Source organism: Ruminococcus flavefaciens, assembly GCF_900108555.1.
Classification (GTDB): Bacteria; Bacillota; Clostridia; order Oscillospirales; family Ruminococcaceae; genus Ruminococcus; species Ruminococcus flavefaciens_P.
The window spans coordinates 1-57671 of sequence record NZ_FNWV01000013.1 but is presented as its reverse complement, the minus strand read 5'-3'; the positions used below and the strand labels follow the sequence as shown (position 1 = coordinate 57671).

Here is a 57671-nt window from a genome sequence, read left to right as displayed (position 1 = left end):
CAGCATAGCGGACATTTCCTGCGCGGTCGAAATTCTGACCGATACATTCGTATATCCTCATAAGGATACCGCTGAGTGACGGAAGCCCTCTGAGCAGGGAATTGCCCCCTGTGAGTGAAGCATAGAGTATGCGTTCGGGGTGAGCTATTTTACGGGAGCTGCCGTCGGGAGCGATGACAGTATAGCTCCTGCTGAACGGTGCAGCCCCTGCGGACAGCCTTATGCGTGAAACATCGCCGTTCCAAAGCCCTGCAATGCGCTGTTCCTCATTGTCGGGAACTATCTCTCCTGCGGCACTTCCGTAAGTGAGGAGACTGTCGAGGAAATTATCCGCAAAGCAGCCTATTGAGCGTCCTGTAAGACCTACGGGAACATTTGCAAGGAAGTCGTCAAGCTCCTGCTGATATCTCTCGTCCGAGGATATAACGCGGAAGCCGCCTGTGAGCCTGATTATCTTCATAATAGCCGCATCAATGATAGGTACGGCATAGCGAAGCCTGTCGTAAAGCTCCTTTTCATAGGGCTGAACAGCCGCAGGGAGAGCGAATTTCTCACAGCATGAACGCTGTGCGCTTATAAGCTCGGGAGCAGTTTTCGGAGTGTTTTTCTTCTGAAAAAGCTTCATAATTCCTCCTTTTTGATTTATTGAACGGTAGTTTTATCGGGTAACGGACAGTGCGAAAAAGTCGCCGCTGTCCTGAGAATTGAGCATATCCGCCACAAAGTAGCGCATATCGTCCATAGCATGGTCGTTTTCCTTTATGGGAGCATCTGTGCCTGCCTTTTCGTTCCAGCTGTACAGCGTGAACTCCCTCAGTATATCCCTGCATGAGGAATGGAATTTCAGCCTGCCCTGTTTAAGAGCTGTGCTTACCTGTCTTATGCCCGAAATAACATCGTTATCGGCTTTGACTACGGGATATTTTTCGTGTCTGCGGATACATTCGATGAAGCTTGCTGCGGATGGGTCAACAATGACCTTTTCGATATGCCGCGAGCCTGCAAGCTCTTCAAGTGCTGCATAGTGTTCCTCATCGGTACGGGATAAGCCCTCGCGGCGTGAGTCGTAGTAGTATTCGCTGAGCCTGTACCATATTCCGCCGCTGAGTCCCCAGAGTCCGAAGGACGAGGGATTAACAGTGCCGTAATCGCAGGATATGACGTATTTTTCGCACTCGATATCGCCGCTGAAAACGTGTTCGCTTTCGCTGAACATAGGGTATACGACTCCCTGTGAAGCCGTCCATTTTCCAAGTATGAAACGGTCGTAGAAAGTACCTGAATACATACGCTCATAGCGTTTTCTGACGCTTTTTGAAAGTGACGGATTATCCGCCATAGTGAAGTGCAGGTACAGAGCGTTTTTCTCTTTCCGCTTCTTTATCCATTCGTTGTAGAACCAGTGTGACGGATTATCGGGATTGCAGTTGAACCACATTTTCGAGCCGTTCACAGAGCATCTTGCTAAAGCCTGTTCAACGAATGAACGGGGCATGAGTGCCACTTCATCGAAGAATACTCCCGACAGAGTCATACCCTGTATGAGAGCAGCGGAGCTTTCGTCCTTGCCGCCGAAAAGGTATACTCTGTTGGTGCAGCCGTTAAATGTCATATCGAAGTAATTGCCGCTGACCTTTTCATTGATAATGAAGCCCTGCTCTTTCAGCACAGGGAGCATGGGTGTCACAACGTTTCTGCGGAGCGAGGTTATAGTTTTTCCGCACATGGCGAAAGCTCCGCCGTTAAATCGCTGACTTGCCCAGAATACGAATCCCAGCGACATTGAAAGAGTCTTGCCGCTTCGCACAGCTCCGTCGCATATGATAGCGTCATAGCCGCTGAACTTCGGGGATAGCCACCATCTCATGGCTATCTTTTGTTTGAGTGAGAGTTTAGTTATCTTCAAAGCCCTCACACTCCTCATCAGCGGTCATGGCTCTTATGAGACTTGCCGCCTTGTCGCGGTCGCTGTAGGCATTTTCAAGCTCGAACAGCTTTTCGAGAGCTTTCATTCTGTCGAAGAATTTTACTTCTACACCGCCTCCTTTTACACGTTTTATTTCGGAAACGTTGAAAAGATCAAGCTTTCCGATAGTTTCCGCAGGCGGCAGCTCATCGGCGAAAACAAGATATACTGCGTCGGTGCAGCTGCCGAAAGCAAGCCTTTTCAGACCTGATATAATGCTGCCGCTGTCGGAGAGGATATCTCTTATCCGTGCGATAGTATCCTGACATTCTTTTGTTTTGAGGAGCTCGATGCCTGCGGTGAGAGCATTTTCACGGGGAAAGCCTGCTTTCAAAGCGGCTTCCTCCGCGTTGCCCAGTGTAACATAGTTACAACAGAAGATATTGAGTTTTGCTTTAGTGTTTCTGTTCAAAAAAGTATGACCTCCTTTCAGTCCCGAACAAAACCACCGTTCATAAGGGGGCTGAAAAAAGGTCAAATTCAATGCATACCCGTTGAATATTGAAAAAATAATTTTTCACTTTGTATACCTGCACAATTCATACGGGTTATTATTGTGCAGACCAAATAAAAAAGACTGCCGAAGCAGCCCGAAGGTTACAGAATGGTTACAATAAGAATATGAATGGGATTCCAAAGGGGTCACCACCCCTTTGGCGGAGTCCAGAGGCAGCGTCTCTGGTCGCTGTTCCAAGTTTTTAAAGAACAGCGAAATAATACGAAGGCGCACCGCAAGAGAGGGCGTCCCTACATTAAGTCATATTATTTGTATTGACAGTGGAGCGATGCCGTGCTATAATTGTTGCTGACATAAATCGGAATTAATGGAGGTGAGTGTATGGCAAAATATGTCTTTAAGTATTGGTTTGAATGGGGCTGCGGTGAAGACTTTTGCCCATGTCTTTGGGGTGATAATGGCTTAGTCTCACTTGATAATCTTCCTATATCTTCAGAATTGAAAAAATATTTGTGTAAGTTAGGAATCGAACATGATAATGCATTAGATTGGAATTGTCCTTCAAATCCGTTGTTATGGTCAGACAAAGAGAAGGAGACATTCTATAAAAAAGCTAAAGAGGGGTATAAACGTTTACAAGAAGAATTAGGCGAAGATTATGAAATCATATATTGCGAAGATGAATGATCTATCGTAACTCTGATTTATATAATAAAAGAACAGAACAAATAAGCCCCGAGGCATTGTCTCGGGGCATATCTTTTACATGGGTATCCGTATTACGGCGTTACCTTATTTTGTGAGGACGATAGTTTTTCAAGGTAAAAAAATGAGGACGCCCATTGGGCGTCCCTACAGTTGATAAGGTTTTGTTTATTTTTGTTTCAGAAGAACTTCCGCAATAGCGATATCCTCGGGAGTCGTTATCTTTATATTTGTATAATCTCCCACAGTCATTGCGACCTTGCCGCCGATAGCTTCAACAAGCTGGCAGTCGTCTGTGAAATCAAGTCCGTGTTCGAGAGCAAAGTCTATACCCTCAAAGTAAAGATTGCGCTTGAATATCTGCGGAGTCTGAGTGATGTACAGCGAACTTCTCGGGGGAGTATCAATGATAAGTCCGCCGTCAACGGTCTTGATAGTGTCCTTTACGGGAACTCCAAGGGTAGCACCGCCGAATACAGAAGCGTCCTTGATGACCTTTTCGATATGCTCGGGTTTTACCAGCGGACGCGCACCGTCATGTATGGCAACAAGCTCGGTCTCCTTTGATATCTTCTTTATGCCGTTGATAACGCTTTCCTGACGTGTAGAGCCGCCTGTGGTGCAGGCTGCAAGCTTGGTTATGCCTGCGGCTTTGGCTTCCTCCTGTATTGCAGGTATATCGCTCTCACGGGCAACGATAACTATTTCTGTGATGCTTTCGCACTGCTGAAAAGCCTGCATGGTCACGCCTATGACCTTTCTTTCGCCCAGTGGCAGCAGTATCTTATTGACACCGCCCATTCTTGTTGAACTGCCTGCACAGACAATAACTGCCGATGTTTTCATATTACCTCTATTCCGCCGCACTGCGGCTGTGTTTTATTTAATTAATCCCTTGAAAAATGCGCACTCGTCATCGTTTGCAGCTGCCGCATCAGCAGACTTTACATTGCAGTGGAAAACGTGAGAGAGCGGATTATTTTCATCACCGTATACCTTGTATACGTATTTTACTCCCAGCCGGTCAAGCTTTTCCGCAAGCAGGGGAGACTGATAGTTCAGAAAGTCCTCATTTGATGTCATAATGAAGCAGGGCGGAAAATCCGCGGTCACATTATCGACTACGTTCAGCTGTTTAAGCAGAGAAAGGGGATACTTTTTAGGCAGATAATCCTTTAAAGTTCCTACACTATCTTCCTTGAAGATGTCATAAATGCCGCAGTTGAGACCAAGTCCCTTTATTTTCAGCCCCTCGGGTATCCTGAATTTGTAGTTCTTTGCGTATTCGCTGTCAGTCACCATGCAGGCATACAGAGCTATTCCCATTGCACCTGCGGAGTCTCCCACAGCGAAGATATTATCCGTATCGAAGCCCAGCTTGTCGGCATTTTTCAGTACCCAGCGAAAGACTGCATTCGTATCATGGTAGGGAGCAGGGTGGCGGTATTTCGGAGCAAGTCTGTACGTGAAATTTACCACTGCAAATCCGCGCTTTGCAAGCTCCATGCAGTAAAACTGATAAGTCTCTTTAGTGCCGTAGGTCCAGCCGCCGCCGTGAAAGCTTACGATAACGGGGAGCCTGCCTTTAGCTGCTTTAGGGCGGTAAACGTCCATTATCTGCCATTTTCTGTTCTTACCGTACTGAATATCATCAAAGCGTCTTATCTCGGGCGGAGTCGTAAGACCTGCGTCACGTTTCCTGTCGCTTTTAGTACACATTTTTTTGAAAATGAAACTGTTCAGTGACATAGCAAAGCTCCTTTCGTACTATTGTATATAAACGCTTATTTATCCTTATCCATGAAAACTCTTGAGCCTGTTGCACCTTTCTGTCCCTGATACTTACCGTTATAGGGATTGAGGGCGTGGTCGTCCATTTGGGCGAATACAAGCTGTCCTACTCTGCGTCCTGCCTTTAATTCGATAGCGCATCTGTTAGCGTTGAAGAGCTCGAGAGTTATCTCGCCCTTGAAGCCGGGGTCTACCCAGCCTGCATTCTGAATGAACAGTCCCATACGACCGAGGGAGCTTCTTCCTTCCACGAATGCGGTAAGGTCATCGGGCAGCTCGAAGTACTCCATAGTCGTAGCAAGTACGAACTGTCCGGGCAGCAAAAGGTATGTATCTGTGGTGATAGTCTTGTAGTTTATGCTGCCGTCAAGTGTGATAATTCCCGAGGGTGAATCGTCAACGATGCTGAATGTATTTCCCAGCCTTATATCCACGCTTGCAGGCTGTATCTGTTCCTTTGTTACGGGCTCGATAACAAGAGTTTTTTCATCAAGCATTTTCAGTATAGTTTTATCCGACAGTATCATATCTGAACCTCCGTGTTCTGCATTTATACTAATTATATATTAAAAGCGCAATGTTGTCAATGAAAGCGGTCACAGTATAACGAGGCTTTCGAGGAGCTTTTTGTCCTCGCGCCATGTGGGGCACATCTTATCGAGGAGGGTATAGAACTTCGCTGAATGGTCGGGGTGGATAAAGTGGCAGAATTCGTGTGTCACCACATGGGAGATGCAGTTCAGCGGAGCTTCTATCATGCGTCTGTTGAGGACTATCATTTTCTTGTAGGTGTGGCAGCTGCCCCAGCGAGCGGTCATGGAGCGTATTTTCAGCTCGGGAAAATCAATGCCAAGCGGTATGAACTTACTGTGCACATCATGCATGACGTAGAGAAATACCTCTTCCGTAAAGGCTTTCAGCCATGTGTTATATATACTTATTTTTCTTGCGGAGTCGTTTGTATCTTTCATATGTATGATGATGAAGCCGTCAGTTTTTTCGGCGTATTCGCGGCGGTCAGCCATTGTTTTTATGGTGTATTCCTCCCCGAGTATAAAGGTCTTGCCGTCGGACAGATTTTTCTGCCTTTCTTTTATGAGCTCACGGGCTGCAAAGCTTGTTATAGCCTGCTGTATCATGCTGCTCCTGCTTATGACGAACTCATCGGCAGCTTTCGCAGGGACTCTTTTAGGCGCGGAAACAAAGACGTTCCCGTCATGCTTTACGCGCAGATTTATGTTCTTGACCTTTTTGTGCTGAAATGTGTAGGTTATGTCTCCGCAGGGAGTCGTGACCGTGCGGATATCGGTCGAAATGGTGTTCATAAGCACCTCCGTAAAGACGTAAATATCATTGAAATTATAAGTCTTTTTCGGTGCAATGTCAAGTCGGTTTTTAAAGCAGTTTTGAGCAGTGTGTCACTGTATATTTGCTATTTCAAAATTTCCATGCTATAATAAAAAAAACATATCGAAAGGGGAAATACATGGGTAATTTCATCGGAACACTGCGTCATAACCTTGACGGTGGAGAAAAAATACATATCATATGGTGCGTAGCGATAATGCTTACAATGCTGATACTTGCAATACTTCATCATAAATGGCGGTTCAATGAGCATAAGCTGAAAAAATGGCAGGATCTTTGCTTTATACCGCTTCTCATAACTATTGTGCATTTTTGTATCTATGTGAGGGATGTTTCGCTTGTAAACAGCTGTACTCCAATGTATCTTATAGCAGTGCTTGCTCTGCTGATGATGCCTCTTGCAAATATGAGGAAAGGCTACAGAGTTATAGGTTCTGTGGTGGGAGTATTGACTTTGGTGTTCGGTGTGTTTTTCTGTGTGCTCCCTAAAAACGCCCATAATTTTATGGGTAAGAGCTACAGCGAGTCATTCCATGAACTGGCGCAGGAAATGGACAGGAGCTATGTACTTAAAGAGTGGAAAGATGTCGATTTTTCCGCGCTTGAAAATAAGTATATGCCTATGGTGAAAGAGGCGGAGCAGGAAAAGGATCCCGGAAAATTTGCGGACGCTGTAAAAATGTTCTGCAACGAGCTCCACGACGGACATATCATGGTAAAGCGCAATTATGATACCGAAAAATATACCTCTGTGTTTGAGCTTAAAGAATACGGTCTTGCCATGATAGGTCTTGACAGCGGCGAAGTCATAGCTGTATGCACTACTGACGAGGTGAACAGGCTTGGTATAGAGGACGGAACTGTTATTACCAAGTGGAACGGAAAGCCTGTGCAGCAGGCTGCTGCGGAAGATGTCCTCGATCGGGGCGAACCTGTAAAAGCCAATGCGGATAAGGTCAGTGCTATGTACCTTTCGGGCACAGGCGGAGATACTGTGGAAGTCTCGTTCCTTGACAAGTCGGGAAAAGAACAGACCGCTGTGCTCAATGATCTGGGCGAAAACAATACATTTTATGAGGCTTATGATGCCTTTACACAGATACAGAAGGCAGAGCAGCCCAATTTCAGCACAAAGATGCTGAATGACAAATGCGGCTATATTACGATGAATGCTCAGAGCTCGGGCAGTGGTCTGCGTGATATAATAAACGATCTCAGCGGCAGAAGCGATTATCTGAAGAAGATATTCCGAAAAAAGCTGAACAGTCTGAAAGAACAGGGCATGGAGTATCTTGTCATTGATCTTCGTGACAATATGGGCGGCTGTGATGCTCCGACAGTTTCATTTTGCGAACTTCTTACCAACGAGAAATATTTTACTCACGGGCTCGGCTTGTACCGCAATGGAGAATACATCTGCGCCGCAGAGAGATATATCCGCGGTACGGGAGAATTTGCAGATCTTAAAGTAGTTGCACTTACCAATCTTGAATGTATAAGTGCAGGCGATGCGGCTTCGCTGTATCTTTCAAAGCTGCCTAATGTTACCCTTGCAGGCATTACCGATCCCAGTGGAAGCGGTCAGGAAACAGGGGGCTGCTGTGTGCTTTCAGACTCTGTTGTGGAAGTTTTGTATCCCACAGGTCTGCTGCTTGGTGAGGACGGCGTACCCTATATAGATACAAAGGCTGACCGTGTGAGCCGCGACCCTGTTGAGGTGCGCATACCTTTCGACTATGATGCGGCAATGAAGATATTCCGTGACGGAGAGGACTATGAGCTTGAATGGGCAGTAAATTATCTCAATGAGCAGTAAAACATATGGACCTTGTAAGAATAGACGTATTAAATTTAGTGATATAGCGAATTGACTTCTAAGGCAAAAAGTGATATAATATGCAATATAGACAAAATAATCTTGCACAAGGAGGATTAAATATGAATTTCGATGAGATGATTAATGGGTATAGCGCAAAGACCTGTGTAATGTCCGTAGAAAGATTTCCTGACGGCTCTTACGGCAATATACGCATAGCCGCAGGCAACAGGGCTCATTGTGAGGACATGATGAATACTATGCACCGTTCTTTCATACCCAATTCCCCATATGAGGAGTACTTCCCCGAGAATAAAAACTTCGAGGACTTCTGTTTCCGCAGTGCTTTTATGGGACAGCTCCTTCATTCATATGTAAGGCTTCCGCAAATGGGACTGTGGCTGAATATGTTCCTGCTTCCACTTGAATCTGACGAGGAAAATATCGGATATTGCATATATTCATACGATGTAACGCCAAATGTTGATCTGGAGCAGAGAGCAAGTCTTTCTGCCGATACATCTTCGGCTGTTATAAAGACCTGTATAAAGCTGCGCGGCACAGGTGATATACATAAGACCTTCAATGAAGTAATTGAGGATATTCGTCAGATATGCGACTCCGATCACTGCTGCATACTTCTGCTGAATAAGGAGGAGCGCAGCTGTGAGAGTTTCTGTGAAGCTATAAAGTACGGCTGCGGAATGAAGCCTTTGGATCATTATCTTGATGAAAAATTTGTTGAGATCGCAAGTACATGGGACGATACTTTAGGCGACAGTACCTGTATCATAGTCAAGGATCAGCATGATATGGAGTGGCTCAGGTCGATAAATCCTGTTTGGCATGACTTCCTTGTGCTGGCAGGTGCAAAGAGTATCGTACTCTTTCCGCTTAAACATAACGGCTGTACTATCGGGTATATCTGGGCTATAAACTTCAATATCGAAAACACGGTAAAAATAAAGGAAACGCTGGAGCTGACAACTTTCTTCCTTGCTTCTGAGATAGCCAACTATCAGCTTATGCAGAAACTGGAGATACTCAGCTCTGTGGATATGCTGACAGGAGTTAAGAACCGTAATACCATGAATAATACGGTAGATGAGATAGTTGAGGGAAAGAGGAAAATGAAATATCCTTATGCTGTTGCATTTGCCGATCTTAACGGACTAAAGCGCGTGAACGATGAGGAAGGTCACATTGCAGGCGATCAGCTGCTGAAAAATGCTGCGGCTATACTTCGCGGAGTTTTCTATGACAGCGAGGTGTACCGTGCAGGCGGTGACGAGTTCATGCTCATAGCTGACGGACTTGATGAAGCGGCAATGGAAGCAAGAGTAAAACAGCTCACCGATCAGGCTGCGAATACGAGAAATGTGCACTTTGCCGTGGGTACTTGTATCGTCAATGAGGGCGATGATATCCGCAGTGTGATGCATATTGCCGATGAGCGTATGTACGCCGATAAGAATGAATACTACAAAAATCACCCCGAGCGTAAGTACAGATAAGTTGGGTACGCATATATAAATTCAGCCCCGAGGCAATTAAAGTGCTTCGGGGCATTTTATTGACTATCAGTTGAGAGTTGAGAATTGAGAGTTGAGAGTTAATGAGTTCGCTTTGCTCACATTATTTAAATAATGTTGACGCAGGCGACTCCACAACTCTCAACTCTCAACTCTAAACTTTGAGTTTTTTCGGTATTACAGTTAACTGTGAGTGGAGAGATATTCCCTAAGCTTGTCAAAAATTCCGAGTCCTCGCGGATCGTTCTTCGCAGGAAGTTCATCAAGAGGGAAGAACCTCTGTGTCATGACTTCGTCATCATTCTCTTTCAGCTTGCCCGAAAACTCGCGGCATACATATATTATTGCTGCGGCGTAGGTCTGGTCGCCGTTGGGGTACTCGTAGAAGGAGTCCTTTCCCGACAGATCCATAAAGAATTCAAGCTTGCCGCAGGTCAGACCTGTTTCTTCCAGCACCTCTCTCCGTGCGCACTCCTCAAAGCTCTCGCCAAGCTCCATTGAGCCCGCAGGGTAGTCCCAGAAGCCGTTGTCGCTGCGCTTTTGAAGCAGTATCTCATTTTTATCGTTTACGAGTATGACTCCTGCGCCTGCCATGATAAGAGGTCGGCTGCCCAGTGTTTTGCGAAGTTCCATGATATATCCCATAGTTGCTGCCTCCGTCAGACGATTTTTATCAATTATACCACAGCAGGAAAAACAAGTCAATATAAGCAAGTCCCCACAGCCGAAGCTATGGGGACTTACTTTATTTATTAAGGAGATTGTAACTGTCTTTAGTCAAGAGCCGAAAGGTCATCAAATGTATATTGATTACCTACAGCTGTCCAGTTCTTTGAGCTGAATTCATCGAGCGCGATGTTGTATTCTTCTTCACCTACAGTATCATCGTTAACTGTGTAAGTAACATTCTCTTTTCCTACTGTGCCTGAGTCCTCAAGCGTTCTTTGAACAAAAGTGATCCTGTGGTTTTCGTATTTATGCATAACGGAATAATTCAATCCCTGCTTTACATCAGTTATTCCAATAAGACTTTCCTCGGGGCAGATCAGTACTCCGCCGTAAACACCGTAGCGCAGAGGATTTCTGTTATCATCAAGTACGGGGACAGCATTGCCGTTCTCATAATAGTAGAACATAACGCCTTTAATATGCTGCTGAGCTTCTGATATAAGCAATTCGGGAGTTCCGTCGTTATCAATGTCCTGTATATCCCATGTGGACATCTCGCCGTAGTTATCTGAGTCCATAAATTCAGTAAGAGTTTTCTTGTATGCTGTTTTCCAGTCAGCGGTATTATCTGTGTCAGTGCTGATAGAATTCTTCATAGGCACAGCGGCTTCATCGGAAGCTTCGGAAACAGCCGCAGTTTCAGTTTTTACAGGGGCTGAGTCAGATTCGGCAGAAGTTGTTACAGTTGCTGTGATGCTGCTCATTGCGGAGCGGTTGGCAGTATTTACGGCTTCACAGCCGATAAGTCCTAAAGATACGGTAGTTAATACTGTGATAAATAATGCCTTTTTCATTTTTATTGTCTCCTTTTTTTATATTTACAAGAGTATTTTTTGAAGCTTCCTGTATTTTTGCTTTCACTAATAATATTCGCAGAAAGAGACCTGATTGTAACAAAAAAAGCAAAATTTCTATATTAATTTTTACACAAAAAAATAGATACGTTTTTGTGCGTTTTTTTCTGAGATAAAAAAGTCCTCACAGCCGAAACTGTGAGGACTTTGTTATTGTATTGTTCTATCTTTCCGAAAGAATTACTTCTTGTCAGCGATTGCAGCCTGAGCAGCAGCGAGACGAGCGATCGGAACACGGAAAGGTGAGCAAGATACATAGTCGAGGCCGATCTTGTGGCAGAACTCAACAGATGTAGGATCACCGCCGTGCTCACCGCAGATACCGCAGTGGAGCTTAGGATTAACAGGCTTACCGAGCTTGATAGCCATTTCCATGAGCTTACCAACGCCAGCCTGATCGAGCTTAGCGAAAGGATCGTTCTCGAAGATCTTCTTGTCGTAGTAAGCACCGAGGAACTTACCAGCATCGTCACGTGAGAAGCCGTAAGTCATCTGTGTAAGGTCATTTGTACCGAAGCAGAAGAAGTCAGCGTTAGCAGCGATCTCGTCAGCTGTAAGAGCAGCTCTTGGGATCTCGATCATTGTACCAACTTCGTACTCGAGGTTAGCGCCGGCTTCCTTGATAACAGCGTCAGCAGTCTCAACAACAACCTTCTTAACGTACTTGAGCTCCTTAACATCGCCAACGAGTGGGATCATGATCTCAGGCTTAACGTTCCAGTCAGGGTGCTTCTTCTTAACGTTGATAGCAGCCTTGATAACAGCCTTTGTCTGCATAGCAGCGATCTCAGGATATGTTACAGCAAGACGGCAGCCTCTGTGGCCCATCATTGGGTTGAACTCGTGGAGTGAAGCGATGATGTTCTTGATGTCAGCAACTGACTTGCCCTGAGCCTTAGCGAGAGCAGCGATATCATCTTCCTCAGTAGGAACGAATTCGTGGAGAGGTGGATCCAGGAAACGGATAGTAACCGGGTTACCCTCGAGAGCCTCATAGAGAGCCTCGAAGTCACTCTGCTGCATTGGCTCGATCTTAGCGAGAGCAGCTTCTCTTCCTTCAACTGTATCTGAGCAGATCATCTCACGGAAAGCAGCGATTCTGTCAGCCTCGAAGAACATATGCTCTGTACGGCAGAGACCGATACCTTCTGCGCCGAGCTCTCTTGCCTTCTTAGCGTCAGCAGGAGTATCAGCATTTGTTCTAACCTTGAGAGTTCTGTACTTATCAGCCCAAGCCATGATTCTGCCGAATTCGCCAGCGATCTGAGCGTCAACAGTAGGAATGATACCATCGTAGATGTTACCTGTTGTACCGTCGATAGAGATGTAATCGCCTTCAACGAATGTCTTGCCTGCGAGCTCGAACTTCTTGTTAGCTTCGTCCATCTTGATGTCGCCGCATCCTGAAACGCAGCACTCACCCATACCACGAGCAACAACAGCAGCGTGTGATGTCATACCACCACGAACTGTGAGGATACCCTGAGCAGCCTTCATACCTGTGATATCTTCTGGTGATGTTTCGAGACGTACGAGAACTACCTTCTCGCCCTTAGCAGCCCACTCTACAGCGTCATCAGCTGTGAATACGATCTTACCGCAAGCAGCTCCTGGTGAAGCACCGAGGCCCTTGCCGATAGGAGTAGCAGCCTTGAGAGCCTTTGTATCGAACTGTGGGTGGAGAAGTGTATCGAGGTTTCTTGGATCGATCATTGCAACAGCTTCCTGCTCTGTCTTCATGCCCTCATCAACGAGGTCACAAGCGATCTTGAGAGCAGCCTGTGCAGTTCTCTTACCGTTTCTTGTCTGGAGCATATAGAGCTTCTTGTTTTCAACAGTGAACTCCATATCCTGCATATCGTGATAGTGATTTTCGAGAGTCTGGCAAACTTCCTTGAACTGAGCGAAAGCCTCAGGGAATGTTTCAGCCATCTGCTGGATAGGCATAGGAGTACGAACGCCGGCAACAACGTCCTCGCCCTGTGCGTTTGTAAGGAACTCGCCCATGAGCTTCTTCTCACCTGTAGCAGGGTCACGAGTAAATGCAACACCTGTACCGCAGTCGTCGCCCATGTTACCGAATGCCATTGACTGTACGTTTACAGCAGTACCCCATGAGAATGGGATATCGTTATCTCTTCTGTATACGTTAGCTCTTGGGTTATCCCATGAACGGAATACAGCCTTGATAGCACCCATGAGCTGCTCCTTAGGATCGTCAGGGAAGTCAACGCCGATCTTAGCCTTGTATTCAGCCTTGAACTGACCAGCAAGTGTCTTGAGGTCGTCAGCTGTGAGCTCAACGTCCTGAGTTACACCCTTTTCAGCCTTCATCTTGTCGATGAGTTCTTCAAAGTACTTCTTACCAACTTCCATAACTACGTCAGAATACATCTGAATGAATCTTCTGTAGCAGTCCCAAGCCCATCTTGGATTGTTTGACTTTTCAGCAATTGTGTTAACAACAGTCTCATTAAGACCGAGGTTAAGGATTGTATCCATCATACCAGGCATTGAAGCTCTTGCACCTGAACGTACAGATACGAGGAGAGGATTCTCCTTATCGCCGAACTTCTTTCCTGTGATTCCTTCCATTTTAACGATATACTCGTTGATCTCAGCCTGGATCTCATCAGAGATACCGCCGTCCTCATAATACTGAGTACAAGCCTCTGTTGTGATCGTGAAGCCCTGAGGAACAGGGAGACCGATGTTTGTCATCTCAGCCAGGTTAGCACCCTTACCGCCGAGAAGCTCTCTCATGTTGGCATTACCTTCAGAGAAAAGGTAACAATACTTATTTGCCATTGGTGTATACCTCCATTTTAAACATTACCGAACGATCCCAAGAAAGACATCATTCGAGTTATACCTATTATAACACATCTTAGAAAAAAATACCATATATGCGATGACAAAAAATAGGCGTTAAAATAGCTGCACTTTGTATAAAAATCAACAAAGAAAAATGTTTTCTCCAAAAAAGGCTTGCAATTATTGTTAAAGTATGTAAGAATAATTAGGTACGGTCACTATTTATGCCCATAGTATTTTTAACATATAGGGCAGAATGATTATACATGAAGTTTACACTAAGGAGTAAAGTATTATGAAAAAACTTACAGCTATACTTTTTGCCTGCACTATGTTCATTTGCAGCGCGGTTTCATGCGGTGACAAAAGTGACGGCGAAGCTTCTTCCGACAGCAAGACCAAGGTAACAACAGCTGCCGAGGAAACTACAGCCGAAAAGACAACGGAAAAAACCGACAGTGATAACAAAGACGATGATAAAGATGATGATGACAAAAATGACGGCGAAAAGGAAGATGAGAACGCCGGCATTGTCGATAAGGAAGCATCGGACGATGTTATCAAAGAGATGAATACAGCAGTAACTGAGTTCGCAGAGATGACTCTCAGAGGAGATGCAGATGAACTCATCAACTCTATGTACCCTAAAAACATAGCAGATGCTATTATAAATTCCGAGTTTGCTTCTTCATTTGAAGATGCTTCCGACCTTATGGGCAGCAGCAACGGCAAGCTTGTGGAAAGCAAGGCTGAAAAAATAAAGGAGCTTAACGCTGATGCACTTCGCGGAGCTGAAAAGTATTTTGAGTCCGTTGCTGATATGATGAGTGTTGACAAGTCAAAATATGAAGTGGAAAAAGGCTATTACCTCACAATGAACATTGATATCCGCAGAGACGGCGTCAGAGACGGAGGCGAAGAAGAAGCCTGCTTCGTTTACATTAAAGATGACGGCTGGAAGTATGTGCCTGTAACACCTTCCGAATTGGTAGAATTGCTCGAAAGGGACGGCGAATCCCAGGACAGCGAAAGCCCTGCTGCAAGATCTGATGACTGAAGCTTTTAGGTGATCCTCATGAAAAAACGTATTACAACATTTATTACCTGTGCTTTGCTTTTTTGTACAGCTGTTTCGTGCAGTGATACAAAAGAGAATAGCTCATCTTCCGATAATACGGCTGAGACTACTACAGCCGCTGAGACTGTCGCAGAGCAGACCACAGAAACCCAAACAGAACCTGCTACGGAAAAGCCGACTGCTCCTCCGATCGAGTACTATGACGGACTTACATATCCCGATACCATGACCGATAAGGAAAGGGAAAATACCAGTTACCGCGAGTTTACTCTGCTTTATCCGGAAAAAGCCTTTCAGATAGGTGTCAACCGTCTTTCATATGGTATACCGCAGGAAACGGGCGATGCTGTACATAAAAAGGTGAAGAGCATAGAGGAAAATATCCGCGAGCTGAAAATCTACGATGAACAGCTTGATGCAGGTTTTCTCTCACATATAATACTGCCGCCGGATTACGATGAAAATAAGGAGTATCCTGTATTTCTGGTCTGTGATGCGGAGTACTGGCTCACAAAATTGCCTGATGCGTGGCAGCTTATAAACGAAGGAGAAGCAGCTCCTGTGATATTTGTTACTCTCGGCTACGATTATGATACGGACGGTGTTGATGACAATGTGAGATATGACAAGTTTGCCGTAAAGCAGGATAAGATGCTGGATTTCATAACCAATGACCTTATGCAGCTTATCTCTGCCAATTATAAGGTGGACAGCAGCCGAAGCGTTTTGTTCGGACATTCGCTGGGCGGTCTGTTTTCTCACTACGCTCTCTGCAATTCCGACAGGTATGAATATCAGCCTTTCGCAAACTATATAATTGCAAGCCCCGCACTCTGGAGTTATTATTATGACAGCGGCGATAAAATGGACTTGAAAAGTATTTCCGATCCGTATGCATACAGGAATGAGTTCGGTTATTTCGACCGCAATGAGACAATGGACAAAAAAGTCTTTATATGTGCAGGCGAAAACGAGACATACAGGTTCAGAAATCAAAAACCTGAAGAATATGCAGATTTGCCGACTATCCCCGAAGATGCAAAGTCTGTTTACGAAAGATTGACAGCTCACGGTGTATCTGCCAATCTGATGATATATGAGAATAGTTACCATAGAAGCTATGTAGGAAATATGCTTTGTGAATATCTGAAACAGAATTTCCCGACAGAATAATTATATAAAATACAGGAGGAATAGACATGAATAAGGCAATAATCTTAGCCGGCGGACAGGGCAAGCGCATGAAAGCTGAAATGCCAAAGCCGCTTTTCAAGGTTCTCGGCGAACCTATGCTCAACTGGGTAATATCAGCCTGTGAAAGTGCAGATATAAATGATATCTGCGTTGTAAAGGGCTTCAAGGGCGAGATGATAGACGAATATCTCGGCGGAAAGCACAAGACTGTTTTGCAGGCAGAAAGACTCGGTACGGGTCATGCTGTTATGCAGGCAATACCTTTCCTTGAAGAGGATACAGACGGAAATACTCTCGTGCTTTGCGGAGATGCTCCGTTTATTGATGCTGAGACCATAAAGGAGTCTCTTATCATTCACAAACAGCAGAACAACGCTGTTACAGTTATCACAGCTGAACTTGAGAACCCTTTCGGATACGGAAGAATAATCCGCTCGGCAGGCGGCATAAGCGGCATCGTTGAGCAGAAGGACGCTACAGAGGAGCAGCGTCAGATAAAGGAAGTTAATTCGGGCACATACTGGTTCAGAACTGCTGATCTTATCGAGCTTCTCGGAAAGATCACAAACGATAATGTACAGAAAGAGTATTACCTTACAGATACTATTTCCATAGCTCTTTCAGAGGGCAAGAATGCAGGTGCATACAAGTCAGAGAATGCTGATATCATCAAGGGCGCAAATGACAGAAAAGACCTGCTTGCACTGAATACATACGCAAGAATGGCTGTTATCGAAAAGCACCTTGCTAACGGTGTTGAGTTCACCTGCACAGACGGAGTCGTTATCGAGCGCGGCGTTGAGATAGGCGTGGGCACAGAGATACTTCCGAATACTATCATACGCAAGAATACCACTATCGGTAAGAACTGCAAGATAGGTCCTAACACAGTTATCGAGAACTGCAAGATAGGCGACGACGTAAATCTTCACACTGTACAGGCATATGAAGCCGAGATAGAAGCAGGCGTAAAGATAGGACCTTATGTACATATCCGTCCTGACAGCGTTATCAAGTCGGGAGCTAAGATAGGAGACTTTGTTGAGATAAAGAATTCAACTATCGGCGAAAAGACAGCTATCGCACATCTTGCTTACGTTGGCGACAGTGATGTCGGAAAGCGCGTAAACATAGGCTGCGGAACTGTTACCGTAAACTATGACGGTATCGCAAAGAGCCGCTGTGTTATCGGTGATAACTGCTTCGTGGGCTGTAACACCAACCTTATCGCACCTGTAAAGCTTGGCAAGGCAGTATATACTGCCGCAGGAACTACCGTTACAAGAGATGTTCCTGATTATGCACTTGCTATCGACAGAGGCGTTATGAAGATCAATGAGGGCTACACACTCAGAAAGCTCAAGAGCAAGCTTAGTAAATAAGAAAACGGGCGGATATTCCGCCCGTTTTTCTGTTAGCTTGTAGGGAACGCCCCCAACGGGAGCCGCGTCCCTCTGCCAGCTCTGCTGACATCTCCCTACACTGTAGGGAGTAACCCTCGGCGTTCCGATAAAAACAATGCAGGTGCAGCGTCACGCTGCAAGTAAAAAAGCTGCCCGTTGGACAGCTTCTTTATAATAGGTATAGAACCGGAACTGGCAAAATAATAACGACCTTTATTGACACCCTCTCAAAAGCCAATCAAGGTCGCTATCGAGTTGGCTCCTGCGCACCCTCTATACGCAGTTGCCTTACGGCGGGCACAAATTCCGAAGTGCCTTATATCCGCTTGCTGTGGTATCACGATTGTGCTGATGTTTCAAATAACTGAAAGACTGTTTTAGGCGATTAAACATATTATAGGCATTAATGTTTAATAACAGTCGAGGGAGTAGGATGTTTAGTGAAACCAATTAGTGCTGATAAATGCGGCGGAGTTTAAAACCGCATAAAGCAATACAGGATATAATTGCCGATTTTTGTTACAGGACACATAATATATCTTTAATTATGCGATCGGAGAGATTAGCCGATGTTTCGGCGTTTTTCTCTTCCAACAATTGTATTATAAAACATAGGGACGGGAAGTTCAATTGATTATATTGCTTAAAATTAGGACTATATTGCTAAAATATGTATAAACATTTATGTTAATAAAATGTTAACGAAATAACAAATCTAATAAATACATATTTTAGAAATTAATTTCCTCAGAAGATAATTATACAACTTTTAAACGGAAAGTTAATTTTTAATTCCCCGAAAATGCGTTGTTTTATCGTCACTGTGATTTTATAGCACGAAAACAACATCTTTTAACGATAAAGAAACTCACCGAAAAATTTTGTTATTTATTTCAAAGGTTAAAAATAATAAATAATTATTTGTGAATTTTTTTAGAGCAGATTTTGAATATTTCATATATATTTTTTTATTTTAACTATATTGCAGGCGGCGTTCCCTCATAAAAAGCTCCGAAGGGACAACTTCGGAGCTTTGGTCACAGTATTCCGTTGGCTGCGTTTTCGATGCGTTCGCGGTAGTAGTGGCTCTGCCATGAGAAATCGAAATCCTTGAAAAGTGCGAGACAGCAATCGGCATTATGAAGAGCACCTTCAAGTCCTTCGCTGTCGCCTGCTTTTGCAAAAATGTAAACTGCCGTAATGAATATTTCAAGCAGGGTGATATCCTTTGGTCCCTGAGGCTTGTAGCCGAATTTCAGCAGTTTCAGTCCCGGCTGATAGTTTTTTGCAGCACAGTCGGTTATCGCAAGTGCTATATAAAGCTGCGCCTGCATAGTCGCAGTAGCTTTTTCGCAATGCTTTTGCAGGAAACTGATATTATTCGTGCGGAAATTTTCAGCCTCGCGCCAGTTGCCGATCTTGCCGAGGATAGTCAGCACCTCTATGCAGAAGTAAAACCTTTCATCTCCGCCGAGTTTCTTTTCTGTAAGCTTTTCAAGATAAAAAAAGGCTGTTTTATGGTCGTGTATCCTGTCATAAAGTTCAGCTACCTGAATTATATCAAAAGGAGAGGGCTTTTTCACGTTGTCCAGAAAAGCATCGGCGTATGCCTCACAAAGATCCTTTGAATAGCCGTTTTCTGCAAAAAGACTGTATACATCGGTATATTTTTTCATTTCCGAATTGGTAGATGCCAGAAGAGGAAAACCTATCTTTCTTCGCTCATTCGGTGAAATCATTTGCCGTCCCTCCCATTCTATCTTTTAGTATACCCTATTACATATCATATAATAGTATATATTATATTTATTACGAGTAAAAACAGTGAATTATTATTCTCTGTTTGCATATTCAATTTTATCACAAATTCATTTCGCAGTCAACAATTGTTAGCGAACAAAACTAAAAACTGTTGATATGCACAAAAAACTTAAATAATTTTTTCCTAATCAACATATTGAACTATTCATAATTTTTAAGACTATTTCAATAATGTGTGGTATAATAGAATTAGAGTGGAATGGTGTACGCTTTTTACACCTTGAATATGAAAAAAATTGCTGCTTTGTGCAGCCGCGAAAACGCCAAGGGGGTATTTTATATGAGACTTCTCGTTGTGGAGGACGAGATGCAGCTGGCTGATGCACTTTCAGAGATACTTAAAAGGAATATGTATAATGTTGATACCGTATACGACGGAGTGAGCGGGCTTGACAACGCGCTCACAGGGGTATATGATTGTATCATACTCGATATCATGCTTCCGGGCATGAGCGGTATGGAAGTACTTAGAAATATGCGAAGAGAGCATATAAGTACGCCTGTACTCCTGCTGACAGCACGAAGCGAGATAGAGGACAAGATAAACGGACTGGACTGCGGTGCGGACGATTATCTTACAAAGCCTTTCGTCACAGGCGAGCTCCTTGCGAGAGTAAGAGCTCTTACAAGAAGAAAAGGCGAGATAGTTGACGAAAACAGACTCGATTACAACGGGCTTGAGCTTAACAAGAATACCTGTTCTGTAATGTGGAAGGGCAATGATGTCAAGCTTTCGCTGAAAGAATACCAGATAATGGAGCTTCTTATCTCCAATCCCCACCAGATACTTCCAAAGGAGCGTATCATTGAAAAGATATGGGGATATGAGAGCGATGTGGAGTATAATAATATAGAGGTATACATATCTTTCCTCAGAAAGAAGCTTTCAGTCATATCTGCTCCTGTACAGATAAAAACTGCCAGAGGCATCGGTTATTCACTTGAATAAAAAGGAGGAATGCTGTTATGTTCAAAAAGGCACATGACAAAATGTTCAAAAAAGCGCAGATGAAGCTTTTTACAATGATCGTTAGTATTCTTCTTGCGGTCTTTGTGGCACTTATAAGCTCGATCAATGTTATTACAAAAGCTGTAATGCGCGGACAGTCAAAGGAAGTCCTGATGCAGATAGCTTCGGGAATAGAGTATGATGAAAAAGAGGCAAGGTTCAAGTACGCCGTGCCTATGAGTAACGAAATCAAGGACGACAGGAGACTCGAGAAGGAAAAAAAGCCTTCCGAGACCAAGCCGACCGATCCGACTACTACGGAAAAGCCTTCTTCAACTCAGGCACAGACAACTGCCGAAAAGACAAAGGAAAAGGTGACAGATGCTCCTACAGACCCTGCTCAGGAAGAAACACAGGTCATAGAGGAAAATCAGGAGTCTTATGATGAGCCGCATGATGAGCAGCCTGCCGAGACTGTACCGCCCGAAACTCAGGCACCTGCGACACAGGCACCCGAAACTCAGGCTCCGTCTGCTGATGCTTCATCGGGAGCAACTCCCTCATGGGACCAGGGCGGCTGGGACTGGAGCAACTGGAACAACGGAGATCAGAATAACGGACAGTGGAACGGTCAGTGGGGCGATCCCAATAACGGACAATGGAACGGACAATGGGGCGACCAGAATAACGGACAGTGGAACGGACAATGGGGCGACCAGAACAATAACGGACAGTGGAATGGTCAGTGGGGAGATCCCAATGCACAGGGCACTTATCCGTGGTACACATGGATGTGGGGCTATTATCCGTGGGTATGGGAGCAGACTAAGGCTTACTCGAGCGAGTATCCTGTGACACGTAACGACCACGGCGAAAATGATCCTCGTTATGATACGATAAACGATCACGGTGAAATGGATCCACGTTATGATAACGTTTCGGAAGAAAAAGCAACTGATGCCGATGAGAAAAAAATTGCCGACAAAACTGCATACAGCTACAGTGATGATATGTCGGCATACATAAAGCCTCTTGCAAACAGAACGGAGCTTTCCGCAGCATCATCTGATGCTACAAGTGTTCAGCAGAATTATCAGTCTCGTCAGAATACTGCCGTAAATGCTCCTAAAGAAGAGCCTATCCCGAAGTCACTGGGTTCTATCGAGTTCTTTGTTATCATGGCAGATAAGAACGGCAAATATCTTGATGCGAAAAATAACGATGACATGAATGCTGAAACAGCTCAGAATTATATCACAAGGATACTTGAAGAGAATATTGATACAGGTATGGTGAATTCGTATCAGTTCTATCAGACATCAAAGCCTAACGGAACTCTTATGGTATTCACAGACAAGAGCTATGAAATGGATATGCTCAGACAGCTCAAGAGAACAACTGTTATCATTGGTTCTATAGCACTCGTTATACTTTCTGTTCTTGCTTACTTCCTCAGCAAGAGAAGTATCCAGCCTATCAAGACAGCTTTCGATAAGCAGAAGCAGTTCGTATCAGATGCAAGCCACGAGCTTAAAACACCTCTTACAGTTATTTCTGCAAATGCAGATGTACTTGAAGGCGAGATAGGTGATAATAAGTGGCTGAAGTACATCAAGGCGCAGACCGACCGTATGAGCATACTTGTAAATGACCTGCTCAACCTTACAAGGCTCGAAAACAACAATACAGACCTTGAACGCAAATACTTCAATCTCAGCAAGGCTATCGTCAATACTGCACTTCCTTTTGAGTGTCAGGCATTTGAGAACAACAAGAAGTTTGAGGTAAATGTTGATGAGGACGTAATGCTCTGCGGAAGTGAGAAGCATATCAAGCAAATGGCTGCTATCTTCATTGATAATGCGCTGAAATACTCGAACGACGGCGGTACTGTAAGAGTAACGCTGAAGAAAACAGGCGACAGAAAGCTGTTCTCGGTATACAACACAGGTGATGGCATCAAGGAAGAAGAAACAGACAAGATATTCGAGAGATTTTACAGAAGCGACCAGTCCAGAAACCGTGCAACAGGCGGTTATGGTCTCGGACTTGCCATTGCGAAGTCTATCATAGACAAGCATAAGTTCAAGGTACATATTATGAACCAGCCCGGCAAGAGCGTCTGCTTCGTAATAACAATGTAATTGTAAAGCCCGTAAGCTTTAAGCTTACGGGCTTTTTCGCGGTGTATAACACAGAAAATAATAGGGAACGCCGAGGGCGGCGTTCCCTACATATATATTGCTGTTAGGGTAACATAAAAGGGCTGCCTTGGCAGCCCCTTAACTATGCACTTATCACTGTTATCATTCTTCTTCCTTTGTTTCAACAGCAGGAAGCTTCTTGACGCGACAGACTTCTATACGGTGATGCTTGACTTCAAGGACTTCGATATCGAGTCCGTCTCTTTGGAATTTGAGCTGAGAACCGTCCTTTGGTATCTCTCCAAGCTCGGCTATGACATATCCGCCGAAAGTTTCGTATTTATCCGCAGGGAGAGTAACTTCAAGCTCCTCGCACACGTCGCTGAGTGAGGTCATACCCGGAACTGTCCATACATTTTTCTCTGTCTCTTCAAGTCTTGCAGCAGGCTCGTCCTCGGGATCGTCTGCGAAGTCGCCGACAAGCTCCTCAACGAGGTCGGTAATAGTGATTATACCGCTCATGCCGCCGTATTCGTCTACAACTATTGCAAAGTGGTCTGCACCGCGCTGCTTCATCTGATCGAAAAGGCGGTCAGCCTTCATGCTTTCGTGAACGAAGCATGGTTCGCGGACGGCTTCCTTCATTATATTTTCGCGTGTCTTGTTGTCAAGTCTGAAATAGTCCTTTGCGTTGAGGACTCCGATAACATTGTCCACACTTTCACCGCATATAGGGAAAGATGAGTGACGGGTGCGGTGTATCGTTTCTTCCCATACCGATATATCGTCATTGCTCCAGAGCACATCAACGTCTGTTCTGTGAGTGCATACCTGTTCGGCTGTGGTATCATCGAAAGCGAAAATGTTCTTGATGATACGGTTCTCGTCCTCGTCGATAGTGCCTTTTTCAGCACCTGCATCGGACATCATAAGTATCTCTTCCTCGGTAACGGTGTCGTCCTCGCTTTCGGGGTCAATGCCGATAAGTTTGAGTATGCCGTTGGCTGATGTGTTGAGAAGCCATACAAGCGGAGCAAATATTTTTGCGACCAGAGATATGGTCTTGCTCATGGCAAGGGCGATCTTTTCGGGATCTTTCATAGCTACGCGTTTTGGTACGAGCTCACCGAAAACAAGGGTGAAGTAAGAGAGTATCAGCGTTATAAGTACGACTGATATCTTTTTGAGTACAGTCGCAGGGATACCGATGCCTGTTTTTAATATGGCAGAGGTGAGGTACTCAGAGAAGCTGTCGGCAGCAAAAGCTGCACCGATGAAGCCTGCAAGAGTTATAGCGACCTGTATCGTAGCAAGGAAGCGTGTGGGTGAGTCTGTGAGTTTTTTCAGCCTTATGGCTTTTTTATTGCCGCTGGCGGCAAGCTTTTCAAGTTTTACATCGCTTGTTGAGATGACCGCCACCTCAGTGCAAGCGAAAAGCGCGTTCAGCGCGATGAGTATTATTTGCAGAATTATCTGCCCTATCATTTTATATCCTCCGTTAGATAAAGTATTTATTTTTGTATATTTGTGTAACCTCTAAAAGGCACAGTCTAACACAAACGATAGTGAAGACCATGCCTTATAAATACGTATTTAACGAAGTATTTCCCGTAATAATTTGGATTACTGCCGTCAGGGGCACCGTCCATTGTGAGTTTCATCTCCTGTTCTGTTAATTTATAACATTATACATTATAATTGTTATTTTGTCAAGAGCGGCTGCATTAATTGAGCCGTTAGCCTTTATCAAGTGAGTAGAGAGTAGAATAGTAGGGGAGGCGCTTCACCGCACGTTGATAGATCGTAGTTTTTGATCGTTATGCACTTACTACTAACAACTGACCACTCTTTTACTTGAATTTTTTCCGCAAACGTGGTATAATCATAGTTTGAAAGGAGCACGGCTCATGTTTGCAAATTATCACACACATACTTCCCGATGTCATCACGCTATCGGCGAGGACAGGGAATATGTAGAACACGCCATAGCTCACGGAATGAAGGAACTGGGATTTTCCGACCATTGTCCGTGGGTATTTGATGACGGTTATATTTCGCGTATACGAATGACTCCCAAAGAGGTAGAGGGCTATTTCAGGTCGCTTACCGATCTCAGGCAGGAGTACGCATCTGATATAAAGATATACATAGGCTTTGAAGCGGAGTATATCCCGCAGCTCATCGAAAAGCAGGACAGACTGCTTGAAGATTATCCCCTTGACTATATGATAATGGGACAGCATTTCAACGATCCCGAGACTATGGGGGCTTATATGGGAGTTCCGACTTCCGATGAAAGACTCCTTGTGCAGTACGTTGACCATATAATCGAGGGAATGGAGTCAGGGAGATATCTTTATCTCGCTCACCCCGATCTGCTGTGCTTCACGGGCAGCGATGAGCTTTATGAAAAGGAGTTCACGCGGCTGTGTACTTATTTAAAAGGGAAGGATATACCGCTGGAGATAAATCTCCTCGGACTCAGGGACGGCAGACACTATCCCTGTGATAAGTTTTTCCGTATCGCGCAGAAGGTGGGCAACAAGGCAATAATCGGCTGTGATGCGCATTTTCCGCAGGCACTCTCGGACGAAGCCCCTATAGAAAAGTGCAGACGCTTTGCCGAGAATTACGGACTTGAACTGGTTGAGACTTTGAGCCTTTAGCCGTTAGTAATTAGTTTAGAGTTGAGAGTTTAGAGTTAAGAGTTAAGGTGTCGGCTTGCGCCAAATTATTGAAATATATCGCCGAAAGGCGATACCACAACTATCAACTCTTAATTCTCAACTCTCAACTCAGATCAAACATAGATGAACGTAAATAGGAGAAATAAAATGAGTATTTTTGATGTATTCGACAGGATTTCCGCAAATTCTTCCTCGTCGCGAGGTAAAATAGAATATGTTATAGCAGGTCTGGGCAATCCCGGACTTGAATACGAAAACACAAGACACAATGCAGGTTTTATGGTGCTTGATATGCTTGCTGAGCAGCTGGGCGAGAAGATAGACCGCCTTAAATTCAAGGGCAAGACTGCCGAGGTCACTATCGGCGACAAACGCTGTCTGCTGCTGAAGCCTACCACATACATGAACAACAGCGGCGAGTCCATAGTGCAGGCTTTGGAGTTCTACAAGATAGACGTGCAGAACCTCATAGTCGTATGTGACGATATATCGCTGGACTGCGGTAAGCTGAGGATACGCCGAAAGGGCAGTCACGGCGGACATAACGGGCTCCGCAGCATATGTGAGCTCACAGGCAGGGACGATTATCCGCGCATAAAAATGGGCGTGGGCAAGAAGCCTCACCCCGATTACGACCTTGCAAAGTGGGTGCTCGGAAAGTTCGGCAAGGAGGACAGTGAGCTTATGAAGCAGTCCACAGAAAATGCCTGCGAGTGCATAAAACTCATGGTGCAGGGCAAGACCGATGAAGCCATGAACAAGTACAATTCCTGATCCCTACGGAGAATGCGATGAAACTGTTTAAAGACCTATTTACCGAGCTCGCAGGCTATAAAAGTCTGCGTGAAGCCATTGACAAGAAGATATCACCTGTCTCTGTGACAGGTCTTTCCCATATACACAGGGCGCAGCTTATCTACTCCCTGTGCGGTGAAAAGATAGACCTTGTAATAACAGGCTCGGAGGCAGAGGCAAAGAAGCTCTGCGATGATATAAACATGATGGCAGGCAGCGAAGCGGCAGTTCTTTTCCCGTCAAAGGAACTGGTATTCACTCCTGTTGACAGTACCAACCACGAATATGAACATATGCGTATAGCCGCCCTTATAAAGGCGGCTAAAGGTCGTTGCAGCGTTATCTGCGCAAGTATCGAAGCTGTAATGCAGCCTGTTATCCCTGTGGGAGTCCTTATCGCAGCAGGTATCGAGCTGAAACAGGGAACGGAAGTTAACCTGTCGGAGCTTGCGCTGACCCTTGCAAAATGCGGCTATCAGCGGTGCGAAAAGGTGGAGGGAGCATCGCAGTTCTCAATAAGAGGCTCTATTGTGGATATATTCCCTGTGCAGGCGGATAAGCCTGTGCGTATCGAGCTTTGGGGCGATGAGATAGACTCTATATCCGAGTTTGAGACAGACTCACAGCGTCGTACCGATGCACTTGAAAGTGTTGAGATATATCCGTCGGGGGAAGTCCTTTATAATAATGAAGAGCTTGCCGATAAAATAGAGGAGCTGTGCAAAAAAGTCCGCGGAAAGCACATGGAGGCAGTCCGCGAGCATTTAGGTGCGGACGTACACAGACTGAGGGCAGGGGAGATACTTGCTCACGGAGTAAAGTACTATCCGCTGGTATACGGCGAGCCTTCAACGGTATTCGATTACATAGGCGGAACTGTGATATTCAGCGATTTTTCCGATGTTATGGACAACGCAGCAGGAGTCCTCACACGTCACAATGAGGATATAAAGATACTCATGGAGGACGGACAGCTCTGCAAGGGACTTGACGGCTATGTGCTGGAGCTGGCGGAAGTGCAGCATATCGCTGAAAAGCGCGTATGTCTCTATATGAGCAGCTTCATGCAGGGCGGTGAGAGGATAGACTTCCGCAGGCTTGTCAGCTTTGAGGCTATGCAGACTGCACCATGGAGCGGCGAGATGAAGCAGCTTGTGGAGGATTTGGAGGACTACAAGCACCGCGGCTACAGAATGGTGCTTGCGGCAGGAAGTGAAAAGACAATGCCTATAATACAGCAGGACCTCAACGATAACGGCATACCATGCGATATCGCATCAGACAGCATCGAACCGATAAGCGGCAGAGTTGTCCTCATGTCGGGAAGCTTCGGCGGCGGCTTCGAGTACCCCGAAAACAAGACCGTACTCATTACGCAGGGACGCTCAATGGACTCGGTACGCAAGAAGCGCCGCAAAAAGAAGAACAAAGCCGAGGAGATACGCTCCCTTGCCGACATCACCGAGGGCGACCTTGTAGTACATTCAGGACATGGTATCGGACGTTTTATCGGTATCCGCAAGCTGGAAATGGACGGCGTTACAAAGGACTACATAACCATACAGTATGCAGGTACGGATAAGCTCTATATCCCTGTTACTCAGCTGGATATGGTGTCGAAATACATCGGACCTCGTGACGACAGCGGCGTAAAGCTCAACAAGCTAAGCTCGGGCGAGTGGCAGAAGACCCGCAGCAATGTAAAACGCGCAGTCAAGGACATGGCACATGAGCTCATCGCTCTGTATGCAAAGCGCGAAAAGAGCGTAGGCTTCGCATTTTATCCCGATGACGAGATACAGCGTGATTTTGAGGAGCGTTTCCCATACGTTGAGACCGATGACCAGTTACAGTCCATAGCCGAGATAAAGGCAGATATGGAGCGCCCACGTCCTATGGAGCGACTGCTCTGCGGCGATGTGGGCTTCGGCAAGACAGAGGTGGCTCTCAGAGCCGCAATGAAATGCGTACTTGCAGGAAAACAGTGCGCAATACTTGCACCTACAACAGTTCTTGCCTATCAGCATTATCAGACGGCACTCCGACGTTTCGAGCACTTCCCCGTGCAGATAGAGCTCCTGAGCCGTTACCGCTCGCCAAAGCAGCAGGAGGAGATAATAAAGAAGCTGAAGCAGGGACGAATAGATATTATAATAGGTACTCACAAGATAATCCAGAAATCAGTGGTATTCAAGGACTTGGGTCTTGCTATAATCGACGAGGAGCAGCGTTTCGGAGTTGCTCACAAGGAGCGCTTCAAGGAGAGTTTTACGGGAGTTGATGTGCTCATGCTTTCCGCAACTCCTATCCCTCGTACCCTGAATATGGCAATGAGCGGAATACGCGATATGTCGGTTATCGAAGAACCTCCGCAGGACAGATATCCCGTTCAGACCTACGTTATCGAGTACAATATCGGAACAGTGGTACAGGGCATAGTCAGGGAGCTTCGCCGCGGCGGACAGGTGTACTATATCCACAACCGCGTAGAGACTATAACAGCCTGTGCAGCCCGCTTGCAGGAATTTCTCCCCGAAGCAAGGATAGCAGTTGCTCACGGACAGATGAGCGAGGACGAGATGTCCGATATCTGGGAGCAGCTTGTTGAGCATGAGGTGGATATCCTTGTCTGCACCACTATCATCGAAACGGGCGTAGATGTGCCAAATGTAAATACCCTTATTATCGAGGATTCCGACCGCTTCGGCTTGTCGCAGCTCTATCAGCTCCGCGGACGTGTGGGACGTTCTAACCGCAGAGGCTATGCGTATTTCACGTACAAGCGCGATAAGGTGCTTACTGAGATAGCCACAAAGCGACTGAACGCAATGCGCGAGTTCACACAGTTCGGAAGCGGATTCCGCATAGCACTCCGTGATCTTGAGATAAGAGGAGCAGGCAGTATACTGGGCGGCAGGCAGCACGGACACATGGAAGCTGTCGGATACGATATGTATTTGCAGCTCCTTTCGGAAGCTATCGCAGAGGAAAAGGGCGAGCAGCCCGAGAAGATACCCGAGTGCCTCGTGGATATACAGATTGACGCTCATATCCCCGAAAAGTACATTTCAAGCCTTAATCAGCGAATAGATATGTACCGCAAGATAATGCTTGTCAACGAGGACAGCGACAAGACCGACCTTATCGACGAGCTTATCGACCGTTATGGCGAACCGCCTAAGTCGGTGGTGGGACTTATTGATGTCTCGCTGCTCAGAAACAAGGCTGCGCATCTGGGAATTACCGAAATATCCCAGAAAAACGGTGCAATGTATTTCTATACGGAGTATCTTGTGCCCGAGCAGATAGCTGCTTTGCAGCAGGCTTACAAGGGCAGGATAACCTTCAACGGTGTAGGAAAATCCTACGTTTCGGTGAAGATATCACCGAAAATGCGTCCCTTTGATATGATGAGGGAAACTGTCGAAATATTTTATCAGAACAGAGAAAAGAAATAGTAAAATCCCTGAGCAATATTTGGCAAGAGTTAAATTTAAGCGCAATTATTGTGTAATGTGTTACAAAAAGCGTATTGTGATTTGGACGATATGTTACTTTACAGAGCTGTATTTTTATGCTACAATTTATTTATAAATAAAGAAAGACACAGTGATGCAGAGCACTGTGTAAAAAATAAATCAGTACAGTTTTGTACAGGGAGAAGCAAATATGAATTATAAAAACTTTATCGCAGGTGCGATGGCTTTTGCTCTTGCAGCCTGTGCTGCGGGATGCAGCGATAAGAAAGATCCCGATGCAGGCTCGGAGACAGTTCCTGTTGAGACTACAACAGAGGAGCTTATTCCTCCTACACCTACAGAAGCAACCGATCCCAACGCCATAACCTTTGATGACGGAAGATTTGATTTTGCTTTTGTCAAGACCGATGATAAGGACTGTGCAAAAGGCGAGATATCGGTGGCAGAGCTTATGGGCAATAAGATGCTTAAATTTGCCGATGACAATACTGTACCGCTTGAAGGCAAAGTGCAGAAAATAGGTATAAGCGTTACAAAGCTCCTCGGCAGTGAAGGTGCAGCAAAGGTTCGCAGGATAGAATTTGATATGTATGCCGAGGCTACATCAGACGGACTGAAAAGAGATGACGGAGAGATCGTAAGAGCTCCCGGCTGGATAGGCGGTGGCGGCGGAACTGTTACCGCGCAGGAAAAGTGGTATGATTTCCAGGACTTTTCGGGCGGCGAGTACAATTTTGAAGCATCAGGTGCAGTTCATGCGGAGTTCAAGTTCCTGCTTGCTGACAGCGGACAGTGCTGGACTGAGGAAATGGACGATGCCAACTTCCTTATTATGCGCTGGGGCGTAGCAAATGAGTCGGATATGTACATCGACAATATCGTTTTCTATGACGAGGACGGCAATTCTATACCGATAGCTCCTGCTTCAACAGCCGCAGAGGAGCTGATGAGCAAGGCTGAGGATATAATTGACGGGATAAAGGCTGATACCGAAGAAAAAAGGGAAGAGCTCAAAGCCAAGTACAAGAAGGCTGCTGAGGATATTGAGTCGGCTGTTACCGACCCTAAGGTGAAAGAAGAGCTTGAAGCCGAATACAAAAAGCTCATAGACGATGTGAAGGAGTCCGAGCAATTTGAAGAAGCCGAGGAAAAGATGAAGGCTTTTGAAGAAAAGCTCAAAGAGTCAATAAGCAAGACATCTGACGCTGAACAGCAGATCATAGACGAAATCGAAAAAGCAAAAGCAGACGCTGAAAAGGTCAATGCTGAGGTGCAGGATGCTATTGATGAAGCTTCCGAGATGATCGGGAAAATCCAGGACAGATAAAATAAAACGCTTCCGAGAAAATCGGAAGCGTTTTTTTGTATCAGTCGAAATAAAATATGTCCTCGAATTTTTTATCAAGGGCAATGCACAGGACTAATGCAAGCTTAGCCGTGGGACTGAACTGCCCTGTCTCTATGGAGCTTATGGTATTACGGGATACACCTACCATTTTCGCCAGCTCGTCCTGTGAGAGCCGCTGCTCCTTTCGTATCTCTTTAAGGCGGTTTCGGAGTATAAGTGAATCGTCTATCATAGAGTCGCCGCCTTATGTATTTAAGCTGAAAAGTTCACGGATTGCCATGAATGTCAACAGGAGAAAAAATAAGCATATGACTGAAGCACATAGAATATCTCCTGTATTTTTGTTTTTTATGGCTCTGTGCAGCTGCATTGAAAAAAGCATACATATTGCAGTTGCAAGTGCCCCGTAATTCATCTTTCCTGTGATGAGTAAAGTTATTACAGCATATAGGCAGGTAAAGAGCATAGTTAGTATCACGGCAAATCTTGAATCACTTTTTGCCCTGTCTATTTCTGCAATGTCACGGTTTTTGTTTTCCTGACGGCTTTTTGCGAGAATTTCTTCCTTATTCATAGTCAACACCCTTTCTTATATATGATGAACGAAGTGCAGTATAACAGATACTACCGTTGCCAGAGCCATAAGTGTACCTGCGTAAAAGTCGTCCTTGTTATCGGTCTTTTTCCACCTGTAGAGGTAATCGGCGGCGAATGATGCGGTGAAAATACTGTAATAGCCGTAAGCTCTGTTTCCCGTTATAAACCAGTCAATGATAAAAAGAGCGAGACAGAATATGATAGCAGCAATCCTGCCGTATTTCATGCCTTTTACCCTTGTTTCAAGGTAAAAAGGATCGTTATTCTTGTTATCGTTTCTGCTTTTTTCGAGTATTTCTTCCTTGTTCATAGTAGTACCTCCCATATCATGTGATGTTTTGCCAAGTTTACTTGGTAATTGTATTATAGCACTGCCAAGTGTACTTGTCAAGAGCTTGCAAAGTAAACTTGTCAAATTTGACTGAATGCACAATCGACACAGGCCAAATATAACAGTCTGCACAATAATGTAGGGACGACCATTGGTCGTCCGTTCAGAAAATATCACATTTATGCGGACGCGCAATGCGCGTCCCTACATTAGCAGTTCTCGATTTGCGGACTGCCAAAGGCAGCCCCTACAGATACAAAAAAGGCACTGTGAAAATCACAGTGCCTTAATTCTAAGTTCTTAGCTCTTAGCTCTTAGTTCTTAGTTCTGACTTAACCAAGTACTACGTTTATCTCGTTTACAGCAGCAAGCTTATCGGCAGGAACATAGTTGCCTGTCAGCTTTTCGCCGTTGAGAGTGATCTCCTTAACGCCGCTCTGAACGTGTGCGGAGTTGTCGATATTGATGTTGAGCTTCTTGCCGCGGAAGTTCTTCTCGATCTTGAAGCCGTCCCACTTAGCAGGGATAGACGGAGCGATAGTAAGTCCGTTAAGGTCAGGACGCATACCGCAGATACCCTCAACACAGCCGACCATAACAGTTGAAGCTGTACCTGTGAGCCAGTGAACGTGTGAACGTCCCTCGTAAGGAGAAGCCTTTGACTCGGTGAACTGACCGTGTACGTATGGCTCCATAACACGTATCTCAGCCTTGTCGTTCATGGCAGCAGGTGAGCTTTCGAGGAAGTACTCGAATGCGCGGTCACCGTGACCGAGGAGAGACTCGGCAAGTATGAGCCAGCCCTGTGACTGTGAGAAGATACCACCGTTTTCCTTTGTATCAAGGTTGAATACCTGCATGAGCGCACCCTTGAAGTGGTGGTACTTGTAAGGTGGTTCAAGGAGCTTAGCACCGTAAGGTGTATTGAGTATATCGTGAACGCTGTTCATAGCCTTTTCAGCCTGCTCGTCGGAAGCAAAGTGTGAGATCACACTCCAGCTCTGAGGATTGAGCCACATATTAGCCTCGGGATCCTTCTTTGCACCAACGATAACGCCGTTGTCGCGGATACCGCGGATAAATCTGTCCTCGTCCCAGCACTTTTCAAGAGCTGCGCCAAGCTTCTTCTGAGCATCGTCAAGGTATGTGATGTAGTCTGTGTCGTTCTTGTCCTTAGCCATGTCGCGCATAACGTTCATAGCGTAGTAGAGCTGGAATGCAACGAATGTGGACTCGCCCTTTGCGCCGAGGCGGAGACAGTCGTTCCAGTCAGCGTGGAGACCTGCCGGCATATCGTGACTGCCAAGACGCTCCATAGAGAAGCGGATAGCGTTCTTGAGATGCTCGTAAACTGTAGCCTTTCCGCCGCCTTCTTCTGCGTAGGTGATAACTTCGTCGAGGAAGCCCTTGTTGCCGCTCTCGCCGAGGTACTTAACGATAGTCGGGAAGAGCCAGAGAGCATCGTCTGCACGGTATGAGGGGTGTCCTGTTTCCTTAGCGTAAACGCTGTGCTCGTCGTTCTCGTCAGGGCAAGTTTCGTGACCTGCGTTGTGGTCGAACTTAACCAGTGGGAGTCCGCCGCCGTTGCTTACCTGAGCGGAAAGCATGAAGCGTATCTTTTCGGCAGCCATTTCGGGATCAAGGTGTATGATACCCTGAATATCCTGAACAGTATCGCGGTAGCCGTAGCCGTTTCTCAGACCGCAGTATATGAATGAAGCTGCTCTTGACCAGATAAAAGTAATGAAGCACTGATAAGCGTTCCATACATTTATCATGTTGTTGAATTCGTCGGAAGGAGTCTCTACCTTGAAGTTTGAGAGCTGACCATGCCAGTAGTCCTTGAGCTGCTTGACTTCTGCATCTACCTTGCCTGCTGCCTTGTATTCTTCAAGTATAGCAGCAGCCTCGGGATCCTTGCGCTCGCCGAGTACGAAAACGAATTCCTTTGTCTCGCCGGGAGCAAGTGTGATGTCGCTCTGGAGAGCACCGCAGGAGTTGGAGTTATAGTTCATAACGCCGCTGCACTTGCCGTTCTCGACAGCGATAGGATTTGAGAAAGTTCTGTAAGGTCCGATGAAGTCGCTGAAGCTTCCGCAGCAGCCTGTAACAGGCTGACCGACCATACCGAAGAAACGCTCCTGACCGTTGTAGCCGTTCTCATCGAAGCCTGTGTTCTCGTTCATGTGCTGGAGGATACGGTTGCCGCCCTCAAAGCTTGTACGGGTGATGAACAGTGTGTACTGGAGATTTACCTGATCCTGCTCATAGTTAGGCTCGTTTGTGAATTCTATAAAACCGAATACAGAGAGCTTTCTCTCCTTTGAGGAGTTGTTTGTTACCTTAGCTCTCCATACTTCGTATGTCTTGCCGTATGGAACATAGTATGTAGTCTCGGACTTGATCTCTGCGTACTCAGCAGAAATGACTGTATAAGCTGTACCGTGGCGGCACTCGCTCTTATACTTGTCAAGGGGCTTGCCTACAGGCTGCCATGAAGCTGACCAGTAATCAGCGGTATCGTTATCTCTTATATAAATGTAACGACCCGGAAGAGCCATATCAGAGTTGAAGCGGAAACGTGAAAGTCTTCCGTTTGCACCTGATTTTACGAAGCTGTAGCCTGCTGCGTTATTGGATATCATAGCACCGTATTCGGGATCACCTAAATAGTTTGCCCAGGGTGCGGGTGTGGCGGGGTTAGTAATGACATATTCTTTGTTTTCAAGATCAAAATGTCCGTACTGCATAATACATTCTCCTTCTCAGCTGCCGTTGGACAGTGCTTTCCTCGGGCAGAAAATATCATTCTAATTATACCATTAAACGGGAGCTTTGACAAGGGGGTAAAAATGAACATATCGTTAACAACAGCAAAAAATGACAAGTTTTTACTACATTTTGTAATATTACACTATAATTACTCAAAATGTTATATCACTTTTCTGCTGGACTTATACTTTATGTTGATGTATGCCTGCTGTGTGAGTGCAAATGCAAGATATGCTTCCAAAAGCGAAAGGTATGCGGTGAGTATTGATTTTTTCATCTGCTCAATTTATAATATAGACAGATAAGCTTATCAATGATACAGGGAGGCGATGCGAGCAAATGAAGATAAGACTGTTAGTAAGCGACGAACACTACGATGCGATAGCGGCTGAATTGATAAAAAGGGGCATAGATATCGATGACACCGCTGAACTTATACTCTCGGAGAGCAACATCACGGTATCGCATCTTATAGCAAGGCGCGGCGAGGAGATATACAGGCTCGAAACAAAGGATATCTCTCATATAGAAAGTTTTGCACATGATATAGTAACATATTGCGGTACAGAGGAATACAGGCTTTCCGAGCCGCTGCGCCGTCTTGAGGAGATACTCGATCCTAAAGAGTTCATACGTGTGAGCAACTCGGTCATAGTGTCAATGTCGCATATAAAGTCAATACGTCCTGCGCTGTCGCAGAAGTTCATGCTGACTATGAAGAACGGCGCAAAGGTGGACGTTACAAGGACGTATTACTACATATTCAAGGAATTCTTAGGGATTTAAGGAGGGGTGAACATGAAAGAGAATTCAAATATAATTGTTGTGTCAATAATTTTTCTTCTTATAATCGCGGCTTTGATGGCCATAGGTTTTGCTGTATATCGTGCATCGTATACACGAAAGATAAACAAGAGACTTGCAGAGGGCAGAAAAGCTAAAATCAAGCCCATGATGTCGCCTGTAAAGTTTGTTATCGTTATACTGACAAGTGCTGTTGGTATTGTACTTGTGCTATGGGCGGGGCTTATAGTATTCGTGTCGGCGAAAATGAAAATGTCACATATGAACATGATATCCGAACCGTCAATAATAATGATGCATGATACGCTTCTTGAAGATTCGCTTATCGGTGAGTACAGCTTCGGCGACGAGATAAAGGGCTACACAAAGCACACTGTTAATAAGGGTGATACCTGTATCGAGATATATACTTTGGATCAGGAGTATACTCATGCGTTTGCACCTGTACTGGCAACGGCTAAATACACAGGCAGCAGATCGGTAACATTTTCGGATATTACCGTTGATTTCGAGTTTAATCATTTTTCTGCAAACTGGGACACTATGAGTGAAAACGGATTGATCGCAATAGATACCGGAGGCTACAAGGACGATTTTACAATAACATACAGTCTGTTTTTCGGCAAATACACAGACAGCAAGGAGCAGCACGTTGACGTTCAGACGAGAGTAAAACTTAATGTCAACGAGTACAGTCAGGTAACGTTGGAAGAATAAAATAGAGAGGACAGGCGGCTTTATGAGTCGCCTGTTTTGCTGCATTTTGTACCGCGATATAGGTTCGCAGTATAACTTTGGCTATATACAGAGCTTTATACAGGTTTGTCTGACCATTTTACGCGTTCGGCGTTACATATGTCATTCAGAAAGTGACATATGTCACTCATCAAATGACATATTTCACCTATGCAAAACGGGAAATCTGAGTATAATAAAAGCATAGGGTTGCGCAACACCTGAAACGAAAACCTCAGCGAAGCAATTATCCCGTACATTACTATATTTTATTAAGGAGAGAATATTATGAAAGCTACATTTAAAAGAACAATGACAGCCATTTTCGCAGCAGCAATGTGTGCAGTACCAATGGTAAGCGTTATGTCAGCAAGTGCGGCAGGTATTGAAATGGTACAGAGCTCCGGTAAAATAAAAGGGGACGAGCCGATTTACTGTTCCACAATGCCTATTTCTAACTTTAATAGCAATCTCGAAGGCAAAACAATACTTACAGGAAATGCATCTGATATTGCTAACATCAGGTCAAAAGGCTATAATCGTAATGATCTGGTTGCAGAGACTATCGTAATGCCCGAGACAAAGATCGTCGGCACATATGGCAATGGTAAGGGCTATCTGGAAGGCTACAACAAGGATAGGGTGTGTGAAACTATCGTAATGCCTGAGACAAAGATCATTGGTACATACGGCAGTAATGTTAAGACACAGGGCGTAAAAGAAAAAGAATATTTAAATGCTTATAATCAGATAGCTGGTCATGCAATAAAGACTACAACAGTCGGCGTAAACGCATTTTGATCATTATTAGGGGGAAAATATTATGAAAACTAATTTTAAGAAGATCTTTGCATCTATAACATTAGCAACAATGTGTATGGTTCCTATGACAGCAAATGCAGCAAGTATTGAAGCCACTGTGATCGATAATGCAGGCAGCAATAAGGTTATGTGCATTCAGGCTGAATATGATACAAGCATACACCGCTCAACAAAGATTGCACAGGCAGGAGCAGCTATTGAAACTGCTTATGCAAGAGGAAGTTTTGGAGATGCTTATGAATTGAAACCTATAAACACAGGCTGCGGAACAAAGCCGTATGAATTCGGCTATAAAGGTGGCGATATTTCGATAGTTACAGGAAAAAATATGAGCACCTGTACATGGGTGGATGGGTCTGTTATCACTAATTGCACTGAAATAAAGTTTAGAGGTACAGATGTGTATGCTAAAGATAAAGATTATCTGAATGCATTTAATCAGGTTGCAGGTCATGCAATAAAGACCACAACAGTCGGCGTAAACAGTTTTTAACCATTAACGGGGGGAGAATATTATGAAAACTAATTTTAAGAAGATCTTTGCATCTATAACATTAGCAACAATGTGTATGGTTCCTATGACAGCTAACGCAATTGACGGTCAGAGATTATCTGTCGGAAGAATAGAGCCTGCTATCGAAAAAGAAATAGGTCTATCTGTACAGACATTTCCAATATCCAATTTTGATGATGAGAAGCCACATACAGATGTTACTATAGTTTGTGGTGTTAATGATGATCTGGACACAATGCCTATTCATACGCGAACAGGAATAAATGTTAATCGCCCTAATGCTATGGTAACATATGTATTTCCTGAGACAGAGATAGTTGGAACATATGGCAGTAACTTAAAAAATGGAAATCTCAAAAACATGGTAACATATGTATTTCCTGAGACTGAAATAGTTGGAACATATGGCAGTAACTTAAAAAATGGAAATCTCAAAAACATGGTAACATATGTATTTCCTGAGACAGTAATAGTTGGAACATACGGCAGTAATGTTAAGACTCCGAGTATAAAGGAAAAAGAATATTTAAATGCTTATAATCAGATCGCAGGTCATGCAATAAAGACCACAACAGTTGGGGTTGTAAAGTAATTGTAGTAATTATAATAGATATAGGGACAAAAACGGGATTTATAATAAAAACAAAGCTCCTCTCAGTGCCGCCGCAGGCATGATGAGAGGAGCTTTTTCGTATCTTCTTATATAATAAGAAGTTTTTTGAAAAAAATTCCGAAAAACACTTGATTTTTGCGAAAAATCGTGGTATAATACTTTATGATGATAGTAAACCCAAAGACCGGAACCTTCCGGTCTTTAGTATTTATATCGAAACTATGAAAGGAGATAACCGATATATCGGGAAAAACTGCCTATGAAATTCAAAAAATTCGGCGGTACGGAACAAAAGGTATACGATCTTATCAAGCCTATCACAGATGAGCTGGGCTATTACCTCTGGGACGTTTGCTACGAAAAAGAAGGCGCGATGTGGTATTTGAGAGTCTTTATAGATCAGGACGAGGGAATAACCATTGCGGACTGTGAACGTGCAAATGCTCCTATAAGCGATATCCTCGATGAGAAAGACCCCATTGCTCAGAGCTATATGCTTGAAGTCGGTTCGGCAGGTCTGGAGCGTGAGCTTGTCAAGGAGGAGCACTTTGAGGTGTGTCAGGGCGATGACGTCAAGATACGCTTCATAAGAGCTGTTGACGGGGAAAAGGAAATAGTTGCCAAGCTTGTTGGTGCGGATAAAGAGGGCGTTACCGTGGCTCTCGAAAGCGGTGAGGAGAAGAAATTCCCTCTGGCAGATATTGCTTTTGTAAAGCTTTATCTTGATTTCTGAAATGCAAAAAAACAAAATATAATATATTGGAGGAATTTACAGACATGAACATGAATAAGGACTTTTTCAAGGCACTTGAGGCTCTTGGCGAAGAAAACAGTGTGGAGACAGAGCTGCTTATAGAAAAGGTAAAGTCAGCTATGCTCAAGGCAGCAAGAAGAGCTTATCCGCACAGCGAAGAGAGGATAACAGTTGAGATCGACCCTAAAACGAAGAAGTTCGAAATGTATATCAGACAGGACATCATCGACGATGAGCCTATCGACGAAAACGAAGTAAATATCGACGTTGCAAAGACTATGGACCCTAACGCTATGGTGGGCGGAACTATCATGAAGGAACTGGATATCTCAAAGCTTGGCAGAATGGCTGCTCTTTCAGCTAAGCAGTCCATAAAGGGCGACCTTAGAGAGATCAACCGTGAGCAGATGCTCAGCAAGTTCGAGCAGAAGGAACACGAATGTATCACTGCAAAGGTATCTCAGGTAGAGCCCGGCAGAGGTACTGTTACAGTGGTTTATGACGGAACAGAGCTCTATCTCTTCCGCAACGAGCAGATACCCGGTGAGAACCTTGAGGAAGGCAAGTCTGTAAAGGTTTACATCACAGGCATCATCGGCAAGAACAAGAAGCCTGTAGTAAAGATCTCACGTACTCACAAGGACCTCGTAAAGAGACTCTTTGAGCAGGAAGTTCCCGAGATATATGACGGTACTGTTGAAGTAAAGTCTATCTCCCGTGAAGCAGGTTCAAGAACAAAGATCGCTGTATGGTCAAAGGACGAGAACGTTGACGCAGTAGGTGCTTGCATCGGTCCTAAGCGTTCAAGAATAACTGCTGTAGTAAATGAGCTCAGCGGTGAAAAGATCGACATTATCCCGTGGAGCGAAGTTCCCGAGGAGTTCATCGCAAGAGCACTTGCTCCTGCTGAGGTACTCAAGACAGTTATCGTTTCTATGGAAGAAAAGATATGCACAGTTATCGTTCCGAACAATCAGCTCTCACTTGCTATCGGCAACAAGGGACAGAACGCTAAGCTCGCTGCAAAGCTCACAGGCTTCAAGATCGACATCAAGCCGCAGTTCGACAATATAACAGGTGAGGAAGCTCCCGAAATGAGTCCTGACTTTGTTGCTCCTGTATTTGAGTCTGGTCCTGCTGAGACAGAGAGTGAGGAGACTGCTCCTGATGCAGAGGAAGAGGTAAAGACCGAAGCAGCTGTTGAGGAAAATACTGAAGCAGCTGAGGAAACTGCGGAAGCACCTGCTGCTGACGAGGAATAATTATGAAGCCAAAAAAGACACCTATGAGAATGTGTCTCGGCTGCGGTGAGATGAAGCCAAAGAAAGAGCTTATACGTGTGGTGAAGTCTCCCGAGGGCGAGATAAGTCTTGACTTCAAGGGCAAAGCCGCAGGCAGAGGTGCTTATATCTGCCGCAGTACGGATTGTCTGGAAAAGGCAAGGAAAGCAAGAAAATTTGAAAGATCCTTCTCATGCAAGATCGAAGAAAGCGTTTATGAGGTGATGATGAATGAGCTCAGAGAAGAGCCGCAGGACAGCTAATCTTCTCGGTATCTGTATCAGAGCGGGCAAGACTGTAAAGGGCTTCGACAGTGCGGTCGAGGCTGTGAAAAACGGTACGGCTTTCTGCTTGCTTACCGCTTCTGACGCTTCGGAAAAGACCGTCAAGGAAGTAAGGTTCTACTGTGAGAAATACGGCGTAAAGTCTCTCGCAACGGAAATGAGCAAAGCCGATATCGGAAAGCTCTGCGGAAAAGAGACAGCTGTCATAGCAGTCACAGACAAGGGCTTTGCTGACGGTTTTGAGAGGATAATATCTGATTGATCGCAGTGATGCGTTGATATAGATACGTTATAGATATATTACTGCCGCATAGTACGGCAAAGACAAATTGGAGGTAATCAGGCCTATGGCAAAAAAGATAAAGTTAAGCGACGCTGCAAAGGATATAAATATCCCTGCACAGGAATTGATCGACTTTTTCGCTGAAAAAGGCGATAATAAAAAGAAAACGGGTTCTTCTCTCACTGAGGAGGAAATGAACACTGTTCTTGAGCACTACACCAAGGAACGTTATTCTGTAGGCTCACTGAACGATTATTTCAACTCAAAGAACGATCCCAAGCCTGTCAGGGAAGACGCTGCAAAGGAAGAGAAAAAGACTACAGCCGCTAAGAAGCCTGCTGAAAAGAAGAACACTGAAGAGCCTAAAAAGGAAGAGAAAAAGGCTGCTGCCGCAGCAGCTCCCGCTCCTGTAAAGAAGGCTGAAAAGCCTGCCGAGCCCAAGAAGGAAGAAAAGCCGCAGGCAGCTCCCGTTAAAAAGGCTGAGCCCGAGAAGAAGCAGGAAGCGGCTCCTGCTGTCAAGGAAGCTCCGAAGGAAGGACCCAAGCAGGAAGCAAAGTCCGAACCAAAGCAGGAAGTTAAACCGGAGCCGAAGCAGGAGACTAAGCCTGAGCCAAAGCAAGAAACAAAGCCCGAGCCAAAGGCTGAGCCTGTAAAGACTGAGGAAAAGCCTGCCGAGCCCAAGAAGGAAGAAAAGGTACAGGAAAAGGCTCAGGAAGCTGATAAGAATACTGCTCATGTCCACGATAAGAAAAAGGACAAGAAGAAGGAGCAGGCTAAGGCTCAGGACAGAGGCGAGAGAACGAAGTTCAACGCTACATTCAGTTCTGAAACAGCACAGACTTCTACACAGAGAAGAACTGTAGATACAAGAGGAAGCTACGTTGACCTGGATAAGTACAACGAGAGATACGACCAGATGGCTACCTCAAACAAGCATAAGAACGACAACTATTCTTCTAAGAAGCAGAAGATAAATCAGAAGTCAGCTCAGAGAACACGCCAGCAGTTCTCAAAGAAGGAGAGCGAGGCTGAAAAGCTCAAGAGGCTTGAACTCGAAAGAGCAAGAAAGCAGCAGCTCAAGGTACTTATTCCTGACAATATCACTGTCGGCGAGCTTGCTACCCGTCTTAAAGCTACTGCTACAGACGTTATCAAACAGCTTATGAAGCTGGGCGTTATGGCTTCTATAAATCAGGAGATTGATTTCGATACAGCTGCTCTCGTTGCAGACGAGATGGGTGCAAAGGTAGAAAAGGAAGTTATCGTTACTATTGAGGAGCGTCTTATCGATGATACAGATGACGACGATACAAACCTCCAGCCGCGCTGCCCTGTTGTAGTTGTTATGGGTCACGTTGATCACGGTAAGACTTCTATCCTCGACCGCATCAGAAATGCTCACGTTGCCGCAGGCGAAGCAGGCGGTATCACGCAGCACATCGGTGCTTATCAGGTAAATATCAACGGACAGGACATCACATTCCTCGATACTCCCGGACATGAGGCTTTCACATCAATGCGTGCAAGAGGTGCTAATATCACTGATATCGCTATCCTCGTTGTTGCTGCTGATGACGGTATCATGCCGCAGACTGTAGAGTCTATCAACCACGCAAAGGCAGCAGGAGTATCTATCATCGTTGCTATCAACAAGATGGATAAGGAAGGTGCTAACCCCGACCGTATCAAGGAAGAGCTCACAAAGTATGACCTCGTTTGCGAAGACTGGGGCGGTGACGTTATCTGCGTACCTGTTTCTGCTAAGACAGGTGAGGGTATCGATGAGCTTCTCGAAAATGTTCTCCTCGTTGCAGAGGTAAAGGAACTCAAGGCTAACCCTGACAGACTTGCAAAGGGTACTGTTATCGAGGCTCGTCTTGACAAGGGCAGAGGTCCTATCGCTACACTCCTCGTACAGAACGGTACACTCAAGCAGGGCGATGTACTTATCGCAGGTACAGCTGTAGGCCGTGTACGTGTAATGACAAACGACAAGGGCAGAACAGTAAAGGAAGCAGGTCCGTCTGTACCTGTTGAGATAACAGGTCTTGCAGAAGTTCCGAGCGCAGGTGATATCTTCAACGCTGTTGAGGACGAAAGACTTGCAAGAGAGCTCGTTGAGCAGAGAAAGCACGAGCAGAAGCAGGAGCAGTTCAACGCTTACCGCAAGGTTACTCTCGATAACCTGTTCAGCCAGATCGCCGAGGGCGAGATCAAGGAGCTCCCGATCGTTGTAAAGGCTGACGTTCAGGGTTCTGTTGAAGCTGTTAAGCAGTCTCTCGAAAAGCTCTCTAACAACGAGGTAAGAGTAAGAGTTATCCACGGTGCAGTCGGTGCTGTTAAGGAAAGCGACGTTATGCTCGCAGCAGCTTCAAATGCTATCATCGTCGGCTTCAATGTAAGACCTGATCCTGTTGCTGCCGAGAACGCAGCCCGTGACGGCGTTGATATCAGACTTTATCGTATCATCTATGATGCTATCGAGGAGATCACAACTGCCATGAAGGGTATGCTCGCTCCTAAGACTCGTGAGGTCGAGCAGGGACGAGTAGAGGTAAGACAGGTATACAAGATATCCAACGTTGGTATGGTAGCAGGAAGCTATGTACTCAGCGGTAAGGTAACAAGAGGAAGTCAGGTGCGTGTAGTACGTGACGGAATCATCATCGCAGATGATAAGATATCAGGACTCAAGCGTTTCAAGGACGACGCTAAGGAAGTAGCAGAAGGCTACGAGTGCGGTATCAGTCTCGAAAAGTTCAGCGACGTTAAGGAAGGCGATATCTTCGAGGCTTATATCGTTGAGGAATACCGTGAAGATTAAACATTAATTATTCTCATCAATGATAAAGGGGGAATTTCTCATGGATAACAGCAGAATGAGTACTGCGGATATGCTGCAGTACTGCAATGAGGCACTGGCGTGGGACGATTTCGGTCCTATCGACATATTCTTCTTTGAGTCGGTAAAGAAAATACTTCTCGGTCAGTGCAGCGCATTTGAAGAACCTGAAGCATACACAGATGATCTTATGGGTATCGAGCGTCCTGTTCGTGATGTGGAGCTTGAACCCGAATACGGCAATTACGCAGATATCTACTACGGCGAAGAGGGCGACGAGGAAATACCCGATTACAGCCGCAGCGATGAAGATGTAGCTTTTTCTGCGGATATATTCGGCGACGGATTTTTTGCCGAGCCTGAGCAGGCAGCTGATGGGGGTGCTGCTGCTGAGGCAGAGCCCGAGCCCGAAGCTGTTGAAGAAGCTGCCGAGGAAAAGGCAGCTGAGGAAAAGGCAGCCGAGGATAAGTCTGTGAAGAAGCAGACAAAAAAGCCTGCTAAGAAAAATGCGAAAAAGTCTGCAAAAACTGCCGATTCCGATAAACATGAAGAGAAAAAAGATGGCGGTTTCACCGTCAGCTTGTGACACGAGGAAGGATTACCATGCCTAATTTCAAGAACAGCCGTATGGCTGAAGATATAAAAAGGGAAATGACAGCAATTCTCAGAGAGCTTAAAGATCCGCGCATAGACATGATGCTCACTATCGTAAGAGCCGATCTTTCGGGCGATATGTCAAGCTGTAAGATATACGTATCCAGCTTTGAGGGCATTGAACGAGCAAAGCAGTCCGTTGAGGGACTTAAAAGTGCGTCGGGATTTATCAAGAGAGAGCTTTTTCACAGACTCAAAATGCGTAAAGCTCCCGATCTTACCTTCATTGCCGACAATTCTATCGAAAGAAGCGCGGAGATAAGCAAAAAGCTCCATGACCTGCTGTAAGGAGGATCACTATGTTCATCGGTTTCAGTGAGGCTGAGCTCTTTCTCAGAAACTGCGAGGACGCAGTTATAATCACTCACCGTAATCCTGACGGTGACTGTATAGGTGCAGGCTTTGGCTTGAAGGATATCCTTGCTCAGCTGGGTATCCGCAGCAGAGTCGTGTGCCATGACGGCTTCCCTTCGCCGCGCTATGATTTTCTCGTAAGCGAGGGCGCAGGAGAAGAGTTTGAGCCTAAAACGATCATTGCGGTGGATATTGCCGACGAAAACCTTATGGGCGACTATAAGGACATCTACGGCGGAAAGGTGCAGCTCTGCATCGACCACCACATTTCAAATAAGAATTATGCGGAGAAAACTCTGCTCCGCAGCGACGCTACTGCTGCCTGCGAGATAATCTATGATCTTGCAAAGTTCATGGGCGTAAAGATAACCAAGCACTGCGCTATGTGCCTTTATACTGGTATTGCTACGGATTCGGGCTGCTTCAAGTACGACTGTACTACGCCCCGTGCTCATGAGATAGCAGCAGAGATGATGCGCAGCTATGATATAAATTTCGCAAGGATAAACCGTTATATGTTCGATGTAAAGTCTATGGGCAGACTGAAGCTCGAAGCCAAAGTGAACGAGCTCATGGAATACTGCCTCGGCGGAAAGCTTGCTATCGCAGCTGTCACACAGGACATGATGAAGGCTATGAACGTTTCTATGGAGGAGCTGGAAGGCTTTGCTCCGCTGACTATACAGCTTGAGGAAACAGAAGTAGGTATCCTTATGCGTGAGCGTGAGGACGGCGTTTTCAAGTGCTCGTTCCGCTCGGCAAATGAGGTGAATGTTTCGGCTATATGTCAGATGATAGGCGGCGGCGGTCACGCAAAGGCAGCAGGCTGTACTATCGACGGTCCTCTTGAAGAGGCTAAGAAATTCCTCATCAGTGCTGTTGAAGGAGCTCTCAGCAAATGAACGGTATTCTCTGCGTAAACAAACCACAGGACTTTACTTCATTTGATGTTGTGGCAAAGCTTCGCGGCATACTTCAGATGAAAAGGCTCGGACACGGCGGTACTCTTGACCCTATGGCTACGGGAGTATTGCCTGTATTCGTGGGCAATGCCACGAAAGCCTGCGATATCATGCCCGATAATACCAAAAGCTATCGTGCAGGCTTCCGCCTCGGTGCGGTGTCGGATACGCAGGATATCTGGGGCGAGGTCAGCGAAAAGTCGGATATGGCAGTTGAAAGAGCTGCTGTAGAAGCTGTTATACCTGAGTTTACAGGTAAGATAATGCAGCTCCCGCCTATGTATTCGGCTGTTCAGGTGGGCGGAAAACGCCTTTATGACCTTGCGAGACAAGGAATAGAAGTCGAGCGTGAAGCTCGTGAAATAGAAGTATCAAAGCTTGTGCTGGAGGAATATGACAGCAGTACCCGTGAGGGCGTACTGTCTATAGCCTGCGGCAAGGGTACTTATATAAGAACTATAATCAGCGATATCGGTGAAAGACTGGGCTGCGGAGGTATAATGACCTCACTGGTAAGGACTTCCTCGGGCGGCTTCGGTCTTGATGAATGTTTTTCACTGGAAGAGATACAGAATGCAAAGGACGAGGACAGGCTGGAAGAGCTTATCCTGCCTATAGAAAGAGTGTTTGAAAAGCTGCCCAAGCTCAGACTTGGAGAAGCTCAGACAAGAATGTACAGAAACGGCGTGAAGCTTGATCTTTCAAAGCTCCGCTGCATACGCGATGATGCGGAGTGCTACGGAGTATACGGCTTTGACGGTGCATTTATAGGTACGGCTTTTGCTGACCGCGAGGGCGGTATCCTTCGTGTGGGAAAGAATTTAGGGTGACGGCATGGGAAGTAAAAAAACTGCTGTTGCTCTGGGACTTTTTGACGGAGTGCATCTTGGTCACAGAGCTGTGATAGATGCGGCTGCGGCTCAGCGCGAAAACGGACTTACGGCTTCGGTATTCACTTTCGAGCCTGAGTGTGTGCTGAGAAAATCAGGCGGTTCTTCGGGATTTATCTACACAAAGACCGAAAAGGAGATGCTCCTTTTGGAGCAGATAGGCGTGGACGATATTATAAGTCCTGCGTTTGAGAGCCTTTGCGGTCTTACAGGTGAAGAATTCGCAGAGGAGATACTTTGCAGGCAAATGGGCGCGGCTCATGTGTGCTGCGGCGATGATTTCAGATTTGGAAAAAATGCAGCCTGCGGTGCGCAGGAGCTTACGGACTTCGGAAAGCGTTTCGGCTTTGAAGTCGAGGTAGTCGGCGCAGTTGAATACGGCGGCAGTATCGTTTCGTCAAGCCGCATAAGAGAGCTTCTGCTTAAAGGCGAAATTGCTTCTGCAAACGAGCTGCTCGGCTCTGCTTACTTCATAAGCGCAGAGGTAACAGACGGCAATCACATCGGCAGGACTATCGACTTCCCGACTATAAATCAGGACTTTGCCGAGGGACAGCTCGTGCCGAGATACGGCGTGTACAGTACGCTCACCAATGTGGGCGGAAAGGTGCTCCCGTCGGTTACGAATGTGGGGGTAAAGCCTACAATAGAGGGCGTTCGCAGACCGCTTGCGGAGACTCACATAATCGGATACAGCGGCGACCTTTACGGCAAAAACGTTGATGTATGCTTTAAGAGCTTTATCCGCCCCGAAACTAAATTCGGCTCTCTCGATGAGCTGAAAGCACAGATAAAAGCTGATATACAGGCAGCTGTCAATATCTCCTGAAAAATTCGCACTGCTTTCATTTTGTTATCACAAACAAGTATTAACATAGATATTGCTGAAAATGCGGCTTTTTATGCCGCGAAACCTCTGAATTATTATAATAAGGAGTGTAAAACCCAATGATAGAGGTCAAAAACCTTACAAAAAAATACGGCTCAAAAGTAGCTGTAAACGATATCAGCTTCAAGGTCGAAAAGGGTGAGATACTCGGCTTCCTCGGACCTAACGGTGCAGGAAAGTCAACGACCATGAATATGCTGACAGGATATATATCGTCAACTTCGGGAGAGATACTCATTGACGGTACGGATATCCTTGAAGAACCTAAGAAAGCTAAGGCAAAGATAGGTTATCTGCCAGAAATACCGCCTCTCTATGTTGATATGACGGTAGATGCCTATCTCAATTTCATGTATGATCTTAAAAAGTGCAAGCTCCCGAGAAAAGCTCATCTCAAGGACATCTGCACTCGCTGTATGTTACAGGACGTAAGACACAGACTTATCAAGAACCTTTCAAAAGGTTATCGTCAGAGAGTAGGTCTTGCTCAGGCACTTATCAACAATCCGCCTGTGCTTATTCTTGACGAGCCTACAGTTGGTCTTGACCCGAGCCAGATAATCGAGATAAGAACCCTTATCAAAAAGCTCGGCAAGAGACATACAGTTATCCTTTCATCACACATACTTCCCGAGATACAGGCTGTATGCGACAGGATAATCATTATAAACAAGGGCGAGGTCGCTGCTGACGGCACTGCCGAGGAAATAGCCTGCAACATCACAAATGAGCATAAAATGGTGCTTCGTATCGAAGGTCCTACTCATACTGCTGATGACAAGCGTGAAATAATAGATGCTATCAAGTCTATAGGCGGTGTAAAGTACGTCCGCGCTGATATGGAGCGTGAAAAGGGCATTTACGATTACGATGTGGAGACAGACGGCAAGAATGATATCCGCCGTCAGCTCAACAAAATGTGTGCCGATAGAGGTTGGAATATCCTTATGCTCCAGCTTTCAGACCTTACTCTTGAGGACATATTCCTCAAGATCACTATGGACGAGGATATCAAAAAGAACAGCAAGAATGGCAGCAGTTCCAAACCAAAGATAGCTATAAAGCGTACCGAGAACGGCAAGCTCAGGGCTGTTCAGGAAGATGCCGGAGACGAGGCTGAGAAAAAAGCTGAGGATACACCGGCAGAAAATAGTGAAAACAACGGAGGTGAGGAATAATGTCAGCTATTTACAGGCGCGAAATGGGCGCATTCTTTACGTCAGGCATAGCTTATGTATTTCTTACTGTGTTCTGGCTTGTTTCAGGTATATTCTTCTTTACGGGCACTATCATGTCTAACACCACGAACGTGGCTTCTATGTTCAGCTCGATGTTCTATGTAGTAATGTGTCTTATCCCGATACTTACAATGAAGCTTCTCAGTGAAGAAAAGAAGAATAAGACAGATCAGGGACTTCTTACAGCACCTATAAGTCTGTGGGATATTGTCCTCGGAAAATATTTTGCAGCTCTTACGCTGTTTATAATCGCTCAGTCTATTGTATTCATATACGCATTTATACTGAATTATCTCGGCGAGATAGCATGGACTCCGCTCCTTGGCAACTATTTTGCCGTACTTTTCCTCGGTGCAGCTTTCATAGCTGTAGGATTATTCGTATCCTCACTTACCGAGAACCAGATGGCTTCTGCTGTTGTATGCCTTGTTCTGCTCTTTGTTATGTATCTTTCAGAGCTGCTCGTATCAAATTTCGCAAACGGAAAATGGTTCGAGAAAGGCATTTATAATCTCGTTACTTCATTAGCCTTCTATTCAAGATATGTTGAATTTACAAGGGGAGTATTCAGTCTCACCAGTGTAGTATTCTTCATCAGCGTAGCTTTCCTCTTCAATTTCTTCACCGTCAAGGTGCTTGAGAAGAGACGCTGGAGCTGATCTATTCATGAAAGGAAGGTTTTGATACAGATGAGTATAAAAGATACTGATGAGTCAAAGGTAAGCGGAACAGAAGTTACCGAAGAAGCTCCTGCAAAGAAGAACCACAAGAAGCTTAAATACGGTGCTATGTTCTATACTACCATTGCTCTCGTTACTGCTATAGTTGTTGTGCTCAATATCATGCTGGGCATAATGGCTAAGCGCAAACCTATGAAGCTGGATATAACTCCAGATAACAGATATGAGCTTACAGAGCAGTCGATCAATGCCGTAAAGTCACTGAAAAAGGACGTTGACATCGTTGTTACTGCTGAAAGAAGCTATTTTGAAGATCTCGGAAACAGTATCGAGAAAGAGTATGCCAACAATGGTATCATTATCGAGATCCCTTTTGAGATCATACCCGAGATACTTGATAAATACTCGGTATATGCCGAGCAGGGCGAAGGCAGCATCAATGTAAAATATGTCAATATGGATAAGGATCCTGACATCATAAACCAGTATAAGAAGAACTTTACAGGCGATATTGCACATAATAATATCATTGTTTCTTCGGGAGATAAGGTCGAAGTATTTACTGAGGCTGAAGTGCAGAATATGATCGCCCCAAATCAGTCAACACAGAGCCTGAATTTCGTTGGTGAGAGCACACTTACTTCTGCTATCCTGAATGTTACAGATGCACACCCTGTAAGCGTGGCTTTCGTAAAGACCATGAACGGTGCTTCTGTATACAATGCCGATAATTATTCTTATGTTATCGCTTCTTTCGAGGATAAGCTCCTTGCAAAGAACGGTTATGAGTGTACAGATATCGACATAGCTACAGATGAGCTTGATCCTGCCAAGTACGATATGGTAGTTATCTATACTCCTTCCGTTGACTTTACCCCAACTATCATCACAAAGCTTGATGATTTCCTTAAAAACGGCGGTAATTACGGCAAGAGCATGATATATGTCCCTGATCTTTCATCGACAGATCTTACCAATATCGACGAATTCCTTGCTGACTGGAGCATAAAGGTAGAAAACAGCATCATAATCGATGAGGAAAATGCTGAACAGTACGCTTCAAACATTATGGTCAATGTAAACGATCCCGACTCTGTTGGCAAGCTTTCTAACGAGAAGCTGCCTATCATCGCTCCTTTTGCAAGAGAGATCACATTACTGAAAAAGAATAATGAGGACGTTGTAAAGGAAGTTCTCAAATCATGCGACGAGTCTTATACCGTTGATATGAAGGATATGAAAACTGCAACTGGTGAAAAAGGCGCAAAGACAGTTGTAATGCTTTCACAGAAGCAGCGTACAGATCAGATAAAGACAATGACAAGCAGCGTCCTTGTAATGGGAAGTGCGGCAATGACAAGCAGCACATACCTTACACAGAGCACTGCATATAATAACGGCAATGTTGTCCTTAATATCATTAATAACATGACAGGTAAGGAAAGCGGCGTTATCGTTCCCGATAAGAATTTACAGCAGTCGTTTATAAGACCGACTCTCAAGGAATCAAATGTTATAAAGATCATCGTTATCTGGGTGATCCCGTGCATTGTTGCTGCTGTCGGTGTTATCGTACTGTTAAGGAGAAAGAATAAATGAAAAAACAGGCAAAGGGCATCATCGCTCTCAGCGCAGTCCTTGCGGCTATGCTGGGAGGCGGATATGCCTACATGAAGCTTACTCCCGAAGAAGGAAAGGGCGGCAATAACAACACTAATTCCACAATGGAGCTTATTGCTACTCAGGCTGTGGGACAGGGTACTGTCCTCGTCAGCGATAACGGCGATGAGAATGCAGTTGTAAAAAGTGCTGTTATCAAGAACAGCGAAGGCGTTCTTAATATAGTAATGAAAGAGATCCGGAATGATGAGGGAGAGACTGTCACTGTTTATACATTTGAAAACGGTGATGATATAAACGCGGATACTTCAAAGTTAACGTCCCTTATCAATGACGGAAACGGCTTGCAGGCAAAGGAACTCATTGCCGAGGGCTGTGATGACCTTAGTAAATACGGACTTGACAGCCCTGCCGCAGAGGTGGAACTGACCTATGAGTCAGGCAATAAGGTCAAGCTTTATTTAGGTGACGATACGCCTTCGGGTGACGCGACTTATTGTATGGTCGACGGCAAAAAAGACGTATATATCGTAAGTGCGGGAACTATCGAGGACTTCAAGAAAGGACAGAAGGACTTTATCTCAAAGGTCATGCTGGCAAAGCCTGAAAATAACGAATATCCTATCATTAAAAGTCTGAGGATACAGCGCGGCGATATGGACGAGGATATGCTTATCGAATACGATGATGCAAGCAGTGACAAGAAATCAGGCGGTACTTCTGCTTCACATAAGCTGGTATCTCCTGTAGAGAGCTATCTTGCCGTAGAAAAGTCCACAGATATCACAACAGGTATGTTCGGTCTTACGGCTTCCGGTATCGATGCTGTTGACTGCAATGACGAGGATATCAAAAAAGCAGGTCTTGATGCACCTTTCTGCACTGTAACTATGGACTGCGATGACGGAAACACATATAAGCTTCTGTTAAGTGAGCCGTTTACGGACGACAATGGCAATAAGTGCAGCAATGCTATGTTTGAAGGGGGAAAGGTGATATTCATCGTTCCTGTTGACAATGCTAAATGGCTTACTGTCAATCCGATAGACATAGTTACACGTCTGCTTATCACAAACTATGTATGGAACATCACCGAGATGTCTGTGAAAGACGCAGACGAGGATATAATGTTTATCATAAGTCCGAAGGATAAGGACAATATTCCCGACAGTCCCAAGTCGAGTGATTTCATTGTAAAGAAAAACGGTGAGGATTTCGACTCTGAAAGATACAGACTGTTCTATTCGTTCCTTACAGGTACAAATGCAGAGGAATTTGCAGTTGGTGTGCCTGTTCCCGACGGCGAACCAATGGCAGTTCTGCAGTATTATGATGACCATACAAAAACATCTACAACATATGAATTCTATGATGATTCTTTAATGCGTTCTCTTATTGTTATAAACGGGGAGAGCAAGTACTATTGTACGAAGTCCTATGTGAATACCCTCATAGAAAATATCAAGCGCATAGGCACAGGAGAGGATTACATTAAAAACTGGTAAAATTCCAAGGAGGTTATATAATGAACGCAAAATTCAACACATATAAGGGCTACCCTCTGGTAAGAAGCGGCAACGACATATACTACGGCTTTATGTCTGATCCTTACGTTATTTTTATTCAGATACTCGATACAAAAGAAGAAAACGGCGAAAAGGTCACATCAAAGGTAAGAGTCGTTCAGATGGATACCAACGAGCCCAACCCCCTGAAAGCTTTCGTTAAGAATACAGAGCGTGAGTGCGGTCTCTATGAGGCACTCGATATCGCAAGCGTGTGGCTTGAAAAGGCTCTTAAAAACTAAGACAGTATCGTGCTTAACGGTACGGGAATGATAAATTTCAGCCATAGCGTCTCACGGTCAGAGATGCTATGGCTTTTCTGTTGGCTGATATTTATTAGAGATCAGTGAGCGATATCATTGCATATTTTTTGCTTAAAATAGGCTTTTCCAGACTTCTTTAAAAAAATCTGAAATTTTTTTCAAAAAATGCTTGACAAATTGAAAATACTGTGGTATAATTATTTTCGTCGTCAGGGATAAGACACCTGAAACGACAGAATAAAGCAATGCGATGTGGGGGTTTAGCTCAGCTGGGAGAGCATCTGCCTTACAAGCAGAGGGTCACAGGTTCGAGCCCTGTAGTCCCCACCACATGGCCTCGTAGTTCAGTTGGTTAGAACGCCTGCCTGTCACGCAGGAGGTCGACAGTTCGAATCTGTTCGGGGTCGCCAACACGCTTCTGTAGCTCAGTCGGTAGAGCAGGGGACTGAAAATCCCCGTGTCGTTGGTTCGATTCCGACCGGAAGCACCATATAGAACGCAAATGCGTTCTATATACAATGCGGATTTAGCTCATCTGGTAGAGCGCCACCTTGCCAAGGTGGAGGTAGCGAGTTCGAGCCTCGTAATCCGCTCCATAGTACTGGGGTAATAACCTTGGTATTACGTAAATCCCGAAGCAATAGTTTCGGGATTTTTTAATTAATATGGGGGAATAGGGATAAATACTAAAAGGGGTAAAAAAATGGAAAAATTTAAAGCAACATCTCTTGTTCTGGCACTGCTCAGCGTTATTGCCTGCTTTACTGTGGGATTTTTTGACAGTATTACGAAAGACCTAATTCTGATATTCGGTTTCAGAGAGGCTTTTGTGGAATGGGTACTGTTCCTGCTGGTGCCGTTCTTCCTTGGAGCAGCTTCATTTGCGCTCTTTATTGAAAAAATAAAGAATGGCGAAAAGCATAAAGGGCTCTGGCTGTTCGGAGCATTTGTCTTGGTCGGTTCAGCTGTGCTCATGTTCTGTTTGTCAAAAGATGATGATATATACGTAAGGGCACACAAGGTTGTAAGTCCCGGAGGCAGACACTCTGTAAGCTACATTGCAAAGGATACCGGATCGGGTAGGAAATGCGTTTACTACCGCAGAGTAGGAACATTTACCTATGAGTATCTGTTTGCAAGCGATGAACCTGTTGAAATAGAGTGGGGAGATGCAATGCTTAATGTTGACGGAAAGCAATTTCCGTGTTCTCCTTATGATGACAAATAATATATAATTGTTGAGGCAGAATATGAAGATACTGAAAATAGTTTTATTGTTGGCGGCTTTGGTCTGTGTCGGCGGTGTATGTTATTTTGAAACTACCAATAGTGGTGTTGATGAGAAAACTCTCAGAGTTTTCTGCGGAATGCCTGAAAGCCTTATAAGTAATCTTTGTTTCATCGGTATACCGCTTTTTATCGGAGCAGCAGCTGTTATTTCCCTTGTGGAAAGGATACGCGCAAACAAAAACGGCGTTATAATCCTTGGATTTGTCGCTCTTATCTGCGGAGGTGCTCTTGGACTTATCTACGCCATTACAGGCGGTCACATCGGATACTTTATGCATGAGCTGGAAAGTCCTAATGGCAATCACTCTGTTTATTATGTGAGGAACAAAGAAACAGGTGATGTTGCGTGGCTGCGCAAGGGCAACGGTCACACGTATTACATTATCAAAAGTACGGATACAGGTGCTCTGGACGATATAGAATGGAAAGACGATGCACTGTCTCTTGACGGTGAGATTTTTGAATACGATTTGCTTGATAATATATCTCAAAAATAATTTCACTTATCTATGCAGCAATAATCTTTATAATTTTATGAAAAAAGAGGTCAAAAAATGAAACTGATAAAAGCATTGAAATGGTTATTCCTTACACTTGGTATATTATGCCTCACAGCAATGATATGCCTTATGATATTCATCGGTGATACCAACGAGCTTATTGCTATCTGGAAATTTACGGAAAGGTTCATGGTGAACGTACTTGCACTGGCTGCACCTGCTTTTTTGTGTCTGGGAACATTTATGGCTTTTTTACAGATATGGAAAAGACAATACGGCGGCAAAAGACTTCCGTCTGTGCTTTCACTGGTATTCCTCGGTGCGCTCGGTTTTTCTTTTCTCATTTTCGGTACTGACTGGTTGGGCGAGTCTCTTGCCAGCATGAAAAGCCCTGACGGAAAGCATACCCTTTATTATGTAGACGGAGAGAGCGAAGAAAAGGAAAGCCGTTCTGTATATCGCAAAAGCGGTATGTTTGAGTATGAGCGCATTTTCTATTCCGATAAGAGCTTCAGCGATTTTAAGTGGTCGGAAGACGGCGTTGAGCATAACGGACAGATCTTTAAATATTGATATAAAAAGTCCTGGAACAATTTTTTGTTCAGGACTTTTTCTTATGGTAATAATTGCAAAAATACCGCATAATATTATACTGTCGGCTTGGCAGTGTCTTAATTCCGCACAAAGACGGCTCTTTGTCTTTGTGCGGAATTACTATATACAAAATCTTATATAAATGTTATAATAAATATATCACATTCCGCTGTGCGGAGACTGCCCTGAACTGCGTTCAGGGAGCACAAATTCTTTAAATAAATGGGAATTTGCGCAACATATTTATTGAATAGGCATTAATAAATATAACACATTCCGCTGCGCGGGTATAAAATACAGGAGTGAGAAAATGGAAAAAGAAACACGATATGCAGTATTGATAGATGCAGATAATGTTGCGGCAAAATATACAAAATATATTCTCGATGAGGTATCGAACTACGGAGTTGTAACTTACAAAAGAGTTTACGGCGACTGGACGAGACCAAATCTTGCAGGCTGGAAGAATATGGCTCTTGACAATGCTATCACCCCTGTACAGCAGTACAGCTACACCACGGGAAAAAATGCGACCGACTCGGCAATGATAATCGACGCTATGGACATACTTTACTCCCATAACGTTGACGGCTTTTGCATCGTTTCCAGTGACAGCGACTTTACAAGACTTGCTATACGTCTGCGTGAATCGGGTATGCACGTAATAGGCATGGGCGAGCAGAAGACTCCGAAGCCCTTCAGTACCGCCTGCAACGCATTCAAGTACCTTGAGATACTTGCTGATGAGGATATCCAGAGCACTGTTGAGAGCGAAAAGCTCGAAAAGGTTGAGCTCAAGTCTCTTGAGACAGCCATAGTAAGAATAATAACCGAAAATGCAAATCTGAGGGACGAGATAAATATAGGCGAGCTGGGAAGCAGACTTCTCAACCGCTATCCCGATTTCGATGTGAGAAACTACGGCTATTCAAAGTTTTCACAGTTCCTCAAGGAATTTGACGGACTCAGTTTTCGTCAGGAGGGCAGCAGCATACTGGTATCACAGAAGACCAGCATGACTGACCTTGAAAGGATAGAAAATACTCTTGCGGCTATAGTCCGCACAAACGGCAGCAAAGGCTACAATCTTGGCGAGCTGAAAAAACAGCTCTGCGCAAAGATACCCGGATTTGATGTAAAGTCCTATGGCTATTCAAAATTCAGCAAATTCGTAGAAAATCTGCCGTCATTCAAAATACGGAACAACACAGTTATGATCACGGAGAACTGATTTGGGAAAGAAACTGATAACAGTTATCCTTTGTATCGTATGTGTCGGCTGTCTGTTCATGTCGTGGCGTTATATCAAACGCTCGGGCATCATGAAGAGCTATCCCAACGCTGAGTACCTCACAGCAGATGAAAAGGCTATGAGACCGATATACAGCCAGCTCACAACAAAGGAGAAAAGTATATATACTGCACTTTACCGTGGAATATGCGAGAGAAAGGAAGAGATACCTCTGCCCTATGAGGTAGACGGCAATACCTACTCCAAGATCTACTGCATACTTGAAAAGCAGGAAAGTGCATTTTATTATCTTGATTCTGTCTATTATACGGCTCAGAAAGTTCGTGATGCGAAGATAGCGTACAGAGACATAACAAGACCTCATCAGAAAGAACAGGATCTTGCAGGTGCGCTGGAGGCTTTCATGTCCGAGGCAGACGAGCTTACAAATGATGAGGAGAAAGCAAGATATATCAATGATTTCATTGTCAGGAAATGCCAGTATATAACAGGTGATGACAGCGAATTTGCGTCAACTGTCTACGGCTGCCTTGTAAGAGGTGAAGCGAACTGCGAGGGCTACGCAAAGGCTTTCAACTTGCTTGCAGGGAAGCTGGGACTTCAAAGCGTGGTCATAACAGGTACTACCGACAAAGGTGAGAACCACGCGTGGAATCAGGTGAAAATAGACGGCGAATGGTACAATATCGACGTAACATGGGCGGATACAGATGTTGTCGGAGAAACAAGACAGATGTATTTCCTGTGCTCCGATGCGGATTTCTCAAAAACGCATTATGCCGATGATACGTTATTCATGCCGTTTCCGTGCGTCAGCAATAAGTGGAACTATTATGTGAAGCGCGGACTGTATGCCGATTCGGTAGAGAAAGCGGAAGAAATAGTTCGCAGAGAATTGTCAAACGGAAACGGAACGATAGAGATACGTTTTTCAGATTCAAAGACTTACGAGAGATTCAGAGAGAGCTTCATTACAGAGGAAAATATCTTCAATCTTCTTGATGAATCTGGCTATGAATACAACGGAGAAGTGACATTTACGCTAAAAGAAAACGAGCAGGAACTCTGCCTTACAATGATGTTTACGTAAGAGTTGTAAAAATGTACACAATTCGGCAAATTACAACAGATAAGGTTGGCACAATTAACGTGTTGACATTTCATGGCAAACCTGCTATAATAAATAAGTCACCGCGAGGGAGAGACGCAGAAAAGTAAGACTGCTGGGGCAGCATTGGAGGCGTAAGGACGAAGCGGAGGGCGAAAAAAACAAATCGAAAAAATTTCCGAAAAGGTATTGACAAAGGAAATGATTTGTGATATAATATTAAAGCTGTCCTGAGAGGCGGTCGAGAGAAA

53 protein-coding genes and 4 tRNA genes (1 of these 57 running past the window's edge) are annotated in these 57671 nt (G+C 44.9%); 41 read left to right on the top strand and 16 right to left on the bottom strand.

The features are described from left to right. The 3 genes in view from BLW60_RS14070 to BLW60_RS14060 are tightly spaced (at most 33 nt apart) and all read right to left on the bottom strand, a layout consistent with a single transcriptional unit that may run on beyond the window. Nucleotides 1–625: the 5' portion of a serine/threonine protein phosphatase gene (locus tag BLW60_RS14070; RefSeq protein WP_074718478.1), read on the bottom strand. The gene continues 512 nt to the left of window position 1, outside the view; only the first 625 of its 1137 coding nucleotides appear in the window; it begins with the start codon at nucleotides 623–625; its stop codon lies beyond the left edge, outside the window. 33 nt (nucleotides 626–658) lie between these two features. Beyond that, entirely contained in the window at nucleotides 659–1906 is a 1248-nt protein-coding gene (locus BLW60_RS14065; RefSeq protein ID WP_242872889.1) for a PBSX family phage terminase large subunit, read from the bottom strand. Next, the gene (locus BLW60_RS14060) at nucleotides 1893–2378 is read right to left on the bottom strand and encodes a terminase small subunit (protein WP_074718473.1); all 486 of its coding nucleotides are present in this window, start codon (nucleotides 2376–2378) and stop codon (nucleotides 1893–1895) included. The genes BLW60_RS14065 and BLW60_RS14060 overlap by 14 nt, the downstream gene beginning before the upstream one ends. A gap of 426 nt (nucleotides 2379–2804) precedes the next feature. Between BLW60_RS14060 and BLW60_RS14055 the strand changes: the two genes are divergently transcribed. Next, a complete protein-coding gene (locus BLW60_RS14055) occupies nucleotides 2805–3110 on the top strand; it encodes a hypothetical protein (RefSeq protein ID WP_074718471.1) in 306 nt (101 codons plus the stop codon). A gap of 186 nt (nucleotides 3111–3296) precedes the next feature. On the opposite strand, the gene ispD is transcribed toward BLW60_RS14055, so the two are convergent. The 4 genes from ispD to BLW60_RS14035 all read right to left on the bottom strand — a co-directional run bounded on the left by ispD (nucleotide 3297) and on the right by BLW60_RS14035 (nucleotide 6244). Continuing rightward, entirely contained in the window at nucleotides 3297–3974 is a 678-nt protein-coding gene (gene ispD / locus BLW60_RS14050) for a 2-C-methyl-D-erythritol 4-phosphate cytidylyltransferase (RefSeq protein ID WP_074718469.1), read from the bottom strand. 33 nt (nucleotides 3975–4007) lie between these two features. Beyond that, entirely contained in the window at nucleotides 4008–4877 is an 870-nt protein-coding gene (locus tag BLW60_RS14045; RefSeq protein WP_074718467.1) for an alpha/beta hydrolase, read from the bottom strand. Between the two features lie 35 nt (nucleotides 4878–4912). Then, complete coding sequence (gene dcd, locus BLW60_RS14040; protein WP_074718465.1) at nucleotides 4913–5446, bottom strand: dCTP deaminase; 534 nt, start codon at nucleotides 5444–5446, stop codon at nucleotides 4913–4915. Between the two features lie 69 nt (nucleotides 5447–5515). Next, the gene (locus BLW60_RS14035; protein WP_074718463.1) at nucleotides 5516–6244 is read right to left on the bottom strand and encodes a M48 family metallopeptidase; all 729 of its coding nucleotides are present in this window, start codon (nucleotides 6242–6244) and stop codon (nucleotides 5516–5518) included. Nucleotides 6245–6405: 161 nt separating this feature from the next. On the opposite strand from BLW60_RS14035, the gene BLW60_RS14030 reads away from it, so the two are divergent. Both BLW60_RS14030 and BLW60_RS14025 read left to right on the top strand, forming a co-directional pair. Beyond that, nucleotides 6406–8103: a S41 family peptidase gene (locus BLW60_RS14030; protein WP_074718461.1), complete on the top strand. Its 1698-nt coding sequence runs from the start codon at nucleotides 6406–6408 to the stop codon at nucleotides 8101–8103. Between the two features lie 122 nt (nucleotides 8104–8225). Next, a complete protein-coding gene (locus BLW60_RS14025) occupies nucleotides 8226–9617 on the top strand; it encodes a sensor domain-containing diguanylate cyclase (protein WP_074718459.1) in 1392 nt (463 codons plus the stop codon). A 201-nt stretch (nucleotides 9618–9818) separates the two neighbouring features. On the opposite strand, the gene BLW60_RS14020 is transcribed toward BLW60_RS14025, so the two are convergent. The 3 genes from BLW60_RS14020 to ppdK all read right to left on the bottom strand — a co-directional run bounded on the left by BLW60_RS14020 (nucleotide 9819) and on the right by ppdK (nucleotide 14026). Then, a complete protein-coding gene (locus BLW60_RS14020) occupies nucleotides 9819–10280 on the bottom strand; it encodes an NUDIX hydrolase (RefSeq protein WP_074718457.1) in 462 nt (153 codons plus the stop codon). 128 nt (nucleotides 10281–10408) lie between these two features. Further along, nucleotides 10409–11158 carry a hypothetical protein gene (locus tag BLW60_RS14015; RefSeq protein ID WP_074718455.1) on the bottom strand — a complete coding sequence of 250 codons (750 nt, stop codon included), beginning with the start codon at nucleotides 11156–11158 and terminating at the stop codon, nucleotides 10409–10411. A 240-nt stretch (nucleotides 11159–11398) separates the two neighbouring features. After that, a complete protein-coding gene (gene ppdK, locus BLW60_RS14010) occupies nucleotides 11399–14026 on the bottom strand; it encodes a pyruvate, phosphate dikinase (protein WP_074718453.1) in 2628 nt (875 codons plus the stop codon). A gap of 301 nt (nucleotides 14027–14327) precedes the next feature. On the opposite strand from ppdK, the gene BLW60_RS14005 reads away from it, so the two are divergent. Genes BLW60_RS14005 through glmU form a run of 3 tightly spaced genes read left to right on the top strand, consistent with a single transcriptional unit; the run spans nucleotide 14328 to nucleotide 17686 of the window. Then, the gene (locus BLW60_RS14005; RefSeq protein ID WP_074718451.1) at nucleotides 14328–15089 is read left to right on the top strand and encodes a hypothetical protein; all 762 of its coding nucleotides are present in this window, start codon (nucleotides 14328–14330) and stop codon (nucleotides 15087–15089) included. A gap of 18 nt (nucleotides 15090–15107) precedes the next feature. Continuing rightward, nucleotides 15108–16283 carry an alpha/beta hydrolase gene (locus tag BLW60_RS14000; RefSeq protein WP_074718449.1) on the top strand — a complete coding sequence of 392 codons (1176 nt, stop codon included), beginning with the start codon at nucleotides 15108–15110 and terminating at the stop codon, nucleotides 16281–16283. A 26-nt stretch (nucleotides 16284–16309) separates the two neighbouring features. Continuing rightward, on the top strand, nucleotides 16310–17686 hold the full coding sequence (gene glmU, locus BLW60_RS13995; protein WP_081348275.1) for a bifunctional UDP-N-acetylglucosamine diphosphorylase/glucosamine-1-phosphate N-acetyltransferase GlmU: 1377 nt from the start codon (nucleotides 16310–16312) through the stop codon (nucleotides 17684–17686). A gap of 1058 nt (nucleotides 17687–18744) precedes the next feature. Here the strand turns inward: glmU and BLW60_RS13990 are convergent. Further along, on the bottom strand, nucleotides 18745–19446 hold the full coding sequence (locus tag BLW60_RS13990; RefSeq protein WP_074718445.1) for a hypothetical protein: 702 nt from the start codon (nucleotides 19444–19446) through the stop codon (nucleotides 18745–18747). A 362-nt stretch (nucleotides 19447–19808) separates the two neighbouring features. On the opposite strand from BLW60_RS13990, the gene BLW60_RS13985 reads away from it, so the two are divergent. Both BLW60_RS13985 and BLW60_RS13980 read left to right on the top strand, forming a co-directional pair. After that, the gene (locus tag BLW60_RS13985) at nucleotides 19809–20477 is read left to right on the top strand and encodes a response regulator transcription factor (RefSeq protein ID WP_074718443.1); all 669 of its coding nucleotides are present in this window, start codon (nucleotides 19809–19811) and stop codon (nucleotides 20475–20477) included. Nucleotides 20478–20494: 17 nt separating this feature from the next. After that, on the top strand, nucleotides 20495–22621 hold the full coding sequence (locus tag BLW60_RS13980) for an ATP-binding protein (RefSeq protein WP_074718441.1): 2127 nt from the start codon (nucleotides 20495–20497) through the stop codon (nucleotides 22619–22621). A 162-nt stretch (nucleotides 22622–22783) separates the two neighbouring features. On the opposite strand, the gene BLW60_RS13975 is transcribed toward BLW60_RS13980, so the two are convergent. Next, the gene (locus tag BLW60_RS13975) at nucleotides 22784–24106 is read right to left on the bottom strand and encodes a hemolysin family protein (protein ID WP_074718439.1); all 1323 of its coding nucleotides are present in this window, start codon (nucleotides 24104–24106) and stop codon (nucleotides 22784–22786) included. 422 nt (nucleotides 24107–24528) lie between these two features. Between BLW60_RS13975 and BLW60_RS13970 the strand changes: the two genes are divergently transcribed. From BLW60_RS13970 to BLW60_RS13955, 4 genes are all read left to right on the top strand, one after another. Continuing rightward, nucleotides 24529–25287, top strand: coding sequence for a histidinol-phosphatase (locus tag BLW60_RS13970; protein WP_074718437.1), 759 nt, complete (start codon nucleotides 24529–24531; stop codon nucleotides 25285–25287). A 168-nt stretch (nucleotides 25288–25455) separates the two neighbouring features. Further along, the gene (gene pth / locus BLW60_RS13965) at nucleotides 25456–26082 is read left to right on the top strand and encodes an aminoacyl-tRNA hydrolase (protein ID WP_074718435.1); all 627 of its coding nucleotides are present in this window, start codon (nucleotides 25456–25458) and stop codon (nucleotides 26080–26082) included. Nucleotides 26083–26099: 17 nt separating this feature from the next. Next, nucleotides 26100–29561 carry a transcription-repair coupling factor gene (gene mfd, locus BLW60_RS13960; protein ID WP_074718433.1) on the top strand — a complete coding sequence of 1154 codons (3462 nt, stop codon included), beginning with the start codon at nucleotides 26100–26102 and terminating at the stop codon, nucleotides 29559–29561. A gap of 211 nt (nucleotides 29562–29772) precedes the next feature. Further along, complete coding sequence (locus BLW60_RS13955) at nucleotides 29773–30909, top strand: hypothetical protein (protein ID WP_074718431.1); 1137 nt, start codon at nucleotides 29773–29775, stop codon at nucleotides 30907–30909. Nucleotides 30910–30949: 40 nt separating this feature from the next. On the opposite strand, the gene BLW60_RS13950 is transcribed toward BLW60_RS13955, so the two are convergent. From BLW60_RS13950 to BLW60_RS13935, 4 genes are all read right to left on the bottom strand, one after another. Further along, complete coding sequence (locus BLW60_RS13950; RefSeq protein ID WP_072951852.1) at nucleotides 30950–31159, bottom strand: helix-turn-helix transcriptional regulator; 210 nt, start codon at nucleotides 31157–31159, stop codon at nucleotides 30950–30952. Between the two features lie 15 nt (nucleotides 31160–31174). Next, nucleotides 31175–31504, bottom strand: coding sequence for a DUF6442 family protein (locus tag BLW60_RS13945; RefSeq protein ID WP_074718429.1), 330 nt, complete (start codon nucleotides 31502–31504; stop codon nucleotides 31175–31177). Nucleotides 31505–31519: 15 nt separating this feature from the next. Next, entirely contained in the window at nucleotides 31520–31837 is a 318-nt protein-coding gene (locus tag BLW60_RS13940; protein ID WP_074718427.1) for a DUF6442 family protein, read from the bottom strand. 353 nt (nucleotides 31838–32190) lie between these two features. Further along, the gene (locus BLW60_RS13935; RefSeq protein ID WP_074718425.1) at nucleotides 32191–34608 is read right to left on the bottom strand and encodes a glycoside hydrolase family 94 protein; all 2418 of its coding nucleotides are present in this window, start codon (nucleotides 34606–34608) and stop codon (nucleotides 32191–32193) included. A 361-nt stretch (nucleotides 34609–34969) separates the two neighbouring features. Here BLW60_RS13935 and BLW60_RS13930 point away from each other — a divergent pair, with 361 nt between their 5' ends. The 29 genes from BLW60_RS13930 to BLW60_RS13790 all read left to right on the top strand — a co-directional run bounded on the left by BLW60_RS13930 (nucleotide 34970) and on the right by BLW60_RS13790 (nucleotide 57402). Further along, entirely contained in the window at nucleotides 34970–35416 is a 447-nt protein-coding gene (locus BLW60_RS13930; RefSeq protein WP_074718423.1) for a LytTR family DNA-binding domain-containing protein, read from the top strand. Between the two features lie 12 nt (nucleotides 35417–35428). Beyond that, the gene (locus tag BLW60_RS13925) at nucleotides 35429–36151 is read left to right on the top strand and encodes a hypothetical protein (protein ID WP_074718421.1); all 723 of its coding nucleotides are present in this window, start codon (nucleotides 35429–35431) and stop codon (nucleotides 36149–36151) included. A gap of 306 nt (nucleotides 36152–36457) precedes the next feature. After that, entirely contained in the window at nucleotides 36458–36970 is a 513-nt protein-coding gene (locus BLW60_RS13920; protein WP_074718419.1) for a hypothetical protein, read from the top strand. 22 nt (nucleotides 36971–36992) lie between these two features. Beyond that, nucleotides 36993–37484, top strand: coding sequence for a hypothetical protein (locus BLW60_RS13915; protein ID WP_074718417.1), 492 nt, complete (start codon nucleotides 36993–36995; stop codon nucleotides 37482–37484). 22 nt (nucleotides 37485–37506) lie between these two features. Next, on the top strand, nucleotides 37507–38097 hold the full coding sequence (locus tag BLW60_RS13910) for a hypothetical protein (RefSeq protein ID WP_074718415.1): 591 nt from the start codon (nucleotides 37507–37509) through the stop codon (nucleotides 38095–38097). Nucleotides 38098–38377: 280 nt separating this feature from the next. Continuing rightward, the gene (gene rimP, locus BLW60_RS13905; protein ID WP_074718413.1) at nucleotides 38378–38851 is read left to right on the top strand and encodes a ribosome maturation factor RimP; all 474 of its coding nucleotides are present in this window, start codon (nucleotides 38378–38380) and stop codon (nucleotides 38849–38851) included. 44 nt (nucleotides 38852–38895) lie between these two features. After that, a complete protein-coding gene (gene nusA / locus BLW60_RS13900; protein WP_081348274.1) occupies nucleotides 38896–40134 on the top strand; it encodes a transcription termination factor NusA in 1239 nt (412 codons plus the stop codon). Between the two features lie 2 nt (nucleotides 40135–40136). Then, nucleotides 40137–40415 (top strand): RNase P modulator RnpM, encoded by a 279-nt coding sequence (gene rnpM / locus BLW60_RS13895; RefSeq protein WP_074718411.1) that lies wholly within the window; start codon nucleotides 40137–40139, stop codon nucleotides 40413–40415. Further along, nucleotides 40384–40698, top strand: a complete 315-nt coding sequence (locus tag BLW60_RS13890) for a L7Ae/L30e/S12e/Gadd45 family ribosomal protein (RefSeq protein WP_074718409.1) — start codon at nucleotides 40384–40386, stop codon at nucleotides 40696–40698. The genes rnpM and BLW60_RS13890 overlap by 32 nt, the downstream gene beginning before the upstream one ends. A gap of 85 nt (nucleotides 40699–40783) precedes the next feature. Then, nucleotides 40784–43543 (top strand): translation initiation factor IF-2, encoded by a 2760-nt coding sequence (gene infB, locus BLW60_RS13885; RefSeq protein ID WP_074718407.1) that lies wholly within the window; start codon nucleotides 40784–40786, stop codon nucleotides 43541–43543. Between the two features lie 40 nt (nucleotides 43544–43583). Further along, on the top strand, nucleotides 43584–44147 hold the full coding sequence (locus tag BLW60_RS13880) for a hypothetical protein (protein WP_074718405.1): 564 nt from the start codon (nucleotides 43584–43586) through the stop codon (nucleotides 44145–44147). Nucleotides 44148–44164: 17 nt separating this feature from the next. Beyond that, complete coding sequence (gene rbfA, locus BLW60_RS13875) at nucleotides 44165–44503, top strand: 30S ribosome-binding factor RbfA (RefSeq protein ID WP_074718402.1); 339 nt, start codon at nucleotides 44165–44167, stop codon at nucleotides 44501–44503. Between the two features lie 11 nt (nucleotides 44504–44514). After that, nucleotides 44515–45471, top strand: a complete 957-nt coding sequence (locus tag BLW60_RS13870) for a DHH family phosphoesterase (RefSeq protein ID WP_074718400.1) — start codon at nucleotides 44515–44517, stop codon at nucleotides 45469–45471. Further along, nucleotides 45468–46361: a tRNA pseudouridine(55) synthase TruB gene (gene truB / locus BLW60_RS13865; protein ID WP_074718398.1), complete on the top strand. Its 894-nt coding sequence runs from the start codon at nucleotides 45468–45470 to the stop codon at nucleotides 46359–46361. Before BLW60_RS13870 ends, truB begins: the two co-directional genes overlap by 4 nt. A 4-nt stretch (nucleotides 46362–46365) precedes the next feature. Continuing rightward, nucleotides 46366–47250: a bifunctional riboflavin kinase/FAD synthetase gene (locus tag BLW60_RS13860; protein ID WP_074718396.1), complete on the top strand. Its 885-nt coding sequence runs from the start codon at nucleotides 46366–46368 to the stop codon at nucleotides 47248–47250. A 119-nt stretch (nucleotides 47251–47369) separates the two neighbouring features. After that, nucleotides 47370–48488 carry an ABC transporter ATP-binding protein gene (locus tag BLW60_RS13855; protein WP_074718394.1) on the top strand — a complete coding sequence of 373 codons (1119 nt, stop codon included), beginning with the start codon at nucleotides 47370–47372 and terminating at the stop codon, nucleotides 48486–48488. Continuing rightward, nucleotides 48488–49207 (top strand): ABC transporter permease subunit, encoded by a 720-nt coding sequence (locus BLW60_RS13850; protein ID WP_074718392.1) that lies wholly within the window; start codon nucleotides 48488–48490, stop codon nucleotides 49205–49207. Before BLW60_RS13855 ends, BLW60_RS13850 begins: the two co-directional genes overlap by 1 nt. 30 nt (nucleotides 49208–49237) lie before the next feature. Continuing rightward, nucleotides 49238–50827 (top strand): motility-associated ABC transporter substrate-binding family protein, encoded by a 1590-nt coding sequence (locus BLW60_RS13845; RefSeq protein ID WP_074718391.1) that lies wholly within the window; start codon nucleotides 49238–49240, stop codon nucleotides 50825–50827. Then, nucleotides 50824–52353 (top strand): DUF4340 domain-containing protein, encoded by a 1530-nt coding sequence (locus BLW60_RS13840; RefSeq protein ID WP_074718389.1) that lies wholly within the window; start codon nucleotides 50824–50826, stop codon nucleotides 52351–52353. The genes BLW60_RS13845 and BLW60_RS13840 overlap by 4 nt, the downstream gene beginning before the upstream one ends. A 20-nt stretch (nucleotides 52354–52373) precedes the next feature. Next, nucleotides 52374–52655: a hypothetical protein gene (locus BLW60_RS13835; protein ID WP_074718387.1), complete on the top strand. Its 282-nt coding sequence runs from the start codon at nucleotides 52374–52376 to the stop codon at nucleotides 52653–52655. A gap of 275 nt (nucleotides 52656–52930) precedes the next feature. After that, a tRNA-Val gene (locus BLW60_RS13830) sits at nucleotides 52931–53006 on the top strand. Nucleotides 53007–53009: 3 nt separating this feature from the next. Further along, nucleotides 53010–53086 (top strand) — tRNA-Asp (locus tag BLW60_RS13825). A gap of 4 nt (nucleotides 53087–53090) precedes the next feature. Next, a tRNA-Phe gene (locus BLW60_RS13820) sits at nucleotides 53091–53166 on the top strand. Nucleotides 53167–53196: 30 nt separating this feature from the next. After that, nucleotides 53197–53272, top strand: a tRNA-Gly gene (locus BLW60_RS13815). Between the two features lie 107 nt (nucleotides 53273–53379). Beyond that, nucleotides 53380–53904, top strand: a complete 525-nt coding sequence (locus BLW60_RS13810) for a hypothetical protein (RefSeq protein ID WP_074718385.1) — start codon at nucleotides 53380–53382, stop codon at nucleotides 53902–53904. Between the two features lie 22 nt (nucleotides 53905–53926). Continuing rightward, a complete protein-coding gene (locus tag BLW60_RS13805) occupies nucleotides 53927–54463 on the top strand; it encodes a hypothetical protein (RefSeq protein ID WP_074718383.1) in 537 nt (178 codons plus the stop codon). Between the two features lie 57 nt (nucleotides 54464–54520). Then, nucleotides 54521–55039: a hypothetical protein gene (locus BLW60_RS13800; protein WP_074718381.1), complete on the top strand. Its 519-nt coding sequence runs from the start codon at nucleotides 54521–54523 to the stop codon at nucleotides 55037–55039. 331 nt (nucleotides 55040–55370) lie between these two features. Continuing rightward, the gene (locus BLW60_RS13795; protein WP_074718379.1) at nucleotides 55371–56291 is read left to right on the top strand and encodes an NYN domain-containing protein; all 921 of its coding nucleotides are present in this window, start codon (nucleotides 55371–55373) and stop codon (nucleotides 56289–56291) included. Nucleotide 56292: 1 nt separating this feature from the next. After that, nucleotides 56293–57402, top strand: coding sequence for a transglutaminase domain-containing protein (locus tag BLW60_RS13790; protein WP_074718377.1), 1110 nt, complete (start codon nucleotides 56293–56295; stop codon nucleotides 57400–57402). Nucleotides 57403–57671 lie beyond the last annotated feature (269 nt).

Bases quoted from the DNA above. Each gene is read 5' to 3' on its own strand.
- BLW60_RS13835 (WP_074718387.1), top strand. From the start codon at position 52,374: ATGAACGCAAAATTCAACACATATAAGGGCTACCCTCTGGTAAGAAGC.
- BLW60_RS13845 (WP_074718391.1), top strand. From the start codon at position 49,238: ATGAGTATAAAAGATACTGATGAGTCAAAGGTAAGCGGAACAGAAGTT.
- BLW60_RS13985 (WP_074718443.1), top strand. From the start codon at position 19,809: ATGAGACTTCTCGTTGTGGAGGACGAGATGCAGCTGGCTGATGCACTT.
- glmU (WP_081348275.1), top strand. From the start codon at position 16,310: ATGAATAAGGCAATAATCTTAGCCGGCGGACAGGGCAAGCGCATGAAA.
- BLW60_RS13810 (WP_074718385.1), top strand. From the start codon at position 53,380: ATGGAAAAATTTAAAGCAACATCTCTTGTTCTGGCACTGCTCAGCGTT.
- BLW60_RS14035 (WP_074718463.1), bottom strand. From the start codon at position 6,244: ATGAACACCATTTCGACCGATATCCGCACGGTCACGACTCCCTGCGGA.
- BLW60_RS13880 (WP_074718405.1), top strand. From the start codon at position 43,584: ATGGATAACAGCAGAATGAGTACTGCGGATATGCTGCAGTACTGCAAT.
- BLW60_RS14030 (WP_074718461.1), top strand. From the start codon at position 6,406: ATGGGTAATTTCATCGGAACACTGCGTCATAACCTTGACGGTGGAGAA.
- BLW60_RS13805 (WP_074718383.1), top strand. From the start codon at position 53,927: ATGAAGATACTGAAAATAGTTTTATTGTTGGCGGCTTTGGTCTGTGTC.
- BLW60_RS13935 (WP_074718425.1), bottom strand. From the start codon at position 34,608: ATGCAGTACGGACATTTTGATCTTGAAAACAAAGAATATGTCATTACT.
- BLW60_RS13945 (WP_074718429.1), bottom strand. From the start codon at position 31,504: ATGAATAAGGAAGAAATTCTCGCAAAAAGCCGTCAGGAAAACAAAAAC.
- BLW60_RS13800 (WP_074718381.1), top strand. From the start codon at position 54,521: ATGAAACTGATAAAAGCATTGAAATGGTTATTCCTTACACTTGGTATA.
- BLW60_RS13940 (WP_074718427.1), bottom strand. From the start codon at position 31,837: ATGAACAAGGAAGAAATACTCGAAAAAAGCAGAAACGATAACAAGAAT.
- BLW60_RS14020 (WP_074718457.1), bottom strand. From the start codon at position 10,280: ATGGGATATATCATGGAACTTCGCAAAACACTGGGCAGCCGACCTCTT.
- BLW60_RS13990 (WP_074718445.1), bottom strand. From the start codon at position 19,446: ATGATTTCACCGAATGAGCGAAGAAAGATAGGTTTTCCTCTTCTGGCA.
- BLW60_RS13975 (WP_074718439.1), bottom strand. From the start codon at position 24,106: ATGATAGGGCAGATAATTCTGCAAATAATACTCATCGCGCTGAACGCG.
- rnpM (WP_074718411.1), top strand. From the start codon at position 40,137: ATGAAGCCAAAAAAGACACCTATGAGAATGTGTCTCGGCTGCGGTGAG.
- BLW60_RS13890 (WP_074718409.1), top strand. From the start codon at position 40,384: ATGAGCTCAGAGAAGAGCCGCAGGACAGCTAATCTTCTCGGTATCTGT.
- BLW60_RS13855 (WP_074718394.1), top strand. From the start codon at position 47,370: ATGATAGAGGTCAAAAACCTTACAAAAAAATACGGCTCAAAAGTAGCT.
- infB (WP_074718407.1), top strand. From the start codon at position 40,784: ATGGCAAAAAAGATAAAGTTAAGCGACGCTGCAAAGGATATAAATATC.
- BLW60_RS13930 (WP_074718423.1), top strand. From the start codon at position 34,970: ATGAAGATAAGACTGTTAGTAAGCGACGAACACTACGATGCGATAGCG.
- BLW60_RS13915 (WP_074718417.1), top strand. From the start codon at position 36,993: ATGAAAACTAATTTTAAGAAGATCTTTGCATCTATAACATTAGCAACA.
- BLW60_RS13980 (WP_074718441.1), top strand. From the start codon at position 20,495: ATGTTCAAAAAGGCACATGACAAAATGTTCAAAAAAGCGCAGATGAAG.
- pth (WP_074718435.1), top strand. From the start codon at position 25,456: ATGAGTATTTTTGATGTATTCGACAGGATTTCCGCAAATTCTTCCTCG.
- ppdK (WP_074718453.1), bottom strand. From the start codon at position 14,026: ATGGCAAATAAGTATTGTTACCTTTTCTCTGAAGGTAATGCCAACATG.
- BLW60_RS14000 (WP_074718449.1), top strand. From the start codon at position 15,108: ATGAAAAAACGTATTACAACATTTATTACCTGTGCTTTGCTTTTTTGT.
- BLW60_RS13870 (WP_074718400.1), top strand. From the start codon at position 44,515: ATGTTCATCGGTTTCAGTGAGGCTGAGCTCTTTCTCAGAAACTGCGAG.
- BLW60_RS13910 (WP_074718415.1), top strand. From the start codon at position 37,507: ATGAAAACTAATTTTAAGAAGATCTTTGCATCTATAACATTAGCAACA.
- BLW60_RS13840 (WP_074718389.1), top strand. From the start codon at position 50,824: ATGAAAAAACAGGCAAAGGGCATCATCGCTCTCAGCGCAGTCCTTGCG.
- BLW60_RS13850 (WP_074718392.1), top strand. From the start codon at position 48,488: ATGTCAGCTATTTACAGGCGCGAAATGGGCGCATTCTTTACGTCAGGC.
- BLW60_RS13925 (WP_074718421.1), top strand. From the start codon at position 35,429: ATGAAAGAGAATTCAAATATAATTGTTGTGTCAATAATTTTTCTTCTT.
- BLW60_RS13920 (WP_074718419.1), top strand. From the start codon at position 36,458: ATGAAAGCTACATTTAAAAGAACAATGACAGCCATTTTCGCAGCAGCA.
- BLW60_RS14025 (WP_074718459.1), top strand. From the start codon at position 8,226: ATGAATTTCGATGAGATGATTAATGGGTATAGCGCAAAGACCTGTGTA.
- truB (WP_074718398.1), top strand. From the start codon at position 45,468: ATGAACGGTATTCTCTGCGTAAACAAACCACAGGACTTTACTTCATTT.
- rbfA (WP_074718402.1), top strand. From the start codon at position 44,165: ATGCCTAATTTCAAGAACAGCCGTATGGCTGAAGATATAAAAAGGGAA.
- BLW60_RS13955 (WP_074718431.1), top strand. From the start codon at position 29,773: ATGAATTATAAAAACTTTATCGCAGGTGCGATGGCTTTTGCTCTTGCA.
- BLW60_RS14005 (WP_074718451.1), top strand. From the start codon at position 14,328: ATGAAAAAACTTACAGCTATACTTTTTGCCTGCACTATGTTCATTTGC.
- BLW60_RS13970 (WP_074718437.1), top strand. From the start codon at position 24,529: ATGTTTGCAAATTATCACACACATACTTCCCGATGTCATCACGCTATC.
- BLW60_RS14055 (WP_074718471.1), top strand. From the start codon at position 2,805: ATGGCAAAATATGTCTTTAAGTATTGGTTTGAATGGGGCTGCGGTGAA.
- ispD (WP_074718469.1), bottom strand. From the start codon at position 3,974: ATGAAAACATCGGCAGTTATTGTCTGTGCAGGCAGTTCAACAAGAATG.
- BLW60_RS13860 (WP_074718396.1), top strand. From the start codon at position 46,366: ATGGGAAGTAAAAAAACTGCTGTTGCTCTGGGACTTTTTGACGGAGTG.
- nusA (WP_081348274.1), top strand. From the start codon at position 38,896: ATGAACATGAATAAGGACTTTTTCAAGGCACTTGAGGCTCTTGGCGAA.
- dcd (WP_074718465.1), bottom strand. From the start codon at position 5,446: ATGATACTGTCGGATAAAACTATACTGAAAATGCTTGATGAAAAAACT.
- rimP (WP_074718413.1), top strand. From the start codon at position 38,378: ATGAAATTCAAAAAATTCGGCGGTACGGAACAAAAGGTATACGATCTT.
- BLW60_RS13795 (WP_074718379.1), top strand. From the start codon at position 55,371: ATGGAAAAAGAAACACGATATGCAGTATTGATAGATGCAGATAATGTT.
- mfd (WP_074718433.1), top strand. From the start codon at position 26,100: ATGAAACTGTTTAAAGACCTATTTACCGAGCTCGCAGGCTATAAAAGT.
- BLW60_RS14015 (WP_074718455.1), bottom strand. From the start codon at position 11,158: ATGAAAAAGGCATTATTTATCACAGTATTAACTACCGTATCTTTAGGA.
- BLW60_RS14045 (WP_074718467.1), bottom strand. From the start codon at position 4,877: ATGTCACTGAACAGTTTCATTTTCAAAAAAATGTGTACTAAAAGCGAC.